At 51.5% G+C, this 55434-nt stretch carries 58 protein-coding genes, 1 tRNA gene, 2 pseudogenes and 1 CRISPR repeat array (2 of these 62 running past the window's edge); of the genes and pseudogenes, 44 read left to right on the top strand and 17 right to left on the bottom strand.

Annotated elements, in window-relative coordinates:
• The 5 genes and pseudogenes from cas3 (ACZ5TN_RS03045) to cas1b form a co-directional block, all read left to right on the top strand.
• Nucleotides 1–425 carry the 3' end of a CRISPR-associated helicase Cas3' gene (gene cas3, locus ACZ5TN_RS03045; RefSeq protein ID WP_464917115.1) on the top strand. The gene continues 2206 nt to the left of window position 1, outside the view, so only the last 425 of its 2631 coding nucleotides appear in the window; the start codon falls outside the window, past its left edge; its stop codon occupies nt 423–425.
• A gap of 62 nt (nt 426–487) precedes the next feature.
• Nucleotides 488–1000: a CRISPR-associated protein Cas4 gene (gene cas4 / locus ACZ5TN_RS03040; protein WP_464917114.1), complete on the top strand. Its 513-nt coding sequence runs from the start codon at nt 488–490 to the stop codon at nt 998–1000.
• A 56-nt stretch (nt 1001–1056) separates the two neighbouring features.
• A complete protein-coding gene (locus tag ACZ5TN_RS03035) occupies nt 1057–1284 on the top strand; it encodes an AbrB/MazE/SpoVT family DNA-binding domain-containing protein (protein ID WP_464917113.1) in 228 nt (75 codons plus the stop codon).
• Nucleotides 1285–1295: 11 nt separating this feature from the next.
• On the top strand, nt 1296–1685 hold the full coding sequence (locus ACZ5TN_RS03030; protein ID WP_232500600.1) for a PIN domain-containing protein: 390 nt from the start codon (nt 1296–1298) through the stop codon (nt 1683–1685).
• A 12-nt stretch (nt 1686–1697) separates the two neighbouring features.
• Nucleotides 1698–2677: pseudogene (gene cas1b, locus ACZ5TN_RS03025) on the top strand (type I-B CRISPR-associated endonuclease Cas1b).
• Here cas1b and ACZ5TN_RS03020 read toward each other — a convergent pair.
• The gene (locus tag ACZ5TN_RS03020) at nt 2674–3336 is read right to left on the bottom strand and encodes a BlaI/MecI/CopY family transcriptional regulator (protein WP_464917112.1); all 663 of its coding nucleotides are present in this window, start codon (nt 3334–3336) and stop codon (nt 2674–2676) included. The pseudogene cas1b and the gene ACZ5TN_RS03020 sit on opposite strands and share 4 nt — an antisense overlap.
• A 133-nt stretch (nt 3337–3469) precedes the next feature.
• Here ACZ5TN_RS03020 and ACZ5TN_RS03015 point away from each other — a divergent pair, with 133 nt between their 5' ends.
• Genes ACZ5TN_RS03015 through ACZ5TN_RS02980 form a run of 8 tightly spaced genes read left to right on the top strand, consistent with a single transcriptional unit; the run spans nt 3470 to nt 10963 of the window.
• Complete coding sequence (locus tag ACZ5TN_RS03015; protein ID WP_054839617.1) at nt 3470–3829, top strand: hypothetical protein; 360 nt, start codon at nt 3470–3472, stop codon at nt 3827–3829.
• Nucleotides 3829–4923, top strand: coding sequence for a type I-A CRISPR-associated protein Cas7/Csa2 (cas7a, locus tag ACZ5TN_RS03010; protein WP_464917111.1), 1095 nt, complete (start codon nt 3829–3831; stop codon nt 4921–4923). Before ACZ5TN_RS03015 ends, cas7a begins: the two co-directional genes overlap by 1 nt.
• On the top strand, nt 4924–5748 hold the full coding sequence (gene cas5a / locus ACZ5TN_RS03005; protein ID WP_464917110.1) for a type I-A CRISPR-associated protein Cas5a: 825 nt from the start codon (nt 4924–4926) through the stop codon (nt 5746–5748). It abuts the gene before it with no gap.
• Nucleotides 5718–7730 (top strand): CRISPR-associated helicase Cas3', encoded by a 2013-nt coding sequence (gene cas3 / locus ACZ5TN_RS03000; protein ID WP_464917109.1) that lies wholly within the window; start codon nt 5718–5720, stop codon nt 7728–7730. The genes cas5a and cas3 (ACZ5TN_RS03000) overlap by 31 nt, the downstream gene beginning before the upstream one ends.
• A complete protein-coding gene (locus tag ACZ5TN_RS02995) occupies nt 7727–8440 on the top strand; it encodes a CRISPR-associated endonuclease Cas3'' (protein WP_464917108.1) in 714 nt (237 codons plus the stop codon). The genes cas3 (ACZ5TN_RS03000) and ACZ5TN_RS02995 overlap by 4 nt, the downstream gene beginning before the upstream one ends.
• A gap of 11 nt (nt 8441–8451) precedes the next feature.
• Complete coding sequence (gene cas8a2 / locus ACZ5TN_RS02990; RefSeq protein ID WP_464917107.1) at nt 8452–9498, top strand: type I-A CRISPR-associated protein Cas8a2/Csa4; 1047 nt, start codon at nt 8452–8454, stop codon at nt 9496–9498.
• Nucleotides 9488–10261, top strand: coding sequence for a CRISPR-associated endoribonuclease Cas6 (cas6, locus tag ACZ5TN_RS02985; RefSeq protein WP_464917106.1), 774 nt, complete (start codon nt 9488–9490; stop codon nt 10259–10261). Before cas8a2 ends, cas6 begins: the two co-directional genes overlap by 11 nt.
• Complete coding sequence (locus tag ACZ5TN_RS02980) at nt 10262–10963, top strand: CRISPR-associated protein Cas4 (RefSeq protein ID WP_464917105.1); 702 nt, start codon at nt 10262–10264, stop codon at nt 10961–10963.
• Here ACZ5TN_RS02980 and cas2 read toward each other — a convergent pair.
• The 3 genes from cas2 to ACZ5TN_RS02965 all read right to left on the bottom strand — a co-directional run bounded on the left by cas2 (nt 10956) and on the right by ACZ5TN_RS02965 (nt 15044).
• Nucleotides 10956–11213, bottom strand: a complete 258-nt coding sequence (gene cas2, locus ACZ5TN_RS02975) for a CRISPR-associated endonuclease Cas2 (RefSeq protein WP_464917104.1) — start codon at nt 11211–11213, stop codon at nt 10956–10958. The two genes, ACZ5TN_RS02980 and cas2, sit on opposite strands and share 8 nt — an antisense overlap.
• 515 nt (nt 11214–11728) lie before the next feature.
• Nucleotides 11729–12432: a CRISPR direct-repeat array (repeat unit 30 nt; unit sequence GTTGCAATAAGACTCTAGGAGAATTGAAAG).
• Nucleotides 12433–12535: 103 nt separating this feature from the next.
• A complete protein-coding gene (gene cysS / locus ACZ5TN_RS02970) occupies nt 12536–13966 on the bottom strand; it encodes a cysteine--tRNA ligase (RefSeq protein ID WP_464917482.1) in 1431 nt (476 codons plus the stop codon).
• Between the two features lie 40 nt (nt 13967–14006).
• Complete coding sequence (locus tag ACZ5TN_RS02965) at nt 14007–15044, bottom strand: hypothetical protein (protein WP_464917103.1); 1038 nt, start codon at nt 15042–15044, stop codon at nt 14007–14009.
• Between the two features lie 199 nt (nt 15045–15243).
• Here ACZ5TN_RS02965 and ACZ5TN_RS02960 point away from each other — a divergent pair, with 199 nt between their 5' ends.
• The 5 genes from ACZ5TN_RS02960 to ACZ5TN_RS02940 all read left to right on the top strand — a co-directional run bounded on the left by ACZ5TN_RS02960 (nt 15244) and on the right by ACZ5TN_RS02940 (nt 21113).
• Entirely contained in the window at nt 15244–16296 is a 1053-nt protein-coding gene (locus ACZ5TN_RS02960) for an FKBP-type peptidyl-prolyl cis-trans isomerase (RefSeq protein ID WP_464917102.1), read from the top strand.
• Nucleotides 16297–16340: 44 nt separating this feature from the next.
• Entirely contained in the window at nt 16341–17243 is a 903-nt protein-coding gene (locus ACZ5TN_RS02955) for a hypothetical protein (RefSeq protein ID WP_464917101.1), read from the top strand.
• Between the two features lie 3 nt (nt 17244–17246).
• A complete protein-coding gene (mrtA, locus tag ACZ5TN_RS02950; protein WP_464917100.1) occupies nt 17247–17834 on the top strand; it encodes a CPBP family archaeomyxosortase MrtA in 588 nt (195 codons plus the stop codon).
• Between the two features lie 76 nt (nt 17835–17910).
• The gene (locus ACZ5TN_RS02945; RefSeq protein WP_464917099.1) at nt 17911–19158 is read left to right on the top strand and encodes a hypothetical protein; all 1248 of its coding nucleotides are present in this window, start codon (nt 17911–17913) and stop codon (nt 19156–19158) included.
• Between the two features lie 8 nt (nt 19159–19166).
• Nucleotides 19167–21113 (top strand): hypothetical protein, encoded by a 1947-nt coding sequence (locus ACZ5TN_RS02940; RefSeq protein WP_464917098.1) that lies wholly within the window; start codon nt 19167–19169, stop codon nt 21111–21113.
• A 12-nt stretch (nt 21114–21125) separates the two neighbouring features.
• Here ACZ5TN_RS02940 and ACZ5TN_RS02935 read toward each other — a convergent pair whose 3' ends face one another.
• From ACZ5TN_RS02935 to ACZ5TN_RS02925, 3 genes are read right to left on the bottom strand one after another with little or no spacing between them, the layout of a single operon-like run.
• Nucleotides 21126–23027, bottom strand: coding sequence for an ATP-binding cassette domain-containing protein (locus tag ACZ5TN_RS02935; RefSeq protein ID WP_464917097.1), 1902 nt, complete (start codon nt 23025–23027; stop codon nt 21126–21128).
• A gap of 39 nt (nt 23028–23066) precedes the next feature.
• Entirely contained in the window at nt 23067–24362 is a 1296-nt protein-coding gene (thiD, locus tag ACZ5TN_RS02930; protein ID WP_011249390.1) for a bifunctional hydroxymethylpyrimidine kinase/phosphomethylpyrimidine kinase, read from the bottom strand.
• On the bottom strand, nt 24362–25117 hold the full coding sequence (locus ACZ5TN_RS02925) for a sulfide-dependent adenosine diphosphate thiazole synthase (protein ID WP_464917481.1): 756 nt from the start codon (nt 25115–25117) through the stop codon (nt 24362–24364). The genes thiD and ACZ5TN_RS02925 overlap by 1 nt, the downstream gene beginning before the upstream one ends.
• Nucleotides 25118–25211: 94 nt before the next feature.
• On the opposite strand from ACZ5TN_RS02925, the gene thiC reads away from it, so the two are divergent.
• From thiC to ACZ5TN_RS02905, 4 genes are read left to right on the top strand one after another with little or no spacing between them, the layout of a single operon-like run.
• The gene (gene thiC / locus ACZ5TN_RS02920; RefSeq protein WP_464917480.1) at nt 25212–26498 is read left to right on the top strand and encodes a phosphomethylpyrimidine synthase ThiC; all 1287 of its coding nucleotides are present in this window, start codon (nt 25212–25214) and stop codon (nt 26496–26498) included.
• A complete protein-coding gene (locus ACZ5TN_RS02915; RefSeq protein ID WP_464917096.1) occupies nt 26495–27154 on the top strand; it encodes a phosphoribosylaminoimidazolesuccinocarboxamide synthase in 660 nt (219 codons plus the stop codon). The genes thiC and ACZ5TN_RS02915 overlap by 4 nt, the downstream gene beginning before the upstream one ends.
• On the top strand, nt 27151–28083 hold the full coding sequence (locus ACZ5TN_RS02910; RefSeq protein ID WP_464917095.1) for a formate--phosphoribosylaminoimidazolecarboxamide ligase: 933 nt from the start codon (nt 27151–27153) through the stop codon (nt 28081–28083). Before ACZ5TN_RS02915 ends, ACZ5TN_RS02910 begins: the two co-directional genes overlap by 4 nt.
• Nucleotides 28080–28676, top strand: coding sequence for an IMP cyclohydrolase (locus ACZ5TN_RS02905; RefSeq protein ID WP_464917094.1), 597 nt, complete (start codon nt 28080–28082; stop codon nt 28674–28676). Before ACZ5TN_RS02910 ends, ACZ5TN_RS02905 begins: the two co-directional genes overlap by 4 nt.
• Here ACZ5TN_RS02905 and ribH read toward each other — a convergent pair.
• The 6 genes from ribH to ribD all read right to left on the bottom strand — a co-directional run bounded on the left by ribH (nt 28660) and on the right by ribD (nt 33995).
• Nucleotides 28660–29130 carry a 6,7-dimethyl-8-ribityllumazine synthase gene (gene ribH, locus ACZ5TN_RS02900; protein ID WP_011249384.1) on the bottom strand — a complete coding sequence of 157 codons (471 nt, stop codon included), beginning with the start codon at nt 29128–29130 and terminating at the stop codon, nt 28660–28662. The two genes, ACZ5TN_RS02905 and ribH, sit on opposite strands and share 17 nt — an antisense overlap.
• Nucleotides 29131–29197: 67 nt before the next feature.
• Nucleotides 29198–30358 carry a bifunctional 3,4-dihydroxy-2-butanone-4-phosphate synthase/GTP cyclohydrolase II gene (locus tag ACZ5TN_RS02895; RefSeq protein WP_464917093.1) on the bottom strand — a complete coding sequence of 387 codons (1161 nt, stop codon included), beginning with the start codon at nt 30356–30358 and terminating at the stop codon, nt 29198–29200.
• 71 nt (nt 30359–30429) lie between these two features.
• Nucleotides 30430–31572 (bottom strand): hypothetical protein, encoded by a 1143-nt coding sequence (locus ACZ5TN_RS02890; RefSeq protein WP_272591607.1) that lies wholly within the window; start codon nt 31570–31572, stop codon nt 30430–30432.
• Complete coding sequence (locus ACZ5TN_RS02885; protein ID WP_011249381.1) at nt 31547–32314, bottom strand: hypothetical protein; 768 nt, start codon at nt 32312–32314, stop codon at nt 31547–31549. The genes ACZ5TN_RS02890 and ACZ5TN_RS02885 overlap by 26 nt, the downstream gene beginning before the upstream one ends.
• A 62-nt stretch (nt 32315–32376) precedes the next feature.
• Entirely contained in the window at nt 32377–32931 is a 555-nt protein-coding gene (locus ACZ5TN_RS02880; protein WP_011249380.1) for a riboflavin synthase, read from the bottom strand.
• A 2-nt stretch (nt 32932–32933) separates the two neighbouring features.
• The gene (ribD, locus tag ACZ5TN_RS02875) at nt 32934–33995 is read right to left on the bottom strand and encodes a bifunctional diaminohydroxyphosphoribosylaminopyrimidine deaminase/5-amino-6-(5-phosphoribosylamino)uracil reductase RibD (protein ID WP_464917092.1); all 1062 of its coding nucleotides are present in this window, start codon (nt 33993–33995) and stop codon (nt 32934–32936) included.
• A gap of 118 nt (nt 33996–34113) precedes the next feature.
• Between ribD and ACZ5TN_RS02870 the strand changes: the two genes are divergently transcribed.
• Nucleotides 34114–35964 carry a prolyl oligopeptidase family serine peptidase gene (locus tag ACZ5TN_RS02870; RefSeq protein WP_464917479.1) on the top strand — a complete coding sequence of 617 codons (1851 nt, stop codon included), beginning with the start codon at nt 34114–34116 and terminating at the stop codon, nt 35962–35964.
• A gap of 103 nt (nt 35965–36067) precedes the next feature.
• Here the strand turns inward: ACZ5TN_RS02870 and trm10 are convergent, their stop codons facing one another.
• Nucleotides 36068–37180: a tRNA (guanine(9)-/adenine(9)-N1)-methyltransferase gene (gene trm10, locus ACZ5TN_RS02865; RefSeq protein WP_464917478.1), complete on the bottom strand. Its 1113-nt coding sequence runs from the start codon at nt 37178–37180 to the stop codon at nt 36068–36070.
• A 137-nt stretch (nt 37181–37317) separates the two neighbouring features.
• Here trm10 and ACZ5TN_RS02860 point away from each other — a divergent pair.
• The 12 genes from ACZ5TN_RS02860 to ACZ5TN_RS02805 all read left to right on the top strand — a co-directional run bounded on the left by ACZ5TN_RS02860 (nt 37318) and on the right by ACZ5TN_RS02805 (nt 42512).
• Nucleotides 37318–37395: transfer RNA gene (locus ACZ5TN_RS02860), tRNA-Glu, on the top strand.
• 177 nt (nt 37396–37572) lie between these two features.
• Nucleotides 37573–37833: a 50S ribosomal protein L37ae gene (locus ACZ5TN_RS02855; protein WP_011249566.1), complete on the top strand. Its 261-nt coding sequence runs from the start codon at nt 37573–37575 to the stop codon at nt 37831–37833.
• Between the two features lie 26 nt (nt 37834–37859).
• Nucleotides 37860–38009 carry a DNA-directed RNA polymerase subunit P gene (locus ACZ5TN_RS02850; RefSeq protein ID WP_011249567.1) on the top strand — a complete coding sequence of 50 codons (150 nt, stop codon included), beginning with the start codon at nt 37860–37862 and terminating at the stop codon, nt 38007–38009.
• 54 nt (nt 38010–38063) lie between these two features.
• A complete protein-coding gene (locus ACZ5TN_RS02845) occupies nt 38064–38690 on the top strand; it encodes a ribosomal biogenesis protein (RefSeq protein ID WP_464917477.1) in 627 nt (208 codons plus the stop codon).
• Nucleotides 38691–38729: 39 nt separating this feature from the next.
• A complete protein-coding gene (locus ACZ5TN_RS02840; RefSeq protein ID WP_464917091.1) occupies nt 38730–39335 on the top strand; it encodes a monovalent cation/H+ antiporter subunit E in 606 nt (201 codons plus the stop codon).
• Nucleotides 39311–39583 carry a monovalent cation/H+ antiporter complex subunit F gene (locus tag ACZ5TN_RS02835; RefSeq protein ID WP_464917090.1) on the top strand — a complete coding sequence of 91 codons (273 nt, stop codon included), beginning with the start codon at nt 39311–39313 and terminating at the stop codon, nt 39581–39583. The genes ACZ5TN_RS02840 and ACZ5TN_RS02835 overlap by 25 nt, the downstream gene beginning before the upstream one ends.
• Entirely contained in the window at nt 39580–39894 is a 315-nt protein-coding gene (gene mnhG, locus ACZ5TN_RS02830) for a monovalent cation/H(+) antiporter subunit G (protein ID WP_011249571.1), read from the top strand. The genes ACZ5TN_RS02835 and mnhG overlap by 4 nt, the downstream gene beginning before the upstream one ends.
• Entirely contained in the window at nt 39875–40105 is a 231-nt protein-coding gene (locus tag ACZ5TN_RS02825) for a hydrogenase subunit MbhD domain-containing protein (protein ID WP_011249572.1), read from the top strand. Before mnhG ends, ACZ5TN_RS02825 begins: the two co-directional genes overlap by 20 nt.
• Nucleotides 40102–40347 (top strand): hypothetical protein, encoded by a 246-nt coding sequence (locus ACZ5TN_RS02820; protein ID WP_011249573.1) that lies wholly within the window; start codon nt 40102–40104, stop codon nt 40345–40347. Before ACZ5TN_RS02825 ends, ACZ5TN_RS02820 begins: the two co-directional genes overlap by 4 nt.
• Complete coding sequence (locus ACZ5TN_RS02815) at nt 40344–40751, top strand: Na(+)/H(+) antiporter subunit B (RefSeq protein ID WP_011249574.1); 408 nt, start codon at nt 40344–40346, stop codon at nt 40749–40751. The genes ACZ5TN_RS02820 and ACZ5TN_RS02815 overlap by 4 nt, the downstream gene beginning before the upstream one ends.
• A complete protein-coding gene (locus tag ACZ5TN_RS02810; RefSeq protein WP_464917089.1) occupies nt 40744–41034 on the top strand; it encodes a cation:proton antiporter subunit C in 291 nt (96 codons plus the stop codon). Before ACZ5TN_RS02815 ends, ACZ5TN_RS02810 begins: the two co-directional genes overlap by 8 nt.
• On the top strand, nt 41025–42512 hold the full coding sequence (locus tag ACZ5TN_RS02805) for a monovalent cation/H+ antiporter subunit D family protein (protein WP_464917088.1): 1488 nt from the start codon (nt 41025–41027) through the stop codon (nt 42510–42512). The genes ACZ5TN_RS02810 and ACZ5TN_RS02805 overlap by 10 nt, the downstream gene beginning before the upstream one ends.
• On the opposite strand, the gene ACZ5TN_RS02800 is transcribed toward ACZ5TN_RS02805, so the two are convergent.
• Nucleotides 42489–42896, bottom strand: a complete 408-nt coding sequence (locus tag ACZ5TN_RS02800; RefSeq protein ID WP_464917087.1) for an ACT domain-containing protein — start codon at nt 42894–42896, stop codon at nt 42489–42491. The two genes, ACZ5TN_RS02805 and ACZ5TN_RS02800, sit on opposite strands and share 24 nt — an antisense overlap.
• An 84-nt stretch (nt 42897–42980) precedes the next feature.
• Here ACZ5TN_RS02800 and ACZ5TN_RS02795 point away from each other — a divergent pair, with 84 nt between their 5' ends.
• On the top strand, nt 42981–44120 hold the full coding sequence (locus ACZ5TN_RS02795; RefSeq protein ID WP_464917086.1) for a cation:proton antiporter: 1140 nt from the start codon (nt 42981–42983) through the stop codon (nt 44118–44120).
• Between the two features lie 64 nt (nt 44121–44184).
• The gene (locus ACZ5TN_RS02790) at nt 44185–45282 is read left to right on the top strand and encodes a hypothetical protein (protein ID WP_464917085.1); all 1098 of its coding nucleotides are present in this window, start codon (nt 44185–44187) and stop codon (nt 45280–45282) included.
• Here ACZ5TN_RS02790 and ACZ5TN_RS02785 read toward each other — a convergent pair whose 3' ends face one another.
• A complete protein-coding gene (locus tag ACZ5TN_RS02785; protein WP_011249580.1) occupies nt 45283–45720 on the bottom strand; it encodes a chemotaxis protein CheW in 438 nt (145 codons plus the stop codon).
• 11 nt (nt 45721–45731) lie between these two features.
• On the bottom strand, nt 45732–47048 hold the full coding sequence (locus ACZ5TN_RS02780) for a methyl-accepting chemotaxis protein (protein ID WP_011249581.1): 1317 nt from the start codon (nt 47046–47048) through the stop codon (nt 45732–45734).
• 315 nt (nt 47049–47363) lie between these two features.
• On the opposite strand from ACZ5TN_RS02780, the pseudogene ACZ5TN_RS02775 reads away from it, so the two are divergent.
• From ACZ5TN_RS02775 to ACZ5TN_RS02745, 7 genes and pseudogenes are all read left to right on the top strand, one after another.
• Nucleotides 47364–48183, top strand: a pseudogene (locus tag ACZ5TN_RS02775) (CheR family methyltransferase).
• Nucleotides 48184–48546, top strand: coding sequence for a response regulator (locus tag ACZ5TN_RS02770; RefSeq protein ID WP_011249583.1), 363 nt, complete (start codon nt 48184–48186; stop codon nt 48544–48546).
• A gap of 20 nt (nt 48547–48566) precedes the next feature.
• The gene (locus tag ACZ5TN_RS02765) at nt 48567–49634 is read left to right on the top strand and encodes a protein-glutamate methylesterase/protein-glutamine glutaminase (protein WP_011249584.1); all 1068 of its coding nucleotides are present in this window, start codon (nt 48567–48569) and stop codon (nt 49632–49634) included.
• A gap of 6 nt (nt 49635–49640) precedes the next feature.
• Nucleotides 49641–52016 carry a chemotaxis protein CheW gene (locus ACZ5TN_RS02760; protein WP_464917084.1) on the top strand — a complete coding sequence of 792 codons (2376 nt, stop codon included), beginning with the start codon at nt 49641–49643 and terminating at the stop codon, nt 52014–52016.
• Nucleotides 52006–52629: a chemotaxis protein CheC gene (locus tag ACZ5TN_RS02755; protein WP_011249587.1), complete on the top strand. Its 624-nt coding sequence runs from the start codon at nt 52006–52008 to the stop codon at nt 52627–52629. Before ACZ5TN_RS02760 ends, ACZ5TN_RS02755 begins: the two co-directional genes overlap by 11 nt.
• Nucleotides 52626–53249: a chemotaxis protein CheC gene (locus ACZ5TN_RS02750; protein ID WP_011249588.1), complete on the top strand. Its 624-nt coding sequence runs from the start codon at nt 52626–52628 to the stop codon at nt 53247–53249. Before ACZ5TN_RS02755 ends, ACZ5TN_RS02750 begins: the two co-directional genes overlap by 4 nt.
• A 1-nt stretch (nt 53250) precedes the next feature.
• Nucleotides 53251–55434, top strand: partial view of a methyl-accepting chemotaxis protein gene (locus ACZ5TN_RS02745; protein WP_011249589.1) — the 5' portion only. The gene runs 60 nt beyond the window's last position; the window shows 2184 of its 2244 coding nt (coding positions 1–2184); its start codon is at nt 53251–53253; its stop codon lies off the right edge, out of view.

Below are 55434 nucleotides of genomic sequence, written 5' to 3'. Positions count from 1 at the left end.
AAAAGAAGACTGAGGCACAGAGGGTTTTCCGCCAGATGGGTGGTATTTACTTTGCAGTTCCACAACTGATGGTGTGGTACGGCAAAAAATACGGCGATGAAACTGCACGGGTTTTTGGTGAGATTCTCCTAGAATCTAGCAACTGGAGCAGAAGCTGGGCAGAGATCCAAGATCTTATTTCAAAAGAGCTGGCTGGTCAAAGACCCAACAAATGGGAACTTAGAAAGCTCCTTCAAGAATTTTCAGTAAGTGTCCCTGTATGGACAGTACTCAAAAGCGCCCGTCTTTTGAATGCTGTTAAGGGCAGAGGCTTCAAAGGATTCCCAGTTCTTAAGGACCTAGAGGAGAAGCAACTCGAAATCCTTTGGGAACAGGGAATAGATGCGGCTTTTGGAGAGGATATGGATGTCGAGGACATTTTGTAAACTTGTTTCTATAATTTTTCCTCCTGAGAGCTTTATATTTCAGCACAGAGGGGAACCAATCCATGCCTTCTGAGTATTCTCTCGACGAGCTCATCATCGGCGGCACCGAGGTCAACTACCTCTTCATCTGTCCGATCAAGCTCTGGTACTTTTCCAGGGGCATCACGATGGAACAGGAAAACGAATGGGTAGACCTCGGTAGGTTTCTCCACGAGAGGAGGTACGGGAGCGAGGAAAAGGAAGTCCAGATCGGGAGCATAAAGATAGACTTCATCAGAAAAAAGAACTACATAGAAGTCCACGAGGTCAAGCTCGGCAAGAGCATGGAGAAGGCCCACGAGATGCAGGCGCTCTACTATCTTTACTACCTCAAGAGACTGGGCATCGAAGCCAAAGCAGTTCTCCACTATCCAAAGCTCAACGAGACGAAGGTGATAACCCTCGACGGCAGGGAGGAAGAAGTGGAGGCAGCAATTCGAGAAGTTCGGCGGATAAAATCACTCCAGGCTCCACCCAAGCCGGTGAAATCAAAGAGGTGCAAAAAGTGCGCCTACTACGAGCTGTGCTGGGTTTGAGTAGTAGAAACTCTAATATAGTAGATACTCCAACTTACTAACAAGGAGGTGATACTATGCCTGTGACAAAGGTAACCCGGAACTATCAGATAACGCTCCCCGCGGAGATCAGAAAAGCCCTCGGAATTAAGGAGGGGGAGCTGCTTGAGGTTGAGCTTGAAGGGGAAAAAATCGTAGTCAAGAGGCTGAAGAGAAGGAGGAAAACCCTCAAACTAGGAGAGAGGCTCACGCCCGAGGAGATTGAGAAGGTCATTGAGGAGGGCATGGAAGAATGCATGCAGTGATAGATACCAACGTGCTCCTGTACGACACATTTGAAGATCTCCCATTTCATCACAAAGCCCGACGGCTTTTGGATTCGCTGGATCGCTGGTACGTACCCCCAATAGTTCTGCAGGAATACGTTTGGTTCTTCAGGAGAAAAAACCTACCCGTGAAGCTTGCAAGGTCCATGCTTAGTGAGTATTTAGATGATCCTCGCTTTAACAGGTTGAACGATAACGGGGAGTCTATAGTCTACGCACTTGAGCTTATAGAAAAGAACTCCTTGTCACTATCTCGTTTTAACGATGCTATAATCCTGTATCACGCTCTCCAAAGGAGCTATCCCCTTGCCACGTTTGACAAAAAATTCAGAAAACTGGCAGTTAAAAATGGCGTGGAGGTTCTCCCAGCGAAAGTATAATTGGTGGTGAGAATGAGAAAGCGCTCTCTCACCCTCTTTTCCGACGGGAACCTCTTCCGGCGGGAGAACACACTCTACTTCGAGAACGCGCAGGGAAGAAAGCCCCTCGCCGTTGAGGGCATCTACGATATCTACGTCTACGGCCACGTCAACATAAGCTCGCAGGCCCTCCATTTTCTGGCCCAGAAGGGAATAGCCGTTCACTTCTTCAACCACTACGGCCACTACGATGGCTCATTTTATCCGCGGGAAAGCCTCCTTTCGGGGGACTTGATAATCAAGCAAGCCAAACACTACCTCGATCAAGAAAAACGCCTCACCCTTGCCAAACTCTTCGTGAGAGGTTCTGCCCTCAACATGGAGAAGAACCTAAAGCGCTGGAAGGTTGCTGATGGGTTTTCAGAACTCCTCGATGAACTCTTCGGGGAGCTTGAGAGTGCGAGGAAGATAACCGAGGTCATGAACGTGGAGGCGAGGATAAGGGGGAATACTACACTCGCTGGGACAACGCCCTGCCCGAAGGCTTTAAGATCGTGAAAAGGACGAGAAGACCACCGGAGAACGAGATGAACGCGCTGATAAGCTTCCTCAATTCTCGCCTTTACGCAACAATCGTGAGCGAGCTCTACAACACCCAACTTGCCCCGACGGTGAGCTACCTCCACGAACCGGGCGAGAGGAGGTTTTCGCTCGCACTCGATTTGAGCGAGATATTCAAGCCGGTAATAGCCGATAGGATAGCGAACAGACTCGTGAAGCAGGGAATCATAAAGAGGGAGCACTTCAGGGGTGAGCTGAACGGCGTCCTGCTTACAAAGGAGGGTATTAAGGTTGTTTTGAAGGCCTACAACGAAGAGCTGGGCAGAAGCGTTAAGCACCCAGGACTTAAGAAGAACGTTACAAAGCAGAGACTTATCCGCCTTGAGGCGTACAAGCTGATTAAGCATCTCGTTGGGGTTAAGGACTACGAGCCTCTGGTGGCGTGGTTTTAGATTAATGCGATAACAAATTTCTTTCTCCCCTTGGATTCCTTTTTCACATAGCCTTTTTTCTCCAGTCTTGAAATGTACTCGCTCACCAGAGGTAATGGGTACACACTACCCCTGCGCTCCGACAAGGTGTCTCTGATTTCTGTTATTGTAATGGGTTTGTCAGATTGCCGTACTATTTCCAGTATCTCCCGCTCCAGTTGAGTGAGTCTAGCCTGGGGATTAATAACCGGGAGCTCTATGGGATGTCCATCTTCAGTGACGTAAAAAACAGCTTCCACAGTCTCAGGGTTCTTATTCGAGACTTCAATCGCGGCGTAAAAAAGTTCATATCCCAAAATCCTTCTTCCACCAGTGAGGTTTATCACTGTCTTTGGCACAATCAGCCTTTCAAATTCTTCAATTCTCTCCTGAAACAGATAGGGATCTTTAACTTCCTTTGTGATCACAGGGATATCAAGGGCAAAAAAAGCTCTTTCTGCTTTTTTGACACAGTCATTGATCTTCTTTATGTCCTCGTCCTTGGCGCTTTTCATGAAAGAGTACAGGATAACTGCGCTGTCAATGATAATATCAGCTTTTTCCAGTCTTTTAGGCAGAATAAGCCGGTCATTTCTAAAGATGTGGTTTATGTGCTCCCCTACCGTAACTATGTATCTCATATTCACCACCCCTTATTTGCATACAACGGCATCATACTTAATAAGTTTAGCCGAATAGTTAACATAATTAAGTTAAGTTCCTGACATGGTAAATCTTAAATACTATGCTGTCTATTCAAGTGTGGTGTTTCCCATGGATGAATGGGTCAAAAATATCGGCAGGTATCTAAGCTACCTCGTGGATGATGAGTTTGAGGAATACGCCTACGACATCGTTGACAGCATAGCAAAAGCCAGAACGCAGGAAGAGCTTCTTGAGAGTGTCTACAAGGCCCTCAGGCTTGCTCCAAAGCTCAAGAAGAAGGCAGATTCTGAAGGCTGCTTCTTCCAAAAGCCTTCTCCCACGGACATCGAGGCCCTCGAAGATAGGGTTGAGGAACTGTCCAACCCTAAGGACCTCAGGAAAGTGGCGGTAAGCTTGGCCCTTTGGGCTTTTGCCTACTGGAACCACTGCCCGAATAAGGAGAACAAAATTGAAGGAGGTGTTGAATGATGTACGTCCGCATAAGCGGTAGGATAAGGCTGAACGCCCACTCCCTCAACGCCCAGGGTGGCGGAGGAACTAACTACATCGAGATAACCAAGACAAAGGTAACTGTAAAGACTGAAAACGGCTGGGCCGTTGTTGAAGTTCCTGCGATAACCGGCAACATGCTGAAGCACTGGCACTTCGTAGGCTTTGTGGACTACTTCAAAACTACCCCATATGGAGTGAACCTTACTGAGAGGGCCCTTAGGTACAATGGCACAAGGTTTGAGCCAATTGAGAAAAAAGCAAAATGGGAGATTCCTAATGCGAGCAATCAGGCTATTGTGTTCGAGAAGAAGGATAATAAATGGTATCTAACATCAGCACCCAACTTTTCAGGGAATCAACAAGAAGCCTCCGAAGCTCACTTTGTGAAGTATTTTGCCGATGCAGACATCCACGGTTTCTTGGCCCCAGCCATGGGTATTCGTAGAGTCTCGCTCGTTAAAGCCTCGTTCATACTCCCAACGGAGGACTTTATCCGTGAAGTGGAGGGCGAGCGCCTTGTAACTGCGATAAAGCACAACAGGGTTGACGTCAACGAGAGCGGTGCCATAAGCAGCGGTAACGACACCGCACAGATGCTGTTCAGCAGGGAGTATGCCACAGGTCTCTACGGCTTCTCCATCGTCCTTGATCTTGGCCTTGTGGGCATTCCCCAGGGATCGCCCGTAAAATTCGAGGGGAACCAGCCAAGGCCCAACATTGTCATCGACCCCAACGAGAGGAAGGCAAGAATCCAAAGCGCCCTCAAGGCTCTTATACCGATGCTCAGTGGTTATCTCGGCGCAAACCTTGCCCGTTCGTTCCCGGTATTCAAGGTCGAGGAGCTCATAGTAATAGCCAGTGAAAAGCCGATTCCAGCCCTCGTTCACGGCTTCTACGATGACTACATAGAGGCTAACAGGGCTATCATAAAGAACGCAAGGGCGCTTGGATTCGACGTTAAGGCTTTCACTTACAAAGTCGACCTTGGGGAAGACCTTGAAGCTACTAAGGTCTCTTCCGTGGAAGAGCTCGTTGCCGAACTGCTCAAAGTTGAAGGGGGTAGAGAGTGAATGGACGTTCTCCTCCTTCGCCTCCGCTTTCCATTTTTCTCGGTGGCGAGGCGCTCCTATCAGGTTAGGACTTCTCTCCTGCTTCCCTCCCCTTCATCCCTAAAAGGAGCACTGGCAAAGGGACTAATCCTGCTGAACCCTGAGAAGTATGCCAGTGATTCACTCGACAAAGCCGCCATCAAAGCGGTAAGGGAAATTGAAAGCAAGCTCGTGAACGTCAAAGCCGTGAGTGTTGCTCCGGTTAGCCCTCTCGTTAAGAACGCCTTCCTACTCAAACGCCTAAGGAACCTGGAGTCAGGCTCCAAGGCCGAAAAAGACGACGCCATGAGGAGGGAGTACACATTCACAAGGGAGCTGCTTGTTGCCTATATTTTCAAAGACCTAACCCATGATGAAAAGGAACGCTACCTGAGGGCGGCGATGCTCATTGACACTATTGGAGACACTGAGAGTCTAGCCACTCCGGTTTGGGCTTCCTTTGTAGAGCCCGAAGAGAAAACAGCCCCCCTAGCCTTCTCGGCCCCTTACTCCGAAATCTCGACCCTACTGTTCCCAACCATGCAGACAAAGGGGAAAATAAAGGTGTACACTGAGAGGGCATGGGTATCGCCAGATTATTCCAGAGCAGTGCATGCTAAGAGGAAAAGGAGCAGAGGGAAGGAAGAACCGGAGGAAGAGACCTTCTACTTACCCGTTGAAGAACGTCGCCACAAAAGAACTGTGTACTACACAAGGACAGTCTATTCTCCCAATGTTGAAAAGGCGCTGACCATTGATGGGGAGGTGCTTGGGATATGGATACCCTGGAACTCTTCCGAGAGCTGACCGGCTTTGAGCCATACGACTACCAGCTCCGTGCATGGGAAAATATCAGGAACGCCATGGAAAGCGGCGGGAAGGTTGTTATCGAAGTCCCTACAGCTGGAGGAAAGACGGAAACCGCTGTAATGCCTTTCCTCTCTGGAGTCTATCACAACAGTTGGCCCGTTACCAGGCTGGTCTATGTCCTGCCAACTAGGTCACTTGTTGAGAAGCAGGCGGAAAGGTTAAGGAAGCTGGTTTCCAAGCTTCTTCAGCTGAAAGGGAAATCTGAGGAAGAGGCCGAAAAGCTCGCCAAGGAGGTTGTTATCGTTGAATACGGTCTTGAGAAAACCCACGCGTTCCTCGGCTGGATGGTTGTGACAACATGGGATGCCTTCCTCTACGGTCTTGCGGCCCACCGGACAGTCGGGAACAGGTTCACATTCCCAGCGGGTGCAATAGCCCAGTCCCTTGTCGTATTTGATGAGGTTCAGATGTACCAGGACGAATCAATGTACATGCCACGCCTTCTTTCACTTGTCATTGGAATTCTTGAAAATGCCAACGTCCCCCTTGTTATAATGAGCGCGACGATTCCCTCAAAGCTCAGGGAGATGATAGCCGGGGACACGGAAGTCATAACGGTTAAGGGGAACGATAAAAACAAGCCCTCGAGGGGAAACGTAAAAGTCAGGGTAGTCGAGGGAGATACTGAAGAGGTCCTCAATGACATTAAAAACGTCTTGGAACGAGGAAAGAAAGTCCTAGTTGTGCGAAACACCGTTGGAAAAGCCGTTGAAACTTACCAGCTCCTGAAGAATGAGCTACATGATATTCTGACTGATCCATCGGACGCGTTACTCATACACAGCAGGTTCACAGTTAGGGACAGAAGGGAGAAAGAGAGCGCTCTTGAGCGGGCAAGGCTAATCGTTGCGACCCAGGTTGTAGAGGCCGGACTCGACATGCCGAACGTGGGATTAGTCGTAACGGATATCGCCCCACTCGACGCTTTAATTCAGCGCATTGGTAGGTGTGCACGACGGCCTGGAGAGGAAGGAGAGGGCATAGTACTCATGCCTATGGAAGACGGAATTGAACCTGGAAAGGTTGTAAGGGGGTTTTCGGAGCTGGAGAAAAAGATAGGCAGGGACAGCATCGTTTTTGCTACCGTTGTGAGCACAAAAGAGTACAGCAACAATGCAGTAAAGGTCGCAGAGGTTCATTACGGGGAGGGAAAGAAAGATTTTGTGCATGTTGGAGATATTGGCCTCGCCAGAAAAATCTTGGAAGGAAAGCAAGGAAGGAGAAACCCAAAATTACCGAGAAACGTTTACATAATCCCCTACTCAACCGCTCCCTACGATCCACTAGTGATGCTCACAACGTATGATGAGCTATCAAACCTCGAGGAGTATTTGGGGAACACAACAAAAGCCAGGGAAGCGCTCGATAGAGTTTACCGCTTCCACTATGAGAACAACATTGTTCCAAAGGAGTTCGCTTCCGCCTACGTCTACTTCAGGGAGCTAAGACTGTTTTCAGCTCCCCCAGAATACGAACTCCGCTCCAGGCCAGAGCTGTACGTGATGCTTTACCCAGCAAGCTCGGAGAAACTGGAAAAGCTTGAGATAGACAGAATCATCAGGATCAGCTACGACAGAAACAAGCTATACAAGTGGAAGAAAGAGGGAATCATCGTTGGGGAGCTCAAAGAAGTATGGGACAAAACCTCCAGAAAAAAGGCGGGCTGGGCGGTTCAGAAAACCTTCACGCCAAGCGCATACAGTATATATGCAATGGATCCCAGGTATTACACCCGGGAGCTCGGCTTTGTAACAGCTTCTCATAACTCCACCAGCGAGAAAGACCAGCCGAAGAAGGAGAGCTCAAAAACAAAGGACATGTCTGAGGATCCTAAGAAGAAAACCGAGGGGGAGATTATCAGCAAAGAGGGGAATAAACTCATACAGGCGAGTCTCGACTACTGGGGGGTGAGAGGGTGAGCTGCGAGGCATTTGGGGGACAAACACTGAGACAGCACGTTGAGGCAATGCTTGCCGCGTGGGAGAGGGTTAAAGACAAATACATACCCTCGATGATCAGAGCGATGAGGGCTGTTGGAATTGAATTCACTGAAGAAGATGCTGACAGGTTCATGAGGACCCTTATAATTCTACATGATGTTGGAAAGTGCAGCGACATATATCAGAAGCATTTGAACAACAATGAACCTCTTAGAGGGTTCAGGCATGAGCTTGTGAGTGCCTACTATGCCCATAAGATTCTGAAAGAGGTGTTCAAAGACGAAAATGTGGCGTTCTTGGGGGCTCTAGTCGTGATGATGCACCACGAGCCGATCCTAATGGGCCAGATACGCTCCCTTGATAGAGATGAACTCTCCCCTGAGGTAGTCCTCGACAAGCTCCACAGCTTTAACGGAGTCGTGGAAGATACAGAGCCGTTCATAAAGGGTATGATGAAGGAGGAGTTCGGCGTAGCTCCAGAGGTTCCATCCCCAACTCGTGAAGACGTTCTCAGAGAAGTTATTAGGCTCAGCGTGCTCGCCAGACACAGACCCGACTCTAGCAGGTTGAGAATGGTGGTCGGAGCACTGCTCATTCCGCTGGTTCTCTGCGACTATAAAGGGGCCGAGAAAAGAGAGGGCGAAGCCCCGAAGTTCGCTGAGGTTCTTGGAGTTGAGATGACACTGTGAGGGGTGAGGGTATGGAGCTCAACGAATTTAGAACACCCCAAATTGACCTCATCTTCGATCTCTACGTCGCCTACGGTTACGTGGAGTCCATGATAAGGGGGGGAGCCAGAGAGCTCATCCTAACACCCAACGGAACATCGTATTTGGTTCAAACAGACGTTTCGGGTGAGGAATTCCGCCATGGGCTAACGGATGCCATAAAGGAAATGCTGGCCCTCCACATAGCACTGGCAAGGCACTCTCCAAGAGAAGGCGGCAAGCTCGTCAGCGACGCGGACTTCAGCGCTGGGGCAAACATCAACAACGTCTATTGGGACAGCGTACCAAGAACTCTTGAAAAGGTAAAGGAGAACCTTGAAAAGAAAAAGAGCGTGAAAGGAACCGCTACCATGCCCATAACTCTCATGCCCTCTGCGGGCAAATACATGCTAAAGCACTTCGGAGCCCAAGGGGGCAACCCGATAAAGGTTGATCTTCTCAATTATGCCCTTGCGTGGGTGGGCTTCCACTATTACACCCCCTATGTAAAGTACACGAAGGGGAACACAACCTGGGTCCACATCTACCAGATAGCACCGGTGGAAGAAGTTGACATGATATCACTGCTTGCCCTCAAAGACATCAAGATGCACCTTCCGCACTACTATGAGAATAGCCTGGACTTCCTCACCAACCGCAGGCTTGCACTTTTGTACCACCTCCTCCACAGTGAGAGCCTTGGGGCGCTGGAACTCTTTACAGAGAAGGAATTCGTGATCCGCTCTTACACCCTCGAAAAGTCCGGAAACAACCAGGCGGTACGCTCTTTCGGGGAGGAGGAAATCGGGAAGCTTATAGACTTTCTATGGAAGCTGAAGAGGAGGGACTTCTTCCACACCTTGAGGTTCATTGAAGGCCTCCTAAAAGGAACCACGGAGGGAGCACTAGCTCTGGTTGACGCTGTGATGAACAAAAGGCCAGAAGGGTTCTATGCGGCTCTCAAGCTTGGCAAGAAAGGAGGGGGGATTCCAAGTCTTGAGATCGTAGCGGCCCTGGAGGAGATCATCTATGAGGATTAAACTGCTCCTCCGCTTCAAGCCTCCCTTTCTTATCCCCTACAACTACCCGCGCTACCTCTACCCCTTCCTCCTCCGTGCCATTGAGCTCGCCGATAAGGAAGTCGCGGGCAGGATTCACAACAACAAGAGAGACATCAAGTTCGTGGCCTCTAAGTTCATGCCTATTGGGAGCACAAAAAGGCTTGAACAGGGCCTTCTTGTCGAGTCAGGAACCGTGGAGCTTTACGTGGGTTCCACCGAGAACATAATCCTTGAATCTCTTGTGAGAGGTCTCGGACAGGGAATAGGGCTGCTCCACGTGAGAGGTCAGAAGCTCATAAACTACGAGGCCGAGCTCGAAGAGATCCCTAAACACCTCTCTGGAAAGCGCTTTAAAACCCTCTCTCCCGTCAGCGTTTACCACAACAATCCTCCAAATGGATTTCGGCAGTGGGATCTTTCTCCCGTTGGTCAGCCAAACAGCCCCTTTGAGAACGAGCCTAAGGTTTGGAAGGAGCTTCTCTTTGAAAACCTTAAGTCAAAGTATATGATGGTTTACGGCGAGCCTTATGAGGGGAGCTTTGACATTAGCGTCATCACAAAGAAGCCGAAGAGCAGCAGGCTTCTGGTCAAGATCGATGAGAGAACAGGAAAGCCAATCTACGCCCGCGTCTGGGAGTTTGGTTTCAAGATGTGGGGCGAGGAAGAGCTCCTTCGGGTTGCGTATGAGCTTGGAATCGGAATGAGGAACCCTCACGGGTTTGGTATGGTTGAGGTGATTTAAATGTCCCTCCCCGCAGAAATAGAGGAGTTCAACGAGGGAATCCGCCGCGCCGTGAGCGGGAGCCCTATAGTGGAGAGGAAGATATGGGTGACCTCGCTGAGCCACTGCCTTAGGAAGACGGCGCTCTCGATATACCTCAACACGTACAATCCCTCCAGAAGCTGGGAGGCTAGGATAGGTACTGCCCTCCACGGCTGGCTCGGGGAAGTCGTTAGGAGCGCGGAGTTCGAGATTCCCGTTGAGCACGACCTCAAAGACGGCTGGAAGCTCGTTGGAAAGGTCGATGCCGTGAAAGGCGATTACCTCCTGGAGTTTAAGTTCAGGGGTTTCGAGAACAACGATTCGAAGAAGAATTCGAAAAAATCAAAGAAAAACATCGACCTGGATCACGCCGAGCCCTCCAAAGAATCGATTGAGCAGATAAACGCATACATGGGCATCCTCGGGAAGGAAAAAGGGTACATCTACATCTTCGACAGGAACGGGCTTGACTTCAGGGTCTTTGAGGTGTCCTTTGACGAGAGACTCTTCAGGAGATTCATCAAGAGGGCGGAGAAAGTTATAGAGGCAGTTGAGGACTTGGAGAGGGGGGAGTTCCCAAAGTGGATATCCACTGTCGGCAACAAGACGTGGGTTTGCAACCACTGTCCATTCAGACCCATATGCGCCGCGATAGATAGGCCATGGGAGAAGTCTAGATAATGTCCTCAATCGGGTTCTTCTCCACTCCCATTACTTCTCTTTTTGGCATCGAGCGAAGTTTGTATATGACAACCGAATCCTCATCCCCGTCTATGAGTTCTTCTATTCCAGCTTTTATGCGCTCGAACTCTGCTAGAGTAACCTCGCCTTCAAAAACGCTGTTCTGGACCCAGTGAAGGTGCTGGCGGAGAAACTTCTTGACTCTGTTCACGCGCTCGACCGAGACGTCGTAGACCACTATGATGTACATGCCACCACCGTACAAACTCCGGTTAGTTCCTTTTATATTTTCGGTCCTATCACGTTTAAATCGTCCAGTTGTCTGAACTGAGGTGTATTAGCCATTGAATTTTCAAAATATTTGCTGATCAGCCTCGGGAAGTCTTTAGTAACGTTTGGTTACTATCAAACGAAAAGTTATATATTCAGCAAAAATCGTGACGAAATTTTTTCGGAATTCTGAATGGGGGCACTTTAGGGCCTTTTTGTGCCCGTTCCTAATTCTGACACGATATTTTTGGCAAAAAGCGTCTGAAAACCACTAAAGTTCTTTTTAAGACTCTAAAGATGCCTGGGAAGTCTTCTGAACGTTGTTGTGCATGCTCTTAACGGAAGGAGGAGAACTTGTTTCTGGCTGAAAAAACTGCTCAAAAGCTTTTTAATTGGGGACCGTTAGGGGCTTTTTAGAGCACCCTTTGCGGAAAAGCTTATAAGATCCGAGCGTTCTTAGTAGTTTGTAGGGAGAAAGGAGGAAAAAACCGCCCTGTTGCAATAAGACTCTAGGAGAATTGAAAGTGCACTTCTGTGAAGTTCTCGCTGGCAACCTGTACCAGAGTTGCAATAAGACTCTAGGAGAATTGAAAGCTCCTTCAGCCATTTCTATGGGGGGCAGGCCCAGCTCGTTGCAATAAGACTCTAGGAGAATTGAAAGCATACTTGAGAAGAGCCACCAAATCAGAGAGGCTCCGTTGCAATAAGACTCTAGGAGAATTGAAAGTTTTATTGTTTCGCGATTCTCGAACTTCGAGCGAATAGGTTGCAATAAGACTCTAGGAGAATTGAAAGCCGGAATAGAAGTCCTCAACCAGCTCAAAGCCAGGAGTTGCAATAAGACTCTAGGAGAATTGAAACATCATCTGTCTCCACAAAAACGACCCACTTAGGAAAGTTGCAATAAGACTCTAGGAGAATTGAAACTAACTTTTTAGTGGGTCTTTTCCCTTCTGGGTTCGCCGTTGCAATAAGACTCTAGGAGAATTGAAACGCGGTTCGGGAGTTTCTAACGGTTGCCCTTGGTTCAGGTTGCAATAAGACTCTAGGAGAATTGAAACTAAGCAGGACATACTAGACGTTTTAGAAGAGTACGGACTAAGTTGCAATAAGATTCTAGGAGAATTGAAACGGATTGACTTCAGACGGAACTTTTTGACATCGCGGAGGTTGCAATAAGACTCTAAGAGAATTGAAACTCGTTCCCATTACCGCTCTTGTCTTTCCAAACCCCATGTTGCAATAAGACTCCAAGAAGGATCCAAAATGAATTCAGAAAGAGAAAGTCCGAGAAAAAGATCCTCAGACCTTGATCCTCTTCCAAACAGTCCCCTGCGGCGTGTCCTCAAGCTGGATTCCAAGGTTTCTCAGCTCGGCCCTTATCTTGTCGGCGAGGTCGAACTTCCTCTCCTTCCTGAGCTGGGCGCGAACATCGATGAGGAGCTTTATCAGGGCCTCTTCTTCGCCAGCCTTCTGCTCCCTGAAGTAGTCCTCGAAGATGCCAAAGACCTCGCTCACCATCTTGAAGAACTCCCGGGCCTTCCTGAGGATGCTCTCCTTTGGCCTCTCGACCTGAGTGAGATAGCGGTTGACGGCGTTGCTGACCTCGAAGACCGCTTTAAGTGCCTCGGCCGTGTTGAAGTCGTCGTCCATTGCATCGTAGAACTTCTTCCTGCCGTCCCTTATGGCCTCGTAGGCCCCAAACTCCTCCTCGCCCCATTTGAAGGATATCTCAGCCCTCTCCATCGCCACGCGGATGTTCTCGAGAGTATTGTAGAGCCTCTCAAGGTTGTTTCTGGCGTGCTCAAGGCCCTCCTCGGTGTAGTCGAGCGGTGACCTGTAGTGTCTCTGCAGGACGAAGAGCCTTATTACCTCAGGGTCGTAGCGCTGGAGCGCTTCCCTGATCGTCACGAAGTTGCCGAGGCTCTTGCTCATCTTCTCACCGTTCACCATCAGGAAGCCCGTGTGCATCCAGTAGCGAACCCACTCGTGGCCGGTGCAGGCTTCCGTCTGGGCTATCTCGTTCTCGTGGTGCGGGAAGATGAGGTCGCTTCCGCCGCCGTGGATGTCGAAGCTCTCGCCGAGGTACTTCGTGCTCATCGTGGAGCACTCAATGTGCCAGCCGGGCCTTCCCTCGCCCCAGGGGCTCTCCCATTTGGGCTCCCCTGGTTTGGCCTTCTTCCAGAGGGCAAAGTCTTCGGGGTTCTTCTTCCCCTCTCCTGGCTCAACGCGCGCGCCCTTGACGAGGTCCTCCAGCTTTATCTTGCTGAGCTTTCCGTAGTCTTTGAACTTCCTGACTTCAAAATAGACGCCATCGCTCCCCTCGTAGGCGTAGCCTTTCTCCTGGAGCTTCCTTATGAAGTCTATGATGTCCTGGATGTGCTCGGTGACGCGCGGGTAGATGTCCGCCGGCTTGACCTTCAAAGCTTTCATGTCCTCAAGGAAGTATTTCAGGAATTTTTCGGCCAGCTCCTTCGGGTCTTCGCCGGTCTCATTGGCCCTCTTGATGATTTTATCGTCTATGTCTGTGAAGTTCATGACCATGAGAACGGTATACCCCTTGTGCTCAAGGTAGCGCCTTATAACGTCGAAGGCGATGTAAGTCCTCGCGTGACCGATGTGTGTGTAATCGTAAACCGTTGGCCCGCAGACGTACATCCTGACCTCGCCTTCTCTCAGGGGCTTGAACTCCTCCTTCTGCCTCGTCAGGGTGTTGTAGATTTTGATCCCCATTCCTACCACCGGGCGCTTTTGGGAGTGGCTTTTTATTAGCTTATCGCCGCAGGTGTCGGTGGAGTGCCATAACCGCCATAATAACTATGAGCGCAACCAGGAAGAGCTCTTTTAAGAGCTCAGTGTTCTCATTGAATTGCGATCCTTTGGAGACCATGGACGATGCCGTCAGTGAGGAATGTGTGCCCTCGGAGACGTTGAACGTCGGGCTCGTTGAGGATGCTTTATCTTTGAGGATGTAGACGTCCGCCAGGTTCTCAAAACCGTACTCTGGAGAAAGCTCGAAGTCTTTTAGCACCATGTCTGGCGTCACTTTCAGAAGGGGTAGCGGAATTATTGATGTCTCATTGAAGTAAAAGACGTAGAGGGGTTTCTCAAACATATCCTTGAGCTTCTCCCAGGGTATCTGGTCATAGTCCATTGAGGTGTTTGCCCATTCGATAATACCTGTAGTGGAGCCATTTAGAAGGAAGGGATACCCCCAGTAGAGCTTATAGGTGAAATTGAGCTCAATCCGAGTCGTCCCTGTTTTCTCCCCTGGAACTGCGTTCAGGGTAAAATTGTTCTCTATCACGTCCATCTCAATGGCTGGAACTATGACGATGTCGTTTCCGCGGGAGAACGCGATCAGGTTGCTTAGCTCCTTCTCATCCCACAGATACGGAGCTATCTCTCTCATTTTTATAGCGTAAGTCCGATTTTTAAATTGGAACACCACACTGTCCCCTTCTACCTTCCCTCGCACTGGGTTGGTCGTCTTCCGTTCTGAGATCGAATTCAGGATTTTGGTGAGGCTCTCGTTTTGGCCTTCGTACTCGTAGTAGCCGCCGATGTAGTGGGCCCCGCTCGAGTTCACGAGGTAGAACCTGTCGTACTGGGTTGTCGGGTCGTACTCAACGGCGCACTGTCCCAATGAGTGGGGTTTTAATCCGTAGTATCCAGTTGATACGTAGATGAAACCTTCACTGGTGGGCATTATGATTATTCTGAAGCCCGAGGAGCAGAACCTGACTGTTAGAGTGGGGTCTGCCTTTGAGAGGGGGAGGAAGGAAGTAAGTAAAGAAACTATCATCAGCATAATGGCTACTTTTGCCAAGGGATATCCATTGCAATGGCGGTTTTTCCGCACTTCTCAACACCCATATTTCCTATTGGCCATTGAACAATAATAACTTTTTTCTTGAGTGGCTAGGGTAGTGATCTCGAGAATATTTGTCTACAAAAGCTTAAAAACCGACCACCCAACTGGGTCTGGAAAAAGAAAGGAGGTCACGAAAATGACCAAGGTTCAGAAGGGTGACGTTATCAGGCTCAAGTACACCGGAAGGATAAAGGAGACCGGTGAGATATTCGACACAACCGAAGAGGAGATCGCAAAGCAGGCTGGAATTTACAAGGAGAACGGCGTTTACGGGCCCGTTCCAATAGCCGTCGGCGCCGGTCACGTGATTCAGGGTCTTGACGAGCAGCTTGAGGGCCTTGAAGTCGGAAAGAAGTACGAGATCGAGGTTCCGCCCGAGAAGGGCTTCGGAAAGCGCGACCCGAAGCTCATCAAGACATTCACCCTCGGCCAGTTCAGGAGGCAGGGGCTCATACCCTTCCCCGGAATGCCTGTCGAGATAGAGACCGAGGGCGGCAGGAAGCTCAGAGGCAGGGTTCTCACCGTTAGCGGAGGCCGCGTCAGGGTTGACTTCAACCACCCCTACGCCGGCAAGCACCTCGTTTACGAGGTCGAGATTGTTGAGAAGATTGACGACCCGATTGAGAAGGTTAAGGCCCTCATCGAGCTCCGCCTGCCCAGGCTTGACGCGAACAAGGTCGTCATAGAGGTCGGCGAGAAGGACGTCGTCGTTGACTTCACCCCTGTTAAGGACGAGGTTGACAAGGGCACCCTCGTTCTCGGCGAGCTCCTCCTCGAGGGCGACCTCAAGTTCCTTGGTTACGAGGAAGTCAAGTTCAGGCCCAGCGTTGACGAGCTTCTCAAGCCGCAGGAAGCCGAGGAGGGCGAGGTCTCTGGGGAAGAGGCCGGTGAGACAACCGAAGCTCCTGAGGAAACTGAAACCGAAAAGGCAGCTGAACAGGAAGCAATCAAGGAGGCCCCTGAGGAAAAGAGCGAGGAGAAAGGGGAGACCGAGGAGAGCGCGGAAGAGTCGGAAGCTGAGGAGGCCTCAGAAAAGGCTGAAGAGACTGAGGAGAAAAAGCCCAAGAAGAGCACCAAGAGCAGGAAGACTAGGAGAACCACAAGGAAGAAGAGCACAACCAAGAAGAAAGCCAAAGCAGCCGAAGAGAATGGCGAAGCCGAGGCTGAAAACGCCGAGGCCTCTGAGTGAGGTTTTTAACCCCCGTTCTTTTTATTATACTGTGGGGAGAGATTATGAAGTCTCGCTTTGACGTTCTCCTTGAAGACCTCGGCGGAAGGTTCACGAAAGATGACGTGCCTAAGATACGCGACGCCGTACTCGCTCTCAGACAAGTGATGGAGCTCCCCGTTTCGTATCTAAATCCCTCGAGCGGCTACCATCCTGTTGTCGTGTTCAAAAAGCGCTTTGGGCGGGTAGTCAAGGAAGTTCCGGTTTCCCTGCTTGAGCTGAAGATCCTCAACCGCTACAACATGCCCGGCTGGAAGAGGGTCGTGGAGTTCTGGCTGGACAACGATATAGCCGTCCACGAAAGCCTTCTCGGGGTTGATGCCGTGCTTATCGGCGACCCGAGAACCCTGAACAGAATGGGGGACGCCCTCAGGAGAATAGCCCAGTACATGAGCGTTAGGCCGAGAAAGCTCGTCCTGTTTTACAGCTCCGTTTATCTGGACTACGGCGGCGGCAGGTATATACTCATAACCCTTAGAGGCAACGACATTGAGCTCAGGCTCATCAGAATGAAGCTCAGCGAGGCTGCTAGCTACCTTGGAAAGGCCGTCGAGTACATGGACTCGGCCTTTGGGAACAAGAACATCGAGTTTTACAAGGTTCTCTTCACGTATGCAACGAGCACGTATGGCTCCTTCGACTGGTTCTTCCACAAATACGTCTATCCCAATCTGAACCCCGAGCAGAGGGAGTTCTTCGAGGAGATGCAGGACTACCGCAATTTCCTCAGGCTTCTCTACTCCCAAGTGAACAGGCTCAACAAGGACAGACTTGGCGATTTTGTCGGCATCAGGGTTGTCAGAAGGGGTAACCCCCACAGGCCGCTTGAGATAGAGATCGCATTTACAAACCGCGGCATTCAGATTGGAAGGTACGTCAGAACGGCGCACATAAGCTTCATGGTGTGAGCCTTGAGGGAAGTTTTGCTTTTCATGCTTTTACTGCCCCTTAGCTTCGCCCCCTGGCTTATTCATACCTCTTTCTGGGACCACGTTGCCATAGTCAGCATCTTTTACCTCCTAATTCCGGCGGTAATCTCAAGACTTATGGGCTTCCAGTGGGGAGAAGTCGGCATAAGCCTACCAAACAGGACTGGTCTAAAGCTCTTTGCCGTTCTCTTTCTGGCTTCAATTCCACTGAGCATCTACGGGAGAAGCATCCCCGAGATGAGGTCTTACTATCCGGTTTTTCCGTATTCAAGCGCCTTTGACTTCGTTCTGGGTGAGCTTGCCATGGGGATTACAATGCTGGCCCACGAGGCTTTTTATCGAGGCTTTCTTCTTTTCCCTCTGGCAAAAAAGAACGAGTGGCTGGCCGTAATCCTTCAGGACATCCCCTATACAATAGTCCACATCGGAAAGCCCGGAATAGAAGTTCCCTACGCTTTCATAGCCGGGATAGTCTTTGCAAAAATGGACTTAAAAGGAGAGAGCTTCGTCCCAAGCTTCCTCCTTCACTGGCTCGGTTCGGCTTTCTTCGACGTGCTCTGCGCGCTCTAAATCCCAACAGAATATAGTTTGACGAGCGACTCTCCACAACAAAGCTTTATAACACTCCTAAGCAAAATTATAAACGGTGAGGATTATGGATTTAACATCGTGGGCTCGTGAAAAAGCACTATGGAACAGAAAGAACTGGGGAGAATACACCAACCAGCTTTCTGAGCTCTATGTGGCTCTTTATCAGTTCGAGAACTTCTGGAAGTGGACGAAAACTGAACTTCATGGAAAAAGAATAGCCTTTCTTGATGATCACCTAAAGAATTCCGCAAGAATGCTTCTAATAGGTGGAGAAGACTCTCCAAATGCCATAGGAAGATTTATGTATTCTTTGTTCGGGGTTCGCGCCCTTGGGGCGAACGACTATGATGATACACTAACCCTCTACAAAAGAAGAGGTGATAGAGTGGCGTTCGTCGTTGGTGATCTAGTACTGGGTACCTCGCATGATAACTTTGAACAAATCCTAAACCAGCTTAAGGATCTTATTCTCAGTCTCGGGGGCCAAGTACCAGAGATTCCCAAGGAAGAGTTTCTCTCATGGGTCTCTCCAGATGAGCCGAAGCTTGTGGAGAAATTCAATCATCTTCTAAGAACCGGATGCGCTCTGCTGCCCATGTTTAACCCATACTCCGCAATTTCGTACTATCTTGACACCGCTCCCTTGTTACACATTGAGGAGATACTCAATGGAGACATCCACAGCCTAAGAGGACTCTCCTCGTTATGGCGCATTGGGTACATTTACAACTCAAAGCTCGAAAAGGTTGATCTTGAGAAGGCCAGTGAAGAAGATGTGGATGATTTCTTCTGGCTAAGTCATTTTAACCCTTCCCCACCGAGCATTCCAGCCTTAATAAACGCTCTCTTTGGGGAGTTTGGAGATGTCTCTGCGATTCTTTCAAGGCTCTCAAGAGATGTAAGGAGCGCCTTTAAAGAGTGGTGGAAGGACAAGTACAACTTTGTAACAAGGACGTATAACTTGGAAGGTTGGGACATATCGGAAGATACCAGGGGGATATTAAGATACATTCAAAATGGTGATGAATACAGTTTAGTCCCCACTTCAGGCACTTCATTTGTACTTGTGGACAATGCTGGTTATAAGACCTATACAGCCACTATTCCTCTCTCAAGGTTCATCGAGGAGATATTCCCCCTCATCTCCGCGGGGTACATCAGGACACCCAATTGGGTGGGCAATGAGTCGGGGACTCCTTTAGAGAAGAGATATCTCAAGATAAAGGTCAACAGAACCGAAAGCAGGTATGGAAAGCAGTTTTATTACGATGTTGGGTCTTGGGTCATCAAAGGGCTTCTTTAGGTGGGAATATGAGGAGAATTCAAAAGAAAAAGCCGCTGATCCAAGAGGCCCCTGAGGAAGATGAAAAACTCAAAGTCAAGAAAATTCCAAGCACTATAAAACAACCAAGCTCTAGTGGGAATGTTCCTCGCTCAATGGATACCCGCAAAACGTCAAAAAATGAGGAACAAATTGCCAGAACACCAATTTCTCCAAAGAGAAAAACTTCTGAGAGAAAGTTTAGCGAGATTAAACTGATCTCTCCTTATTCAGCAATGGAGGGTATTTCACTGGAAAGCGATGTAAATCCTGTAACGGCTCCACACGAGATTTCTCTACTCTTCCAAGAAGAGAACTTTCCACGAGATTTAAGTATAGACATTAGAACATCCGAAACCGGGGAAGAACCTTCTTTTAGGTTTACCCTTTCGCCCCCACAGGAGCTTAGAATCACTGTTCATTCAAAAATTCCCAGCAAACACTCTAATCCACCCCCGTTTGGACGTGGAGTCCCCGCCGATATGGTCTCACATAGTCTTTCCCTGTCCCTCGAATTTACTCAACATCAAGTTAGGACAATTACAGAGATTCCTCTATCCAATACAGAGGTTCCAAAGGAGCTTAAAGTCTCTTTGAGAGTGTCCAAGAGCTCAAATGTTGGTAGAATGGAGTTCCCCTTAAAATCCGAGACTTTTCCAAAAGCTGAATTCAAAGTCTCTTTGCCTTATTATGATCAAAGGTCAATACAGCTCATTGACCTAAAAAGAAACGCTATTGCCCCCTTACAGCTGGATTTGAATTTTGAAATAAATCCCTACTTGGCAGATATCTCCGGATTCGTTGAGTGGGAGGTACGAAAGATGAGCAACGTTTTAGATACCCTGCTTGGAGTGAGGGGAAAATTCCCCCATGGGGCAGACGAAATCACTGACAAACCCGTTTTCATTCTACTCGGTCAAGAACTAGGAGAGTGGCAATGGCCACTCCTGCGCATTCTTTCGGAGATATACCTCGAGTATAAGGGAGAAAGACCTAGACCGACATATAGAACCCTCAAGGAATACATGGACGGTATTGAGAGAGTTGATTCCACTAAGGATGTTTATCTAATGACATCCTTTTCACCCGCATCAAAGATAGAGGTCATTGACTCAAGAGGAGTTTCACTTAATAAGCTTAAGACGTTCATATACAAAGTTGCAGGCAGGCTCCAGACCAGTTATTTAACAGGTCTCGGCTTTTTAGTAACGATAACTGATAGGCCGACTGTAGAGAACTTGGAAGATGTAATGTCCAGCTTTAGAGGGATAATGCATACGATAATCCTTCCAGAAACGGAAAGCTCAGAGATTTTGCCGAGATATAGGGCACTTGTTTATGGGGTAACTGGAATTCGGGACGAAGATTTCCTAAAAGCTGAGGAAAAGATGGACGAGTATTTAATCGAGACCACCAAAGTGTTCTCTCCACTGGTGCCAAAAACTTCCTCGGAGGGAACCCACTATAAGCTGAAGTGTGCAGTTCTCTCTTATATTCTTTCTCAGGAGATCGAAGAGTACGCAGAGTCGGAGATACTAGACAAGGCTATTGAACTTATCTCAAACCAAATTGTCAAGATAGAAGAACCTCTAGAAACAGGCATAATTCCTGATATTCAATGGGCAGACCACTCAGTGATTGAAATCGAGACTCTGATCGGAACAGAGAATCCCTTAAAGAAAATTGACCACACCGTTGAAAAGTACGTAGTCAGTGGAAAGTTGCAACTTCCTGAAAATGAACTCTGGATAGTCCTTAGACCGGTGTCCGCACTCATACACCACCATAAAATCAAATTACGCCAGAAGATATGGCATAAGCTGTTTGGGGAAGTCCCGATAAAGTTCAAAGTTCTCGTGTGGGAAAATGGCTGGAACCTTGTGGATCTTGGTGAATTCGTTGAAGATATAAAAAATATAGCCAAAATTAAGCTTTGAAACACCTTGGAACTAACTCTTTTCTTTACCTTGAACCCTCGCGGTTCCGTAGCCGACGAAGAGCACCCTGTCCGGATCAAGGGCCTTTAGGACCTCCGGCCGGTGGGTTATTATGAGCGCGGTAATCCCTGCCTCGCGGATTATCTCGGCAACCTTTCTGGCGACCCTCATGGCCGTTAGAGTGTCAAGGTGTGCCGCGAACTCGTCTATGAGGAGCAGATTTGGTTTCTCAGCGAGGAGCGAGGCTATCCTGGCCCTCTCCTTCTGACCCGTGCTGAGCTCCGAGTACTTTGCCCTGTAAAGGACTGCGTCACTCAGTCCAGCCCTGTTGAGAACTTCAACTGCCGCGTTAAGGTCGCCTATCTTCCTGTAAACGTGCTCAAGTATGCTCTCAGTCCCAAAGCTCGGCTCGAACTCGCCGGGTATCATAACGGAGACCTTAACGTTCTTGGGAACTTCTATCTCTCCAGTCGTCGGCCTGAAGCGCTCCTCCCACCAGCCGTTGGCCGCCCCCAAAATTAGCCTCAGGAGGGTGGTCTTCCCAGCTCCGCTCGCACCCACGACCGCTATGAGCTCGCCGGGTTTTATCTCGAAGTTGAGGTTCCTAAGGACGGGCCTCTGGATGACGCGGTGCCTGACGCCGAACGCCTCCAGGAGTTCCCTTATCTCATCCGGAAGGCCCTTCACGTCGAGCTCGCTTTCGAAGACCTTGCTGACGTCTTTAAAGGCTATCGGCCCGCTCAGGGGCTCGACCTTTCCGTAGCTCGGACGCCAGAGCCTTCCGCCCTTTGGGGCGTACGGATCCTCCTTAAGGAAGCGCTCTATGTGCTCCTTCGCCTCCTTGGTCAGAGGGTAGAAGAGAACGGGCCTCCCGCTTGCAGTCTCCCAGAGGAACTTGAAGCCAACCTTCTCGAAGAACGGGTTGTAGCGGGCCATCTGGGCTATGGTCTCTACTATGTGCTTTCTCTTCCTCATCTCCGGAATTCTGCGCTCGGCTATCCACTCGAGCGCGGCCTTAACGCTCAGCTGACCGAGGCCGTCGGAGCGGTAGTCGGGGTGAACCACAACCCGGGCTATCCTCGCCCCCGCGGTGTTCGTCTCCTTTAGGGCCTTCCACTTGGCCTCCTCCCAGAGGTACGAGCGGGCAACTCTCTTCCTGTACTTCTTCTTCAGCTCCTCGTAGAGCTCGCGCATTATCTTCTCCGGCCAGAATGCGGGGTGGAACCAGTCCTCTGGGAAGACTTTCTCGCGGATGTTCTTCTCGATTTCTCCGTTCGGCAGTCTGCGGTGCATCAGGGGTATAGGCGGGTCAACGCGGACGTAGCTGAGAATCCTCGGCTCGTATTCCTCTCTCTCAACGAGCTCGAGGATCAGGAAGCGCGAGGCCGGAGTTGAGCCCTTGATTTCGAGTATGTGGACGTCCTCGCTTCCGCAGATGGGACAGGCCCCCTTCGTGTTGGCCTCAAAGATGTGGCCGTTTTCACAGCGCCACAGCGCCACCTTCTCCTTCTGGCTCGCGTAATGGTACTGCTCAAGCTCCGCTATCGCCTCGAAGTCGGACTCGTATTTGGCCTCCCTCGCCTGGATTTTGTATGTGTAGAGGAGCTCACCCGTCAGCGGAGAGTAGCGCTTTGCCTCAAGCTCCTTTTCCCAGAGGGGCCAGACCGGGATCTTTTCACCGTTGTAGAACTTCCACAGGCGGTAGTCATCAAAGTCGAGAACCTTAAAGCCGTTCTTCTCCTTTGGCTTGCTCAGAATCTCAATCTCAACCTCGTCCCCAGTCAGAAACCACTGGGCCGCGTTGCCCGTCATATAGAGCCTGTACTTTTCCCCGGCATCAACCTCAAGAACGCCGAACCACCGGTGCTTGAACCGCGGGATTTCGTTTCCTGTCACTTTTCCCCGCACTATCATGAGAGCCACCAATAAAAATAGGGAGGAGAGGTTATAACGTTAGCTAATGAGGAGCCTCACCCTTTCGACGACTTCTTCTGCATTACTGCCAAACACGAGTATCATCGGTTCCTTTCCCCAGTCTCCGAGGTGGTAAACTATGTCTGGCCTCTCTCCAAGCCTTTTGACTGCGGTCTCAATGCCCCACTCCATCGTGCCCCTCTCGGCCCTCTTGACTTCCTCCGGCTCCTCCCTGCGGTCGTAGAAGGAAACCTTGAGCCCGAGCTTTTTCGCCTTCTCGACGAGTTCTTCTGAATAGCGGAGATTGAGTACTGCTTTGACCTCTGGGTAGAACTCCCTCATCTTCAGGAGGGCCCTTCTCAGATGGTCGCTGGCGTTGAGCTCAACTGGACCTACTGGCTTCACCGTTTTATCGTAGCGGACTATCCGGCCCTTAACTGCAAAGACCTCGTTGAAATCCGTTGCTAGGGCGAAGTTCGTGCCTACTTCAGCCACATGCCGATTCAGAAGCTCGCCCATTTTCACAAGCCTGTTCACTGCATCTCCAAGCTCTTCCTTAGATCTCCATCTCTGAGCATCCCTCTGAAGCTCCCAGATAGGATTGATTGCTTTTCCTTCTCCCCTCGAGAACCTTATCGCCCCCTCGACGAAGCGTTTTGCCTTCTCGACGGCCTCTGGAAGCCTTAGGCCTTTGGCAATGAAAGCGGCAAGGGCCGTCGAGAAGGCACAACCAGTCCCGTGTGTGAAGCCCTCAGCGTGCTCTCCCGGAATCTCGAAGACCTCTCCATTCCAGTAGAGGACGTCGGTAAAGTTCAAGTGCCCGCCCTTGACGACCGCCGCTTCCGCGCTCAGCTCTTCCACGAGAACCCTCGCGGCTTTTCTCATGTCCTCTACCGAGTTTATCTTAATTCCCGTTAGAACCTCTGCCTCAGGGACGTTCGGGGTGACTATCGAGCCCGGAACGAGCCTTTTCTTCAGCCTCCCAACATCTTCCGGGCTTAAAAACTGGAAGCCAGAGGTAGAAGCCATAACCGGATCGAGAATCTTCCTCAGCCCTTTCGTCTCCTCGGCTATGGCCTCTATCGCACCGCCATGGATGAGGCCGATTTTAACGGCCCTGATGTCAAAGGCATCCCTGACGGCCCTTATCTGCTCTCTGATAGTTTCTGGTGGTGCTATAAAGACGCCCCTAACCTCGTTGGGGTTCTGATATGTTATCGCGGAAACTACTGGGAGCGGGTGCTCGTTCAAAGCGGAAACCGTCTCGATGTCCGCCTTCAGCCCCGCTCCACCGCCCGTGTCGAGGCCCGCTATTATAAGCACGGCCATGGGCATCACTTTCCGAGCTTCTGGAGAATCTCAAGTGCCGCCTTCCTCCCGCTCAGGAGCATGCCGCCGAATATCGGACCCATCCTCGGAGCTCCAGCCAGGGCGTTGGCCGCCATTCCAGTTGCGTACAGCCCCGGAAAGACCTCCCTCGTGTGCTCAACGGTAAGCTCCTCACCCTTTTCGGCCCACATCGGCCCTTCTCCGGGGATGGCCTTTATGAGTCCACGCTTTAGGAGGTGCTGGCTGATTTGCGCCCCGTGGCCCGTTGAATCCACCACGAACTTCGCCTCGACCGTGAGCGGATCAACATGAAGGCCGGTCATCATAACTGGAGTCCAGTTTATTACGAGTCCCGAGACCCTGCCGTCCTTAACCACGAGGTCTTCCACTTCCACCATGTTGAATATCTTTGCCCCTGCTTTCACCGCCTTGCTCGCGAGCGTCGAGGCAAGCTCTATCGAGTCGAGAACGTAGAGGCCGTTTCCAACCTGGCTGTAGTCCACCCCAAATTCGTCGAGGATCTCCCTCGCGCTCTCCTGGACGACGACGCGGTTGAATCCCATCGCCCCGCCCCAGATTCCTCCTCCCACGGAGAGCTTCTTCTCAAAGATGGCCACCTTAGCGCCGCCCTTGGCGAGGTAGTAGCCAGCTACCATTCCCGAAGGACCGGCACCGACTATGGCAACATCAAGCTGAAGGTTCTGGAGGAGGTCGTTGAAGTAGGCTTCAACTATCGCCCTGCTTATCTCGATCTCCCTCATGCCCACCACCTAAAACCTTTTAAACCGCGCTCAAAACTAAGTTTTGAAATTTAAAAACTTTGTTATAAACAGGTTTTAAAACTGGGTGATGGACATGACCCAGCTTGAGGAAGCTAGGCGTGGGGTAATTACGGAGGAAATGAAGTTCGTAGCCGAGAGGGAGGGAATAGACGCCGAGAAGCTCAGGAGAAACGTTGCCAAGGGCTACACCGTCATCTTCCGCAACGTTCGCCACGACTGGGTTAAGCCGGTTGCCGTTGGCGCGGGAGTTAGAGTCAAGGTGAACGCTAACATAGGCACCTCAAGGGACATCGTTGATGTCAAAGCCGAGATAGAAAAGGCGAAGGTGGCAGTAAAGTACGGCGCCGACACGATAATGGATCTCTCCACAGGAGGAGACCTCGACGAGATAAGGAAGACCATAATGCACGCCGTGGACGTCCCAGTGGGTACAGTTCCCATCTACCAGGCCGCGGAGGAGATGCTCGCCAAGGGCAAGGCCATCATAGAGATGAGCGAGGATGACATGTGGAGGGCAGTTGAGAAGCACTTCAAGGACGGCGTTGACTACACGACCATCCACGTCGGCGTCACCAAAGAAGTCGTCGAAAAAATGAAGAGAACTAAGAGGGCCGTCGGAATGGTCTCGCGCGGTGGGACTTTTTTGGCAGCTTGGATACTCCACTGGGGCGAGGAGAACCCATTCTACAAGGATTACGACTACCTCCTTGAACTGGCTAGGGAGTACGACGTTGTCCTGAGCCTCGGCGACGGACTTAGGCCCGGCGGCCTTCCTGACGCTGGGGACGAACTCCAGATAGCTGAACTTTACACGCTCGGAAGGCTCGTGAGGAGAGCTAGAGAGGCTGGAGTTCAAACCATGGTTGAGGGGCCTGGCCACGTCCCCATAGACCAGATAGCGGCCCAGGTGAAGCTCGCTAAGGTCGCCACCGACAACGCACCCTTCTACGTGCTCGGCCCGATAGTTACGGACATCTTCCCGGGCTACGACCACATAACGGCCGCGATAGGCGGTGCCATAGCGGCCCTCAATGGAGCTGACTTTCTCTGCTACGTGACCCCCGCTGAGCACCTCGGCCTTCCAGACGTGGAGCACGTTAGGCTGGGGGTAATAGCGGCGAAGATTGCAGCCCACGCGGTCAACCTGACCCGCTTCGAGGCCGACTTCAAGAAGGACTACCTCATGGCGCTGGCGAGGGGGAAGCTCAACTGGGCCAGGCAGTTCGAGCTTTCGATGGACAAGGAACGCTTTGTTGAGATAAGGAAGGAGAGGCCGACGAAGACCGAGGCCTGCTCGATGTGCGGTGACCTCTGCGCGATAAAGCTCATCAACGACATGCTCGCGGGTGAGCGGAAGTGAGGCCCATCTACCGCGGAAAGACCAAAGATGTGTACGAGGATGGCTCTTACCTTGTCTTCTACTTCAAGGACTCTATACTCGGTGAGGACGGAAGGGAGGACACCGGCGGCAACGAGGTTGTGGGCGAGCGGAAGGGCAAGGGGAGCGCCGTTTTAGATGAGGCGGAGTTCTTCTTTCGCCTCCTCGAAGAGAACGGAATAAGGACGCACTTCGTCGAGCGGATTGACGAGAGGAGGGCGCGCTTCCTGAAGGCGGAAAAAATACCGCTTGAGGTCATCTACCGCGAGCTTGCCTACGGGAGCTTTCTGAGACGCTATCGCGGCTGGGTGAAGGAGCTGAAGCCGCTCGGGATAGTTGAGTTCACCCTTAAGGACGACTCCTTAAAGGACCCGCTGATAACGGAAGAAGCCGTAGTAAAACTCGGGATAGCAAGCGAAGGGGAAGTTAGGGAGATGAAGGAGAAAACCAGGAAGGTCGCCGAGATTTTAAGGGAGTTCTTCTCCTCGAAGGGCCTTCAGCTCGTTGATTTCAAGCTGGAGTTCGGCCGGAGAAACGGCGAGCTCATCGTCATAGACGAGCTGAGCGGCGACACGATGCGCGTTATGAAGGACGGGAAGCTCTTGAGCCAGGAGGAGCTTAAGGAGGTGATAAAATGATCGTTTCAACCATAGCGTCCCACTCCTCGCTTCAGATACTCCTCGGGGCGAAGAAGGAGGGCCTTGGGACGAGGCTCTACGTTTCGCCTAAGAGAAGGCCCTTCTACTCTTCACTTCCGATTGTTGATGATCTCGTAGTTGCAGAGGAGATGACCTCCATCCTGAACGATGACGGAATAGTTGTTCCTCATGGCTCCTTCGTCGCCTACCTCGGACTTGAGGCGATAGAGAAAGCCAAAGCGAGGTTCTTCGGCAACAGGCGCTTCCTCAAGTGGGAGACGACCTTTGAGCTCCAGGATAAGGCCCTTGAGGGGGCTGGAATTCCGAGGGTTGAGGTTGTCGAGCCCGAGGATGCCAAGCCGGACGAGCTATACTTCGTCAGGATTGAAGGGCCTAGGGGAGGGAGCGGCCACTTCATTGTAAAGGGCAGTGAGCTCGAGGAGAGGCTTTCAACGCTTGAAGAACATTACAGAGTTGAGCGCTTCATCCCTGGGGTTTATCTCTACGTGCACTTCTTCTACTCGCCCATCCTGGAGAGGCTTGAGCTCCTCGGCGTTGACGAGAGGGTTCTAATAGCCGACGGCAACGCCCGCTGGCCAGTGAAGCCTCTCCCGTACACAATAGTTGGCAACAGGGCGATTGCCCTTAGAGAATCGCTCCTCCCGCAGCTCTACGACTACGGGCTGGCTTTCGTCAGGGCCATGAGGGAGCTTGAGCCGCCGGGGGTTATCGGGCCGTTCGCCCTCCACTTCGCCTACGACGGTTCTTTCAAAGCTATCGGCATAGCTTCGCGCATAGACGGGGGAAGTAACGCCGATCACTGGTACTCGGAGCTCTACTGGGGCGAGAGACTCAGCATGGGGAGGAGAATAGCGAGGGAGCTCAGGCTTGCCGGGGAGGAAGAAAGGCTTGAGGAGGTGGTAACGTGAGGTACGTGGGGAGAACGCTCGGAATCGGGCTGAACAGCGGAAGACCATTCGCCTTTTACCTCCTCTGCTCCAGATCCTTCCCAAACAGGAGGGCAGTGGTGAAGGGAAACGGGGTCTACATCCTCAATCAGACGGAGACGGAGAACCCCTACGTGAGCTATCCCGTCGTGAGGCTGATGGAAGACTACGCGGTCGTCACCAACGGCCTCCACACGGACTTCATAGCCCAGGCCCTTGAGTGGGAGAGGCCAAGGAAGGCCCTCGTTCATGTCCTGGATGCCCTCGATTACGAAAGGGACGATTACAGCACTCCGAGGATAGCGGGGATAATCCAGCACGGGGGAAGGAGGGGCTGGCTCGGCTTTGTGGGAAGAGATATGCTCTGGATGAGGGAACTTGAGCTTGAGGAGGGCAAAGCCTTCCTGACGGCGACGTACAACATGGAGGGCTTTGAGAGCATTGAGCTGGCCTTCTCTACTCCAGAAGAGCTCGCTGAAAAAGTTATGGAACTTCCCTTCGAGCACAAGGTGCTCGCGATTGGGATAGTGGAAAATGAGAAAGGGTGGGAGCTTTCTTTCACTCCTTCTCTCTGAGTTTTTTCATCAGATTCGCCATCTCCAGCGCGGCCATCGCGTACTCAAAGCCCTTGTTGCTCTTAACCCCTGCCCTGTTGAAGCCCTGGAGCTCGTCCTCGACTGTTATCACGCCGAAGATAACCGGAACGCCGCTGTCGAGGGAGACCTTTGCGACACCCTTTGCGACCTCGTTGGCAACCAGGTCAAAGTGCTTTGTCTCACCCCTGACGACTGCTCCGAGGGCAAGAACCGCGTCGTACTTCCCGCTCTCGGCGAGCTTTTTGGCGACCAGAGGTATCTCAAAGCTTCCGGGCACCTTTACGACGTCAACCTCCTCAACGCTGTGCCTCTCGAAGCAGTCGAGGGCACCGCTGAGGAGCTCGTTGGTTAAGAGGTCGTTGAACCTGGCGACGACGACGCCAATCTTTACACCTTCTCCCTTAAATTCGCCCTCAATCACGCGAACCTCCATACCATTCACCCCGTTTTCTGTAATTATTTAATTGTGTAATTCATCAATAGAACAATTAAACAATTCCCTAAACTTTAAAGGGGAGCTTGTGACCGAGCTTCTCGGCTTTGACCTTCAGGTAGGGCTTGTTGTGTTCAGTAACCTCCCCCGGAGCCGGAACCGTCTCAACGACCTCTATCCCGAACTCCTCAAGGGCCTTTGCCTTCCTCGGGTTGTTGGTTATCAGCCTGATCTTTGAAACTCCCAGAGCACGAAGCATCTGGAAGGCGGCCTCGTAAGTCCTCTCGTCCTCACCGCGGCCGAGGGCTTTGTTGGCCTCAACGGTGTCAAAGCCTTTGTCCTGGAGCTCGTAGGCCTTTATCTTCTCCTTCAGGCCGATTCCCCTGCCTTCCTGGTCCATGTAGAGGAGTATCCCGCCCTCCTGGGCTATCATCCTGAGGGCGTTGGCGAGCTGGCTCCCGCAGTCGCACTTGAGTGAAGCGAGTGTGTCTCCTGTGAGGCACTTTGAGTGAACCCTGACAAGTGGGACCTCACCATAGGGCTCCTTGACTATTGCCACATGCTCCTTAAAGTCCAGCTCGTTGTCGAAGGCTATTATTCTAAAGTCGCCGTACCTCGTCGGGAGCCTCGCGCTGGCGTAGATTCTCATCAGCTGTTTTCTCCTCACGAATTCCTTCCAAACATCGTCCGTGGTGAGGACTGGAAGGCCGTGCTCCTCCGCGAGCTTCAAGGCGTACTCCCTGTTGTGAGAGTCGCCCTTTTCGTCGAGTATCTCAACCATCAGGGCGTACCTCTTGAAGCCGAGTATCTCCATCAGCTCAAGAGAGCTCTCCGTGTGCCCCCTCCTCCTGTTGAGGCCGATGCCGCCAAGGAGGTGGAGATGTCCAGGATAGCGGAAGGCCCCCACACCAAGCCCTTCAGCAATCTTCCGGGCCGTTAAGGCCCTCTCTTCAGCGGTTATTCCCGTGAAAGTTTCTTTGTAATCAACGGGAACCAAGAAGTTCGTCTCTCCTTCCTTGCTGGGAAGCGGGAAGAAGCCCCTCTTCAACGCCTCGTCCATGTCCATCGTGAGGCAGAGGAGGCCTTTCATGGAGAGCATGAAGTTGACGATCTCGGGAGAAGCTATCTCGGCTGGATAAATTAGATCAGCCTCGAACTCCCTTCGATTGTCTATGAGAACAACTGGCTTTCCTTCAAGGACTAGACCCCTAACTCTGTCCCAGTTCATTTATCCTCCCCACCAAAGAAATGTTCTAAATTTTTAAAAAATTTGTTCCAAAAATGGAATCAAAGAAACGCCTAAGGCTCGGTTGTTATGTCGAGGGTAATATACCCGGCTGAATCAACGGCCAGCGGCCCCTCACCTTCCCCATTGTAAACGGACATGTTCCCGAAGACACCAAACACGGCCCTTGAATGATCATTAACCTCAACGCGGTCGCTCGATCCCTCTAGAAGTCCGTTAAAAACAACCCACACAGCCGGCTTGCAGCCGGTTGAGTTAAAGTTGGTCTCTATAGTTCTTGATGTGCCTCCCTGGTAATCCCTGATGTAGTAGTTCCCATTTCCATATAGGCATGAACCGCCCAGAAGTCTCGTTGAGGATATCCTCTCTCCATTTGCTTTCAGTTCGGAACAGTATTTCTCTGGGGGGATGGGTTCCGCAGGAATCTTGAGTCCAGAGAGTTCTTCGAGTGTCAGCACTCTTTTCTTCACGAAGGAAAAGAGACTCTCTCTGTATTCTTGGCACGCCTTGAGAAATTCGTTGTCTCTTCCCAGCTTTTCTGGTACTAGAACGGAGGCGTTCCAGGCTCTAAAGCCTTCGGGAACCTTAAGGGTGAAGACCCACTGTTCATCGGAAATTTTTGTCATTTTAGACTCGAACTCCATGGGGGTTCCGTTACGTAGATAAATAACTCTTGGAGATCTTTTGAAGACCCCTTTAACAGACAGACCTGTACATTGGCCTGCCGCAAGTTCTGGTTCGTACGTGAACTTCCTGCTGGAGCTGTGAACCGCCTTTGGGTTGGGTGCAACCAACTTTAGATCTTGAACGTTGTAGAGTCCCTCCGTGGAGTTGAGGATGTTTTCCTTTATCCCCCTCCACTGCAGGTTGAAGTAGTCCAGCTCAGGATAGATTATGTAGAAGGAGACGTTTGAGTCAATCCAGTCTGGAACCTCTAGCTCAATGTGCAACCTCTGCTCTGCTAAGGAGCAGACTAGGAACTCCGCTGAATACCCAGTGTTATCAAGCCGTTCAACAGAGAAGACCCTCATGTTGCCGTTGAACGTTGCGAACCTGGCTGTGTCAGGGGGTGTTTGGTTCCTGTGGGGGTTATGGGAAAGAATGAGCACTCCAAGAACTAAAAAAAGTAGAAACGCGGAAATAAAACCGGCCCGATTACCGTCGGGCATGTCAGAGCCTCCAGTTCTTGTCCCCATCGATTTGGAGGTTGGCCCAATATCTATGGGTTAGCTTTTCCCAGAAGCTTGGTTGGATGCTCTCCATGGCCTGATAAGCGGTTTTGCCCTCATCAAGCTTCTTCCAGAAAGTTGTTCCTTTGTCTTTTATCAGTCTAACGTCTATCGGCCTGTCTGTTCCTATGTAGGTCCTGTATGTTGCTCCCACCCTGAGTCTGAACGAATCACATCCCAGTACAAATATTAGCGCGTCGTGCATGTCTGCATCTCCCGTTATCCTGCCCCAGAACACCTTGGCCGTATCCCCAAAGTTGGGGTTCTGGAGTATCATAAAACCGTTCACCTCAGTGGACGGCAGGATTTTAGCTGTATGGCCGTAGTAGTAGAACACCTTAATCTTCTTTCCGCGGAACAGGTTGTAATAGCTCTGAATCGGATCCCCGTGCGATCCATGGTAATAGGCGTCCCAGTAATACACTGAATACCCATGTTTGGCCAGGATGCCCATTACTAAGTCAGAATGATAATAATTCTCGTCTGAGTCCCTGACATAGTGTATCACCGCGGAGTCGGAGCCACCACCATACCCTGGCCAAACCGCTGTTGGATGAATCATTTTGCTGTGGTAGGGAAATCCATGGGGAGCGGTCCACGAGGGTAGTGCAACATCTTCGGCAATTTTTTCAGGGGAACCGAGGGCGTACTGGCTGCTGAAAAGCAAAATAAGAAACAGGCCAAACAAGGCGTATCCAGTCTTGGCCATTCAATCACCGCTAATATAGTACACAGTTATTTTAAAAACTTTTTGGATTTTATAACCAATTACTATGATTTATCTAGAATCATCTTCATGTACCTCGCTAGGACGTCTATCTCGTAGTTGACTTTTTCCCCAGGCCGAAGGAGACCCAGGTTCGTCTTTTCAAGGGTATAGGGGATAACCTGAATCCAGAAGCGGGTTGCCTCGACCTTAGCGACGGTAAGGGAGACACCGTTGAGGGCTATTGAACCCTTCTCCGCAATTCCCCATTTCTCCCTCGGCATCTCAAAGGCCATCCAGGTCGTGTTTCCACTCTTTCTCTTCGCTATGAACCTTATCGTCCCGTCAACGTGGCCGGTAACTATGTGCCCGTCGAAGCGGCCGTTGGCGGGTAGGGCTCTCTCCAGGTTGACAACCTTCGCCTCCCTCAGGTTTGTCCTCGCGAGAGTCTCCTCACCAACGTCGAAGACTGCCGTCTTCCCGTCGAAGGAGACGACGGTAAGGCAGGCCCCGTTTACTGCCACGCTGTCCCCTTCCTTCACTTCGAAGGGAAGCTCCACGTAGAGCTTTCCAGCTGAATAGCGGGCCTTCCCGGTTCCCTCAACTATCCCCGTGAACATACTCACCACCCTGGGTAAGCGGTAACGAGGAAGCTCTCGCCGAGCCTCTCGATCGACTCAATTCTCAGCAGGGGAGCCTCCTTGGTGTTCTCGACCTTGAGGCACTCGAAGGGCTTTATCCCTCTCCCGAAGAGCTTTGGCCCGTAGAATAGGTATAACTTGTCGGCCAGGGACAGGAACTGGCAGGCTATTCTGCCGCCCTCGACCAGGACACTGTCTATCCCCAGCTCGCCGAGCTTCTTCAGGATCTTGGCTGGCTCGGTTATCGGGTATGCCTCTGCTATTCCCTTGAACTTCTCCGGCTTTTCCGTGAAGAAGATAACCCTTCCGTCCTCGAAGAGGCGGAACTTCCGTCCCTTTCTCATCTCATCTGCCACCCTGCCGGAGCGGTCGAGGATAACCTTAACCTTCTCGGGACAGTTCTCAAGCCTGCAGTTGAGCCTCGGGTTGTCAGCTAAAACCGTCCCAGAACCGACCATTATCGCCATATGCTTTCTTCTGAGCTCCTGAACCCTCTGGCGGGCTTTTTCACCAGTTATCCACTTTGAGGAACCAGTTTCAGTGGCTATGAAGCCGTCGAGCGTGAGGGCGAGTTTTATCGAGACGAAGGGGAGTTTAGTTGTGATGTATTTGAGGAAGATTTCATTGAGCTTCCTCGCTTCCTCCTCCAGAAGACCAACTTCTACTTCTATTCCAGCCTTTCTCATCTTCTCTATTCCTTGGCCAGCAACAAGCGGGTTTGGGTCCTCCATGGCCACGACAACCCTTTTAAAGCCCTCTTGGATTATTCTATCCGCGCAGGGCGGCTGCTTCCCCCAGTGGGAGCAGGGTTCGAGCGTTACGTACATCGTGGCCCCTCTAACGTCGTAACCCTTTGCCTTTGCATCCTCTATGGCGTTTATCTCGGCGTGCTTCTCGCCGAACTTCCTGTGCCAGCCCACGCCTATTATCTTCCCATCCTTGACTATAACCGCCCCTACCATCGGGTTCGGGTTTGTCCAACCTTCTCCGCGCTTCGCCAGCTCGAGGGCGAGCCTCATGAACTTCTCGTCTTCTTCCTTCATGTTCGCAGATTTATACCGAATTTTATAAGAATTTGTTCCAAGATTGGAACAACGGGCATTTGCCGACTTTGGATAACCTTTTTATTGCTGGAAACTCAACGTTAAAATGGTGATTCTTATGGAAGATCCCTACATCTGGATGGAGAACCTTCAGGATGAGCGCGTTCTGAAGCTCGTCGAGGAAGAAAACAGGCGTTTTAGGGAATTCATCGGGAAGCTGAGCGACGAGCTGTTCCCGGAGGTATGGGAGCTGTATTCGCTTCCAACTCTCCACAGTGCCAGACTCACGGAGAAAGGCGTCATTGCGATGTTCAAGGAGAAGGATAGGCAGGTAATAAGGTGGCTTAATGGCGATGTCATAGTTGACTCGAAGGCCCTTGAGGCTGAAATCGGCGATGAAGTTCTTCTTCAGGGATTTACTGCCGACGGGAAGGGCAAAAGGCTCGCATACAGCTTCTCAATCGGCGGGGCGGACGAGGGCGTCACGAGGATAATTGACCTTGAGAGCGGCGAGCTCATAGATGAACTCAGGCCCTCTGTGTGGAACGTAACCTTCCTAGAGAACGGCTACTACTTCTCGCGCTTTTACAGGAACGGGGAGACTCCAGACGGAGTCAAAGCTCCAGCTGTAAGGCTTTTCTGGAAGGACGAATCAGGAGAGAGAATGGTTTTTGGCCAGGGTCTCGGTTCGGGCTACTTCATGGGGCTCAGAAAGAGCACCGACGGGAAGTGGGCGATGCTAACAGTGACCTTTGGCTGGAACAGGGCCGATATCTACATAGGGCCAATTGAAGCCCCAGACCGCTGGGAGACGGTTTACTCCGCGGACGTTCCGGCGGAGCCCATTGACGTCGTAAACGGCAGACTCTACATCCTAACGAGGGAAGGGAAAGGTTTAGGCAAGGTTATTGCGATAGAGGGCGAGAAAACCATCGAAGTCGTTCCAGAGGGCGAGTTCCCGCTCGAGTGGGCCGTGATTGTTGGTGACAGAATCCTCGCGGGTAGGCTCGTCCACGCGAGCCACAGGCTCGAAGTCTATTCGCTCAACGGTGAGAAGCTCGATGAGATTGCCTTCGACCTTCCCGGAAGTGTCTACCCCCTTGATTCTGATGGCAAAAAAGCCCTCCTCCGCTACGAGAGCTTTACGGTTCCCTACAGGCTCTACCAGTTTGACGGCGAGCTGAAGCTCATTGGGAAGCAAGAGGTCGAAGGGAAGTTCACGGTTGAAGAGGACTTTGCAACCTCAAAGGATGGGACGAAGATTCACTACTTCCACGTCAAGGGTGAGAAGGACGATAAAAAGGTCTGGGTCTTCGGATACGGCGGATTCAACATCTCGCTCACCCCGAGGTTTTTCCCGCAGGCGATTCCTTTCATAAGGCGCGGTGGAACCTTTGCAATGGCCAACCTGCGTGGGGGTAGTGAATACGGCGAGGAGTGGCACAGGGCGGGAATGAGGGAGAACAAGCAGAACGTCTTCGATGATTTTATAGCAGTCCTTGAGAAGCTCAAGAAAGAGGGCTACCGTATCGCCGCATGGGGTAGGAGCAACGGCGGTCTGCTCGTCTCAGCTACTCTCACTCAGAGGCCAGACGTAATGGACGCGGCCCTGATTGGGTATCCCGTCATTGACATGCTCCGTTTCCACAAGCTCTACATCGGCAGCGTTTGGATCCCAGAATACGGAAACCCAGACGACCCGAAGGACAGGGAGTTCCTGCTGAAGTACTCTCCCTACCACAACGTTGACCCGAACAAGCGCTACCCGCCAACGCTCATCTACACAGGTTTACACGACGATAGGGTCCATCCTGCTCACGCCCTCAAGTTCTTCATGAAGCTGAGGGAAGTTGGAGCACCGGTCTATCTCAGAGTTGAGACGAAGAGCGGGCACATGGGCGCATCGCCGGAGACGAGGGCGAGGGAGCTTACTGATTTGCTGGCCTTTGTCGTTAAGACGTTCGGATGAACTGCGGTGCGAACTTAATTTACCTGATCTTTGTTTTTCTTTTCCACTTCTAAAGTGCTGTAAAACATTGGAAAAACTGGCAAAAACTATCCTAATGCAACGTTCAGCAGTTGTAGCAGAGCATTGCCGCCCTCTTCAGCAGTATGACACGGTGGAGCTTGCCGTTGATTATTCTGGCATTGGATATTTTATTCAGGTGATGAATCCGCTTCCTCTCAAGCGCCACCAGATTGAGCTCGCGGAGAACCTTAACGAAGTCCTCCCAGCGGATTTTCAGCCACTTGGAGTACTCGTCGAAAAGCTCCTTCTCGACTACCCTGTAAACTTTCCCGTCCACCATGTAGCGGGTGGCCCTCTTCGGCAGTTCCTTCCTCAGGCGCCAGCGGGCGTGGAGGGGCTCCTGCATCTCATAGACGGCCTCGTCCATGGACTTGCCCTCTACCATCATCTTGAGGATTATTCCGAGGATTCTGTTTATCCTGTCTGGGACACCAACGACGTCTCCCCTCAGGACTATTTTCCTTCTCCTAACCTTAATGCCAGTACTCTCCAGCTCTTCGCCGATTTTTGGGGTTGTCTTTTTCTTGTTCCCGCCGGTATCGACGATGCCTCCGATTATGAACGCCTTAACGTCAAAGTCCTTCTCGCTCAGGACTTCTTCCGCCCAGGGATCGAGCAGGACAACTTCATTGATACCCTTCTCCTTGAGAAACTCCGAAGTAGGGCCCCCATGGGTCGTTATCCTGTCCAGCGGGCCGTGGAACATCTCCCTGAACTCTTCGTTCGCCCAGGTGACGGCCAGTTCACTTCCCGTGAAGTAGTCCCTCAAAAGGCCGTAGCTCTGGTTCACCTGGAGGCAGATTTTGCCCTTTTCCTTTTGGGTGTGCTTGTCCCAGTGGTAGAGGTCGATTATGAAGTACGGCCAGTCCGGGAGCTTTTCCCTCAGCTCCTCGGGTGTGAGAACGGGTTCAAACTTCTCCCTCATGCAGAGGGGGGCGTAGGCGTAGTAAGAGCCATCAACCCTGTTTCCGTTTAAATCCCATGCAACGGCTGTTTTCTCCGGAACCCTGAAGACGGCACCCTTCCCGTGGACTATCTCAATCGCTATGTCCTGGAGCTTGTTTTTTGATTTCCTGAAGCGCTTTGACAGCGTTCCTATGCTGGATATGCCTTTTTCCTTAAGCGCCTCTCTGAAAACATCTGCGAGGGTCTTCATGGGCATCGCTTTCGGCTTATGAGAACGGTTAAAAAGATTTCCGTCCAGCTTGGGATTACTGCCTCTAATGCAGTGGTGCTCAATCAGTGGTACCAGACCCGAAAGATTTTTAAACGGTCTTCCTTCCCTAATATCGAGCCCCGGTGGTGTAGCCCGGTCAAACATGCGGGCCTTTCGAGCCCGCGCCCCGGGTTCAAATCCCGGCCGGGGCACCAGAATTCTTCTAATTGGTACAAACTCATGACTGAAAAGTTAACCTTCAGAACTTTTCTCCAAGGTGCAGTTACCAGCTTCCCGGGTGTTTTTTTCAGTTATGGCCATGCAAAGATTTATAAAACGTCTCCAGGAAAACACTCCAGTCCGCGAATAGCGATAATCCTGAGGTGATGCTCATGGGAAGGACTACTAAGGTCGGATCCGCTGGAAGGTTTGGCCCCAGGTACGGTCTCAAGATAAGGAGAAGGGTTGCGGCCGTTGAGGCCAGAATGAAGCAGAAGCACGTCTGCCCGGTCTGCGGAAGGAAGGCAGTCAGGAGGATAAGCACTGGAATCTGGCAGTGCCAGAAGTGCGGTGCCACCTTCGCCGGCGGCGCCTACCTGCCGACCACCCCGGCGGGGAAGGTCGCCAAGCGCGTTACGGCCTCCAAGGCCTGATCCCTTTTTCATCTTGAGGTGATACTATGGCGACCGCCGTTTATCGCTGTGCAAAATGCGGTAAGGAAGTCGAGCTTGACCTCGCGACCGCGAGGGAAGTCCGCTGCCCGTACTGCGGCAGCAAGATACTGTACAAGCCCAGGCCCCGTGTTGCCCGCAGGGTCAAGGCCATCTGAACTATTTTTCCCTGCGAAAGACTTTTATCAAACATTCAAAAACAAGTGATTGCCATGATGCTGATAACGACGTCCCACCGGCCGACCAGGAGGACGAGGAGCTTCGGCCACGATCTTGAGAAAGTCTTCCCGAACTCACTTTACCTGACTAGGGGTAAGAAGACCATCCAGGATCTTCTCATGGAGGCCTACGATAGGGGCTACGAGAGACTCCTAATAATCAACGTCTGGAAGGGCAACCCGCTCAAGATGACCTTCATCAAAGTTGATCCAGAGGACTGGGGATACCTCGGCTACCTCTACCTCCACGGGATAAAGCTCCAGCGTGAGATTGGCTTCAGGAACATACCCCCAATAAGGGAGGAGATGCCCTTTGTGGTGACGACGGCCAAGAGGGTCGGGATAGATCATACGGCCTTCGCCCAGGTCTTCGCAGAACTAACCGGTGGAAAGTTCGTCCCGAGGGGCAACAAGAGCCTCCAGACGATAGCTGACAAGAACAACACAGACGTTATCGGCGTCATAGAGAACTACCCGCGCGGAATGGCTGTGAACTTCTACCGCTTTGACATAACCAGGGAGCGCCCCGTCGGCCCGCTAATCCTCGTCAAAATCTGGATAATGGAAGACGGTCGGAGATGGGACTACAAGGAAGCCCTCGGCATCAAGCCGAAGGAGTAGCCCGAAACCGTTTTTAACATTGAGAACCTAAACAATCCTATGAGCCGCATGCATTTCTATCTCCGACAGCGTCTTGAAGAAGTCCGAAAGAGGGTTCTCTACGAGAGCTATGAGGCCCAAAAGCTCCCGGCGTGGGAACGGGCCGGAATCACGTGGCTGGCCCTCTTTGCATTCTGGATCATTATAAGCGGGAAGTTCTCGCCATCGCACGTAATTACCGGGGCACTCGTGACGCTTCTGATAGCGATTATAACGAGGGACTTTCTCACCGACGATATAAGGCGGACGGGACACCTCCTCTCGAAGGCAGCCTACATATTCCTATTCCTTGTCCCGCAGTACCTCTTCATCATGGCCTTTCGACTGCTTGAGAGCAACCTGAGGGTCGTCAAGAACGTCATCCTCATGGACATAAACCCCGGGATAGTGAAGGTTAAGTCCGATCTCCACTCCAACACCGGCCTAACTGTCTTAGCTAACTCTATAACGCTCACACCCGGCACCCTAACGCTCGACGTCAGCAAAAAACTCGGTGAGGCCTACCTCTACGTCCACTGGATTGATGTTGAGACGCTCGACGGGGAGAAGGCCGGAATGAAGATAAAGGGGGAGCTTGAGGAATGGCTCAAGAAAATCTTCTGGTGATCCTGCCCTACGCGGTGGCTTTCCTCGTCTTTACCGCGACCCTGGTCAGTTACAGAGTTATCTTCGGCCCGACGCTCGCTGATAGGGCGGTTGCCCTGAACACTGCGACCACAAAGGCGGTGGTGATAATAGCGATGCTCTCGATCCTCTACGATGCCCCCTACCTGCTCGACGTGAGCATAGTGCTCCTCATGGTGAACGCCGTAGGAGGACTTATCATAGCGAAGTACCTGGAGGTGAGGGCGTGATAGAGCTCCTATTCCTCCTCTTCGGACTGTTCATAATGTTCTTCGGGGCCCTCGGTTTGCTCCGCTTTCCCGATGTTTACACGAGGCTACACGCGACTGCGAAGTGCGATACGGGAGGGGCGATAAACATACTTCTGGCCCTGGCCCTCGCATCGGACTTTCCCCTCACGGGAAAGCTGAAGTTTCTGGTGATAGCGTTCACGATAGCCATGATAAACCCGATGGTCAGCCACGCGATAGCGAGGGCCGCTTACAAGAGCGGAATAAAGCCGAAAGCGGTGGTGGACATGTATGCTTGGGACAATCCATGAAGTTCTCCTTGCGGCGATAATACTCCTCTCTGTCTCGGTGGTCGAAGCCGAGAAACTTTCAGCCGCGGTGCTACGCTACGGCCTCCTCAGCCTGGCCTTTGTAATAGTTTTAATCCAGCTCAAGGCCCCCGATGTTGCCCTCTCTGCCGTCGTGGTTGGGGCGATAGTCACGGGGCTCTTCCTCTACACGATAAAGGAGGTGGGGGAGTGAAGCGCCTCGTCGGAGCCCTCCTCGGTTCAGCCCTCCTGCTGGAGCTCCTCAGGCTTGACTATACCAAAGTCCCCTGGGGGAGCTACGCTTACTACTTAGCTAACTGGCGCGAGGTGGGAATACCAAACCTCGTGACGGCTATCCTCGCTGACTGGAGGGGCTATGACAGCCTGGGTGAGGCGACGCTCCTGTTTGCGGCAACCACCGGCTTCTACCTGCTCCTTGGGGGGAAGCGGAAGTGAAGATGAGCCTCGTTGTGAGGACGACTACAAAGCTCGTTGCCCCGTTCCTGGTTACCTATGGGGCCTACCTCACCATCTACGGCTACGAGAGTCCCGGAGGAGGCTTCCAGGCGGGGGTTATATTTGCCGTGAGCGTTATCCTGCTCATGACCGCCTACGGCTACAGGAGGACGAGAAAGCACTTCCCCCTCAGGACTGTCCAGCTTGTGGAGTCTTCAGCGGCCCTCTTTATAGTGGGGACAGCAATAGCCGGCCTTGCCTTTGGAGCCTTCTTCTTTAACTTCCTCCGGCCCTACATCCCGGGAGGCACCGTAATGACCTTCAACATAGGCGTGGCCCTCAAGGTGGGGACTTCCTTCGTCCTCGTATTCTACATCCTGTCGAGGTGGGTTGACCGTGATTAACACCGAGACAGCTGGAGTAATCGTGATGCTCATCGGCCTCTACGGCCTGATATCGAAGGATAACCCGATAAAGCAGGTGCTCTCAATCAACGTGATCTCCCTTGGCCTGGTACTTTTCTTCATAGGCGCTGGCTACGTTGAGGGTGGGGACTTTCCGATAATGCCGTCTAACTCGGTTGATCCGCTTCCTGCCACGCTGATGCTAACGACGCTCGTAGTTGACGTTGCCATAACCGCGCTGGCCCTGGCGATGATACTGCGCATAGGGAGGGAGTGGACTTGATAGCGGTTCTGGTAGCCCTTCCGCTCCTCTTCGCGTTCATCACTGCGCTCACAATACCCTTAAGAACGGAGAAGTACGCGAGGTACTTTTTCCTGGCAGGTGCACTGTTTCCATGGTTGGTCTACCTTCTCGTAGGGGAAAGAAGCGAGGTTGTGGGTGGCTGGCCGAGGATGGGTGGAATAGAGGTCGCGCTCGATACCTACAACTCCCTGTTAGTACTGGGTGAGTTAATCCTCTTCTCAGCCGTTGCCCTGTACTCCATCGACTACTTCAAAAAAGACGTGAAGCCCCTTGTACTGCTCCTCCTAGTTCACGCCGGCCTCCTCGGAGCTTTCATAAGCAGGGATCTCTTCAACTTCTACATTTTCATGGAAATAGCATCGGTCTCAGCTTTTGCCCTGGTGGGCTTCTCTGGAAGAAAAGACGCACTCAAGGCGGCTTACAAGTACCTCATGCTCTCCCTCCTTGCCTCATACTTCTTCGTGTTCTCCATAGGGATTATCTACCTCAAAACGGGCTACCTGAATCTTGAACTGATTTCCCAGTCTCCTCTCTCCCCCGAAGTGGAGGCTGCCGTCGCAGTTGCGTTCACTTCGCTCCTCCTCAAGGCCGGAATCTTCCCGCTCCACCTCTGGCTCCCCGATGCCCATGCCAACGCTCCCTCTCCAGTTTCAGCGCTCCTATCGGGGGCGGTTGTCAAGGCCCCTGCTTACGGCATGGTGCTCCTCTCGCTTCACTTTCCGTTTAGCGGGGTTCTCAGGACGGTTCTACTCGGCACGGCTTTCGCCTCCATGCTCTTTGGAGTGGTCTTAGCCATCATGCAAAAGGACATCAAGAGGCTCCTCGCTTACCATACCGTCAGCCAGATGGGCTACGTCCTTCTCGGGATAGCCACGCTTAACCCATTAGGCGCTGTCTATTACGCCTTCGCCCACATGCTCTTCAAGGGTGGCCTCTTCCTCTCCGCCGGGGCCATGGTGGACAAAGCCGGAACGAGGGAGCTTGATAAGCTTTCCTACAGGGGCGACCCCCTCCTGATGACCTCAGTCCTTATGCTCAGCCTTGCGATAGGCGGAATATGGCCCTTTGTCGGCTCTCCGGCGAAGGCTGCCCTTCTTAAGGGACTGCCCTATGGCAGGGAACTGTTTTACGCAGCTGGTCTGGGAACTCTAACATCGTTCACAAAGCTCAATTACTACCTGATGAAGGGGAAGGGAGGACAGCACGGCTTTACAGTGCTTCCGTCGTTTATGATGGCGCTCACCGCATTCTTCGCAGGTATTTCACTCGGAGGCTCCCCAAAGGCAATGGATGCCTATCTGCTCCTGGGAGGGGTGGCGCTCTTCATGTTGCTCAAAAAGAGCGGCCTGCTTGGAGTAAAGCTCCCAAGGACGGAGATAACGCCGAAAGAGATAAACGTTGGCGCCGTCATTTTCGCCATCTTCCTTCTCCTGTTACTCCACCTCTCTCAGGGTTAGCTCCTTGACTTCCTTCAGACCCATGAGGGCCTTTTTAAGCTCTTCAAGAGAGATTCTGCTCCCGCTGACGTCCACTATCGCGACTATCGCCGCGAGGCCCAGCTCGGACAGCTCCTCGCTCTCGTTGAAGAGGATGTTTATCCCGTGCTTTCCAAAGAGCCCGCTGATCTTGGCCAGAACTCCGGGCCTGTCCTCCACTACAAGCTCGACCTCAACGAGCTTCTTTCCCGGAAGGGCTATCCTCTCAAGATGGGCCTCCTTAAGGTCAGTGTCAATCTCAACAAGGAAGTATGCTCCCCTAACGAGTCCGAGTTCATAGGCAAGCTCAAGGGGAATCTCAATTTTTCCATCTTCCTTGACTTTTACAAGCTCGTAGTGCCTCATATTTGTCCCTCACTTTGTCTCCTAAAAAAGTTTGGCATCTCAAAATATTTAAAGGGAGGAAGCTAAAGCTTTGGGGGATGCGTCTTGGCATTCGACGTCATAGGCTACGTCTTCATAATAATCGCAGTTGCAAGGATTTTCGCCGAGGTCTTTGAGAGAATAGGCTATCCCGGCTTTCTCGGCGAGATTACGGCGGGTTTGATGCTCGGTGTCTTCCTCCATGATCTTCCCAGAGAAGACCTCACCCTAATGGCCGAGTTCGGCGTGTTCTTTCTCATGATGTACGCTGGGCTGGAGCTGACTCCTGAAGAAGTCCGCATCGGCGGGAAGAAAAGCCTCCCCATCTATGTGATCACGCTCGTCGTCATGTTCTTTCTCACCCTACCATTCACGGGTTACAGGATAGGAACGGACAACTTTATCGTAGCGTCTATTCTAGCCGTCGCTTCGGCGCCAATAGTCATACGCCTTACTAGGTTCTTCGGCCAGGAGTTCCTCCACATAGCCCTCTCCTACGCAGTTATAAGCGAGGTGGGTACCCTTGTAATCCTCTACATCCTCATAAACTTCGAGCTCCACCACCTCAGCTACTTTGAGCTCTTCCTTGAACTGCTTAAGGATGCGGTCTTCCTGACGGTTGTTCTCGGCCTGAACTACGTGATCGGGATAAAACAGAGGCTCAGAATAATCCGGGCCCTCCGGAGGCTCCAGAGCGACGAGGCCGTTTTTGGCATGGTGATGATTTTGGCAACTTCCCTGGCCCTGATCAGCGAGGAGCTCGGGCTACACTTCAGCATAGGAGCCTTTCTGGTTGGACTCATGCTCCACAGCGACCTTCTTGGCACCAAGCAGTATGAGAGAGTGCACACAATAATATCGGGCGTGACCTACGGCATCTTTGCCCCCATATTCTTCGCATGGAGGGGAATAAACTTCGAGACCGAGTTTTCGCTTGAGGTTGTGTACTTCTTCCTAGTGATCTACCTCGTGAGGATACTCCTCACAACCGTCTTGGTCTGGGAGAAGGACTTAAAGGTTTCCCTGACGAGGGCTGCGGGCATTTCTAGCTTCGGCGTCCTCGGCCTGCTCGTTGGTGAGGTTGGCTATTCCTACGGCGTGCTTAGTGAGCACATGTATGCTCTGGCCTCGCTCGCCAGCGTTTTGGGCATATTCGTGTCCGCGAGCATCGGCCTCATACTTTCCAAGCTCTCTTCGAGTGAGTAGGCGGAGATTCGAGCAACACTTAAATAGTTTGTTAGTGTACTTATTTCGCCGGGGGCGCGCTAAAATGGACTACACTAGCATCATAGCCGCTGGAATCGCAATTGGTGCATCGGCCTTTGCAGTTTACTATTCCCACGATACAAGTGAAAAGGTCAAGAACAGGCTCTTCGAACTTAAAAAGGAAGCAGACTCTCTCGGCGAGAATTTTGAGTCCCTTAAAAAGCAGTTACTTGAGAAAATAAACGAACTTGAGAGAAAATCAACGACCCCGCAGGCCCCTCCTGAAGTTGATTACGATAGGATATCCCGCCTCTCGGAGCGTGTATCAAAGCTGGAGTCCCTCTTTAAGGAGAAGCTCAAAAGTCTGGAAAAGACCAACGTCCAGCTTGAATACGAGTTGGGTTCCCTCAAGAAGCGGCTGGATGAAGTTGAGAGGGAAGTTAGTGAAGTTTCAGAATCTTTCCTGAGTTCAAGGGAGGAGATTAAGGAGGAGCTCAAGAGGGAGCTTTTAGCCGAGGTTGAGGAGGAGATCGAGCGGCTTGAAGAGCTGATAGAACGGAGAAAGGAGGAGGAAGTTGAGGAGTTCCTGGACATGCTGAAAACAGCAGTCACGATGAACCCCGAGAAGATAAGCGCGGGCCTCCTTGAGGCAAAGAGGGCGCTTCTCTCACTGCGAGACATAGCCAAGGTCTACGTTCTGACCGGAAAGGGCAGAGACGAGTTTCTGGCCCTCAAGGAGAACCTGCTTGGCCTCCTCAAAAACCTGCGCAAGCTGGTTATAGTTTCGGTCCCTGATGAGAACATTTACTCCAAGTTCAGGGACATCATAATTGAAGTAAAGCGCCTAGACCTTCCCATGAAGGATGAGAAAAGTGGTAAAGAGCTGAATCCCGAGAGGAGCTTCATAGAGATCCACAAGCTTGTTTATGCGCTAGCGGGCGGAATAGACGAGATAGCCAGCATGATAAACGAGCCCGTCCCAGTAACTCCAGTTGAGAAGGAATTCTATGAGAAGCTCCGCTATCAGTTCGAAGAGTTGAGAAAGCTCGAAAAGCAGGTCGAAATGCTCATGGCAAGACTGGGGGAAAAACTTCCAGAGGCATCAGCAGAAAAAGACGAGAGAAGGGAAATAGAGGATCTCCTGAGAGACTTGGGTGTGTGATCACCATTCCTCCCCGAGGAGCTTGTCCAGGTCAACCATTATCAGCAATCTTTCGCCGTTGTTTATCTTCGCTATGCCCTTTATGAACCGGGTGTCCATTCTCGATGCGAGAGTCTTTGGCGTCGGCTCGATCTGATCCTCCGTGAGCGTGACAACGTCCGAAACTGCATCCACGATTATGCCTACTATTTCTCCCTTGACCTCTGCTATGATGATCTTCTTGTTGCTTAGATCTTCATCGTCGTAGTAGCCTAGCTTCTTCTTGAGGTTCACGACCGTGGTTATCTGGCCGCGGAGGTTGATAACACCCTCGACGTAGTCGGGAGCGTTGGGGACTCTTGTTATGGGCATCATTTCCTTTATTTCCCGAACCTTGGATATCTCGAGGCAGAATTCCTCGTTCCCGACCCTGAAGGCAACGACCTGGATCTCGGACATTTCAATCACCTTTACACCTTAATATTGGACAGCGTGCCTATAAGGTTACCTATTTTTGAGATGAGGCTTCCGAGACCGCTCTTTAGGGATCTGACATTGTCCATCACTGTACTTAATTCCTCCACGACTCTCTGGGACTGCTCAACAACCTCAGAGTTCTGGGCGGATATATAATCGACTGTGCTGACGAGGCCCTGTACTGAGCTGGCCTGCTGATCGATTCCGTTGGATATCTCGTTCATCATCGATGCTATCTCGTTAGCCCTCCTCGCTATGTCGTCGAAGGCAGCGATTAACTCCTGTATCGATTCGGCAACTTCCTGGGTTGCTTCGGTATTCTCGTGTATCGAGTTCACGACCTTGCCAACGCTTTCCTGCATCTCCTTGATCAGGTCTCCTATCTGTTTGGCCGAGTTCCTTGACTGCTCGGCCAGCTCACGGACGCTGTCTGCAACGACCGCGAATCCCCTTCCCTGCTCCCCTGCTCTGGCAGCTTCAATCGCAGCGTTAAGGGCCAGCAGATTTGTCTGCTCTGCTATGTCCGTTATGACGTCGACTATCTGGCCTATCTTCTCCGAGTAGTCAGACAGTATGGCAACGGCCTTCTCCATTTCCTTACTGACGTTGTTTATCTTCTCAACTTTGAGGGCTGCCTCGTCTGATATCTCCTTGCCTTTCTCAGCCGCGTTAGCAGACTCAACGGTGAACTCGGCAACCTGCTGACTCTGCGTGCTTATCTCTTCTATTGCCGCGGAGAGAGCCTGTATGTGGTCGTTGAGTTCGGCCATTTTGACACTCTGATCTTCGAGGCGGTTTATAAGGTCCGTTAGCGTTTCGTATATGTTCTCTAGTTCCTCTAGTGAATATGTGCCATCCTGTATCTCTTTCATTGCGTCTTGGAGCTCATGAAGGGTTTTCTGTATTTCGCTCATAAGTTCCTTCCATTTCGTCTTAACGTCCGAGTACACCTTTAGGAGGCCGGAAGTCGATGGAACTGGAGCACTTAGATCGCCCTGAAGGACTCTGTTTAGATCCTGTATTAGAATCGTCGTGTCTTCCCCAGCCCGGGGCTTAAGCTTGAGGAGATAATCCCTAACGTCGGCCAGTTCTGGAGGTATGCGGACGTCTTCTCCCCTGCTCATTCTCCTGAGAATCTCTTTCAGCCGCATATACTTGCCAGAAGCGCTGGCTCTTGAATCAACGTACCATGCTACCAATGCTCCTGCCCCGATTCCCCCAATGAGACCCAGTGCCGTTTGGCCTGAGTATGCGAGCGCCCCCGTAAGTATTGGCGGAATAGTGATGAGACCCAACGTTGTGGCTTTCATCCCCACCACCATTTTTGGATGTTATCCAATCAGTGTTCTTTCCCGTACATGCCCAACTAACAGCACTGATCAGCCCGAAGTGCTACTAACTTATTCAACTTTACGATATAAAAGGTTTTCGACCTTTATTTCGTACTAATTGTTTGAAATTTTTCCCAGTATCCTCTTGGTAAGAGCATGCATATGCACCTACATAAACACATACACATAATAATTTTTTAATGGAAGTGCCATAAACTATGAATAGGATTCAACGCGAAATACATTTGTTTTAAATTGGGGCCCACCTAGAGCAAAATCAGAACTGCAAAAGCGGTGGTTTGCGTGAACGAAATTAAAGATCGGGGATATCAGCTAATAAAGCAGGAACTGTTTCGGTATCTGAATGCCGACAGTAACGCCTACAAGGACTCATACCTACTTCGGAGAATACGCGCCAGAATGAGGAAGCTCGGCATAACGGATTTCATGGAGTACTACAGGATAATAAAGAAAAACAAGCAGGAGCTTGACGACCTCCTTCTAACCGTTGCAATAAACGTTACCGAGTTCTTCAGAGATCCAGTAGTCTGGAAGACCCTTGAAAGGAAGGTTCTCCCAGAATTAATTGAATACAAGCGCAAGCACTACGATACCACGATAAGAATATGGAGTGCGGCATGCTCAACCGGCCAGGAACCATACTCAATAGCCATGCTCTTCAGCGAATTCCTGGGGGATGATCTCAAAAGATACAGGCTCAAAATACTTGCCACCGACATTGACAGGGAAGCATTAAACACCGCCATCAGGGGTGCTTATCCTAAAGCTGATAAAGAAATACTTCCTCCCTATGGGAGATCACTACCGCATTTCTCCTCAGATACGGAGATACGTTGAGTTCAGACATTTCAACCTCCTCTCAGACAGATACCCTACGGGCTTTGACATGATATTCATTAGAAACGTTCTCATATACATGACCAAGGAGGCCCAAGAGGAAGTCTTCAAAAAGCTGTACAATTCGCTTGAGGACCACGGTTATCTCGTACTCGGTAAAACCGAAACGATTCTGGGCAGTGCCGCCCGGCTGTTTAAACTCTATGACCTGGTCGCTCGTATCTATGTGAAAAGGAAAAACGTGGAGGTGAAGTGAATGGCACGCGTGCTTGTTGTTGACGATGCCGCGTTTATGCGGATGCTGGTTAAGAAGATACTGACTCAGGCCGGCCACCAGGTGGTTGGGGAGGCAAGCAACGGAAAGGAGGCGGTTGAGAAATACAAACAGCTGAAGCCTGATCTGGTGACTATGGACATAGTCATGCCCGAAATGGACGGGATTACCGCGGTCAAAGAGATCATGAAGATAGATCCAAACGCCAAGATCATCATGATCACCGCCGTCGGTCAGGAGGCAAAGGTCATGGAAGCCCTCAAGAGTGGAGCCAAGGGCTACATCGTTAAACCGTTCCAGGCTCCAAAGGTGATAGAGGAAGTGAACAGGGTTCTCTCCTCTTAACTTTCATTTAGGGTGGTACTATGCCGCTCAGCAAAAAGATACGGGTGATGGTGGTAGATGATTCGGCGTTTATGAGGCGGATACTTAGGGATATCTTGGAATCTGATCCCGACATCGAGGTCTGCTGTGAGGCTCGTGATGGAATCGAGGCCATTGAGAAGGTCAAAACCGAGAAACCGGATGTGATAACCCTCGATATCGAAATGCCTAGGATGAACGGTCTCGATGCTCTCAAGTTCATAATGAGCAAGTATCCCACACCGGTAATCATGGTGAGCGCCCTCACGCAGGAGGGTGCCGAGGCAACGATAAAGGCGCTCGAATATGGTGCCATAGACTTCATTCCCAAGCCGTCATCATCGATCTCGATAAACATGCGTGAACTTAGGGACGAGATTATCGCCAAAGTGAAAGAAGCGGCAAAAGTGCCCAGAAGGTTTCTCCAGCTCCGGCGCAGGAGAGTATTGTCGGAGCAGCTGAAAAAGGCAAAGAAGGTTGGAGAACCCGCCAGAAGGGCGGTTGCGATAGCGGCTTCCACAGGTGGCCCCCAGTCCCTTCTTAAGGTGTTTGAAAAGCTTCCCGGCGAGCTCGACGCCGCGATACTTCTCGTTCAGCACATGCCCCCAGGTTTTACCAGATCCTTCGCTGCTAGGCTCGACAGAATTTCAAAACTGAACGTCAAGGAGGCCGAAGATGGTGAGGTGGTGAACAAGGACTGGGCCTACGTTGCTCCTGGTGATTATCACATGGAGGTAACCCTGAGGAACGGAAAGCCCACGATAAAGCTCTACAAGGGCCCAAAAATTCACGGCGTAAGACCAGCAGCCGATCCGATGATGAAGAGCGTTGCGGAGGTCTTTGGGCGAAGAACAGTCGGCGTCGTTATGACTGGAATGGGAAGGGACGGTGCGGAGGGAATAGTTGCAATCAAGAGGAAAGGCGGCATCACGATAGCCCAGGACAAGGAGACGTCGATAATCTACGGAATGCCCAAGGCCGCGGCTGAGACCGGCATGGTGGACTACATTGTGCCGCTTGATAAAATCGCCGACACCATAGTGATGGCCCTCAGGAAGATACCGAGGTGAGGATTTATGGAAGACATGTCCCAATACCTTGAGGAATTCCTTTCAGATGCCCGGGATAGGATCGACAGCATCAGCAACGCAGTCCTCCGGCTTGAAGAGGCTGTAAAAAACGGAGACGAGGAGGCAAAACGAGCTAGCATAGACCAGATATTCAGAGACGCCCACACCCTCAAGGGAACGGCCGCCACAATGGGGTTCATGAAGCTCAGCGAGGCCGCCCACAAAATGGAGAACCTCTTCGACGCCATAAGGAACGGCCTTGTTGAGGCGACGCCGGATGTCGTTGACCTCGTCCTTGAGTTCATCGAGGCAATCGAAGAAATGATAAACAACATTGAAGAGACGGGAAAAGAGGGAGACGTTGATGTTGATGAGCTCTTTGAAAAGGCCAACGCCCTGCTGAAGGGGTACACCAGGGAGAAAGGGGCAAAGAAGGCCGAGGAAGAAAAACCAAAGGTGCCTTCTACTGAAGAGGGTCCCCCTCAGAGCCAGGAAGCGACTCCAACGGAAGTTTCTGGAAACGTTTACCACGTAAAAGCTATCTTCTATCCAGATGCACAGCTGAGAGGTGTCAGGGCTTTTCTGATCCTCCGCGATCTGGAGGAGATAGGTGAAGTTCTCGAGACAAAGCCAGAGAGATCGATCATAGAGGACGGCTCCGCCGACGTTGATGAACTGGAGTTTAAGGTTGCCACAAAGGCTTCTCCTGAGGAGATAAAGAAGCTCGTGGGCAGACATCCCGAGATAAAGGACGTTATAGTGACGCTCCTAGAGGAGGGAACACCAAAGCCCGTCAAGACTGAAGAAGGGACTGAGACAGCCGAGGAGCAGCCTTCCGAGGGTGGAGGCATAACTTTGAGGATACTCCTAGAGAAGGACGCTCCTCTGAAAGGAATTAGGAGCTTTTTAGTTCTCCAGGAGATAGAGAAGAGGGCTAAAGTCCTCTCAACCCATCCATCTAGGCTTGACATACAGAACGGGGACCTTATAGACGGCCACTACTTTGAGGTAACGCTCGCTCCCGATGCTAACTTGGACGAGATAAAAGAAGCCGTTCTAAAGCATCCAGATGTGGCGGGTGTTGAAGTCGTTGAACCCGGTTCGAAACCACCGGAGAAACCCTCTGAGGCTCAGGGAACACAGGCAGAAGCCAAAAAACCCGAGGTGCAGCCAAAACCAGAAGTTAAAAAGCAGCCTCCTGCCCCCAGGGAAAAGATCAAGATGTCGAAGCTGATCAAAGTAGACGTTTCTCACCTAGACAAGCTGATGAACCTCGTTGGTGAGCTGGTCATCAACAAGGGAAGACTTGAGCAGATAGCCGAGCGCCTGGGCGACAGGGAGCTCATCGAGACCCTCTCAACGACTTCAAGATTAATGGCGGAGCTCCAGGACGAGATAATGCAGATGCGCCTAACTCCTGTTGCGGAGGTTTTCAACAAGTTCCCGCGCATGGTCAGGAGTTTGGCCAGAAAGGAGGGCAAGGAAGTCGAGTTCATCATGGAGGGTACCGAGATAGAGGTTGACAGAACTATCCTGGACAAGCTCGGCGACGTTCTTGTGCACCTCTTAAGAAACGCCATAGACCATGGAATAGAGCCGCCAGAGGAGAGAGAGAAGCTTGGAAAACCGCGCAAGGGCAGACTTGAGCTGATAGCAAGGCGTGAGAGGAGCCATGTTGTAATCATAGTGAGGGACGACGGCAGGGGCATTGACCCAGAGAAGGTAAAGAGAAAGGCCATTGAGAAGGGGTTAATCTCACCTGAGCAGGCGGCGGAGCTCAGCGACGAGGAGGCAATAAACCTGATCTTCCTGCCAGGGTTCAGCACGGCTGAGAAAGTTACGGACGTCTCTGGAAGGGGCGTTGGTATGGACGTCGTTCAGGACGTCATAAAGGCCCTTAACGGCAGTATAAGCGTCAAGACCGAAGTCGGCAAGGGGACGACCTTCATACTCAAGCTCCCGATAAGCATGGCCATCATACAGGCCCTCCTCATCAAGGTCATGGACGAAATCTATGCCGTGCCGATAAACAACATCCTCGAGACTATAGAGGTCAAGAGGAGTGACCTGAAGTCCATAGGTGGCAGGGAGGTCATAGTCCTGAGGGGGGAGATAATCCCAATAGTCTCGCTCCACGAGCTCTTCGGTCTTCCCGATTCGGAGTCCGAGGAGTTCCCGGCCATTATAGTTGACCTCGGCGCCCAGAAGCTTGCCATAAAGGTGGACGAGCTCCTCCACAAGAAGGACATAGTCATCAAGTCCCTCGGGAAGGCATTATCTAGTGTTAAGGGATTTGCTGGAGCTACCATACTTGGTGATGGTAGCGTGATTCTGATTATTGACATAAACAGCCTGCTGGGAGGTATCGGCGGTGGACTATGAAGAGTACATAAAGAATATGGACGAATTCACCAAGAGCGCTCTCCTTGAGACGTTCAACATAGGAGCATCCAGGGCAGCGGACGCTTTGAGCGAGATGCTGGGGCATCCAGTCACGATCGAAGTGCCCCAGCTTGAGATAACGTCACTGAAGAACCTTCCAGAGAAGGTTGGAGAAGACGTTAAGGTCGCTGTTTACGTCGGACTCGGAAACGAGTTCAGCGGGCACGCGTTCTTCATAATGGACTTCGACGACGCCACAAGGCTCTTCGACCTCATGATGATGCAGGAGCCCGGAACTACTACCGAGATAGACGAGATGGTCCAGTCCGCGATAATGGAGATGGGCAACATCCTGATCTCGGCCTATGCAAATGCCCTCAGCGAGTTCCTTGGCCTCACGATAGAACAGACTCCCCCAGAGATCGCCATTGACTTCCTCCCCGCGATACTCGACTTCGCCCTGGCCGACATAGGACAGTACTGCGACTACACGATGCTCCTTGGAACGGTGATAAAGGTTGAAGGTATTGAGTTTAACGAGCACTTCTTCATTCTTCCGAAGCCCGAAGACATGGTTAAGGTCCTTGAAAAGCTCACGGGGGGAATGTTATGAAGATTAGCGAGTGGTACAAGGACATATTCCGAGAGGCCTCTAACATCGCGATGTCCCACGCCCTAACATCGCTCTCCGAGATGGTTGGCGGACCAATAGAGATGGAGCCTCCTGAGGTTGAGGTGCTCTCCAGGGTGGAGTTCCTGAAGAGACTCACCCAGAACGGCATCTCAAACAGCTTCGTGGTGGCGTTTGATATAACCGAGGGACTTGGCGGTCTAACGGTTCTCCAGTTCCCGACGAAGAGTGCAATAAACCTTTCCGCGGCCCTGATGGGAATGGATCCGTCCGGAATGAAAGAACTGGACGAGATGGGCAAGTCAGCCATAACCGAGGTGGGCAACATTCTGATATCAGTCTACACCGATATTCTCGCTAAGCTGGTTGGGGAACCAGTATCGCTGAGTCCACCAAAGCCGATAAATTCCCTCTACGACATCGAGAAAGAACTTAACAGACCGGATTTAAGGAACGTCGACAAGATCATGCTCTTCAAAACGCGCTTTTACGAGGAGAACATCGGATTTGAGAGCTTTTTCTATTTGGTGCCTGACGAGGAGTCCTTTGAAAAGCTCGTGAAGAGGCTGGAGGCCCAGGTGAAGGAGGAAGGTGGTGAGTGATATGGAGTTCAAGAAGAAGATCATATCCATCGTTGTTTTGGGTTTTGTTATCGTGGCAGTGCTGACGAGCGGGATGTTGCTCTATAGCGAAAATAACATGGCAAACGAGATCGAGACCCAGCTAACGCCCCTGATGCAGCAGTGGGCAGAACAGACCGTAAGCGCCAAGTCGGAGGCCTTAGCAAAGGAGTTCCAGGCCTTCTTTGATGAGGTTGAGGCCCTCGGAACCACTACCGAAAAGTTAGCGGTAATCGGAATCCAGGAACTTGAGAGTGAGGGCTACAAGTTTGGCGAAGGGGACTATGTAGAGCCCCTCAACGAGATTCTCATGGAGCACTTCGAGACGGTGGCGGCCGCCGACAGCAGGATAAGCTCCGTGTACTTCGGTGACAAATACGGCAACATGTTCATCTACCCAGAGCAGGAGCTTCCCGAAGGATACGACCCGCGTGTGAGGCCCTGGTACCAGGAGGCAGTTAAAGCAGGCAAAGGAGTGTGGAGCGACCCCTACCAGGACGCTTCAAGTGGTAAATGGGTGGTAACCTACGCAGTGCCCATCTACCGCAACGGCGAGCTGATAGGCGTCATAGGCCTCGACGTGTTCATAGACACTCTCGTTAACGAGATAAAGAGCGTTAAGGTGGGAGAAACCGGCTACGCCTACGTCGTCAACGAGGATGGCCTCATAATAGCTCACCCAAACGAGCAGTACGTCATGAAGCTCAACGTCTTTGAGCAGGAGAGTCTCAAGCCAATAGCAGACATAGTCAGGAGCGGAAAGGACAGTGGGGTTGTGACGTACGAGTGGCAGGGGGTTAAGGCCACCGCTGCCGGTTACAAGATACCCAGTACGGGCTGGTACGTCTTCACTAAGGTCCCAACCGCAGAAGTTACTGAGGGTGTCATGGCCGTCATCAGAACTGTGCAGGACAATACTCAGAAAACAACGTACATGATGATAGTCCTTCTCCTCGCGATATCAACGGTGATAGTTCTGGCTGCCTACAGACTTATCAGCACCTCTCTCATGCCGCTCGTCGCGCTCGGTGCCGCGGCCCAGGCTCTCGCTGAAGGTAAGCTCAGCGAGGTCAAGGAGAAGCTCAGGGGAATACAGTATCTTGAGGAAGATGAGATTGGAATGCTCATCAAAGCGTTCGAGTCCGTATCCAAGGACATGGTTGGAACACTGCAGGGAATAGCGGAGAAGCTTGAGCGTCTTGCCGAAGGTGATCTGAGCAACGGCCTCAGCGTCGAGGCAAAAGGTGAGCTGAGGGAGATCATAGAGGACGTAAAGGACATGAGCACCAAGATGAGGGAGCTTCTCGGCAACATCGTCGGCCTCACCGAGAAGCTTGAGAAGCACGCAAACATGCTTGCCCAGGTTGCGAATGATGTTACTGAGGCGATTAATCAGGTGAATGAGGCGGTACAACAGGTTAGTATTGAGGCGCAGAGGCAGCAGGAGAACATTAACGAGATTACTGAGGGCATGCGGCTTGTTGCTGATATGAGTGAGGAGAGCGTTAGGGCCATGGAGGAGTTCGAGGGTGCTGTCAACGAGGTTGTTCACATTGCTGACGAAGGCAGGCAGAAGGGTGAAGTCTCGGCACAGCAGATTCAGAGCATTCAGGAGATGATGGGTAACATAGAGGCCGCAGTCAACAGGGTTAATGAGATGAGCAGGAGTATTGAGGAGATTACGAATGTTATTACTGGTATCGCCGAGCAGACTAATCTCTTAGCCTTGAACGCGGCTATTGAAGCAGCAAGAGCGGGAGAGGCTGGTAGGGGCTTTGCAGTTGTCGCGCAAGAGATCAGGAATTTGGCCGAGGAGAGCAAGAAGGCTGCGGATAATATTAAGGAGATTATTGGCAGGATGACTGATGAGATCAAAGATGCTGTTAACGCCACGCAGAGGGGTGTGAGTGTTGTTAGTGAGTCGTCGGAGACTCTTAGAGAAACCACGGAGTACTTGACGAACATTGCCGAGTTGATTAGTGATACTGGTGCTAGGTTGGGTCACGTGAAGGAGCAGATTCTTAGGACGCAGGAAGAGGTTGATAAGGCTCTGAAAGCCTTGGAGAATCTCGCTGCCTCTGCTGAGGAGACAACTGCTTCAGCTGAGGAAGTCAGCTCCGCCGTCGAAGAACAGACGGCAGCCATTGAGGAGCTTAAGAGGGCAGCC

This window comes from Thermococcus sp. JCM 11816 (assembly GCF_055396515.1).
The sequence above is the reverse complement of the archived record's forward strand: the minus strand, read 5'-3'. Positions and strand labels throughout refer to the sequence as shown.

Bases quoted from the DNA above. Each gene is read 5' to 3' on its own strand.
- cas4 (WP_464917114.1), top strand. From the start codon at position 488: ATGCCTTCTGAGTATTCTCTCGACGAGCTCATCATCGGCGGCACCGAG.
- ACZ5TN_RS03035 (WP_464917113.1), top strand. From the start codon at position 1,057: ATGCCTGTGACAAAGGTAACCCGGAACTATCAGATAACGCTCCCCGCG.
- ACZ5TN_RS03020 (WP_464917112.1), bottom strand. From the start codon at position 3,336: ATGAGATACATAGTTACGGTAGGGGAGCACATAAACCACATCTTTAGA.
- ACZ5TN_RS03015 (WP_054839617.1), top strand. From the start codon at position 3,470: ATGGATGAATGGGTCAAAAATATCGGCAGGTATCTAAGCTACCTCGTG.
- cas7a (WP_464917111.1), top strand. From the start codon at position 3,829: ATGTACGTCCGCATAAGCGGTAGGATAAGGCTGAACGCCCACTCCCTC.
- cas5a (WP_464917110.1), top strand. From the start codon at position 4,924: ATGGACGTTCTCCTCCTTCGCCTCCGCTTTCCATTTTTCTCGGTGGCG.
- cas3 (WP_464917109.1), top strand. From the start codon at position 5,718: ATGGATACCCTGGAACTCTTCCGAGAGCTGACCGGCTTTGAGCCATAC.
- cas8a2 (WP_464917107.1), top strand. From the start codon at position 8,452: ATGGAGCTCAACGAATTTAGAACACCCCAAATTGACCTCATCTTCGAT.
- cas6 (WP_464917106.1), top strand. From the start codon at position 9,488: ATGAGGATTAAACTGCTCCTCCGCTTCAAGCCTCCCTTTCTTATCCCC.
- ACZ5TN_RS02980 (WP_464917105.1), top strand. From the start codon at position 10,262: ATGTCCCTCCCCGCAGAAATAGAGGAGTTCAACGAGGGAATCCGCCGC.
- cas2 (WP_464917104.1), bottom strand. From the start codon at position 11,213: ATGTACATCATAGTGGTCTACGACGTCTCGGTCGAGCGCGTGAACAGA.
- cysS (WP_464917482.1), bottom strand. From the start codon at position 13,966: ATGGGGATCAAAATCTACAACACCCTGACGAGGCAGAAGGAGGAGTTC.
- ACZ5TN_RS02965 (WP_464917103.1), bottom strand. From the start codon at position 15,044: ATGCTGATGATAGTTTCTTTACTTACTTCCTTCCTCCCCCTCTCAAAG.
- ACZ5TN_RS02960 (WP_464917102.1), top strand. From the start codon at position 15,244: ATGACCAAGGTTCAGAAGGGTGACGTTATCAGGCTCAAGTACACCGGA.
- ACZ5TN_RS02955 (WP_464917101.1), top strand. From the start codon at position 16,341: ATGAAGTCTCGCTTTGACGTTCTCCTTGAAGACCTCGGCGGAAGGTTC.
- ACZ5TN_RS02940 (WP_464917098.1), top strand. From the start codon at position 19,167: ATGAGGAGAATTCAAAAGAAAAAGCCGCTGATCCAAGAGGCCCCTGAG.
- ACZ5TN_RS02935 (WP_464917097.1), bottom strand. From the start codon at position 23,027: ATGATAGTGCGGGGAAAAGTGACAGGAAACGAAATCCCGCGGTTCAAG.
- thiD (WP_011249390.1), bottom strand. From the start codon at position 24,362: ATGCCCATGGCCGTGCTTATAATAGCGGGCCTCGACACGGGCGGTGGA.
- ACZ5TN_RS02925 (WP_464917481.1), bottom strand. From the start codon at position 25,117: ATGAGGGAGATCGAGATAAGCAGGGCGATAGTTGAAGCCTACTTCAAC.
- thiC (WP_464917480.1), top strand. From the start codon at position 25,212: ATGACCCAGCTTGAGGAAGCTAGGCGTGGGGTAATTACGGAGGAAATG.
- ACZ5TN_RS02910 (WP_464917095.1), top strand. From the start codon at position 27,151: ATGATCGTTTCAACCATAGCGTCCCACTCCTCGCTTCAGATACTCCTC.
- ribH (WP_011249384.1), bottom strand. From the start codon at position 29,130: ATGGAGGTTCGCGTGATTGAGGGCGAATTTAAGGGAGAAGGTGTAAAG.
- ACZ5TN_RS02895 (WP_464917093.1), bottom strand. From the start codon at position 30,358: ATGAACTGGGACAGAGTTAGGGGTCTAGTCCTTGAAGGAAAGCCAGTT.
- ACZ5TN_RS02890 (WP_272591607.1), bottom strand. From the start codon at position 31,572: ATGGGGACAAGAACTGGAGGCTCTGACATGCCCGACGGTAATCGGGCC.
- ACZ5TN_RS02885 (WP_011249381.1), bottom strand. From the start codon at position 32,314: ATGGCCAAGACTGGATACGCCTTGTTTGGCCTGTTTCTTATTTTGCTT.
- ACZ5TN_RS02880 (WP_011249380.1), bottom strand. From the start codon at position 32,931: ATGTTCACGGGGATAGTTGAGGGAACCGGGAAGGCCCGCTATTCAGCT.
- ribD (WP_464917092.1), bottom strand. From the start codon at position 33,995: ATGAAGGAAGAAGACGAGAAGTTCATGAGGCTCGCCCTCGAGCTGGCG.
- ACZ5TN_RS02870 (WP_464917479.1), top strand. From the start codon at position 34,114: ATGGAAGATCCCTACATCTGGATGGAGAACCTTCAGGATGAGCGCGTT.
- trm10 (WP_464917478.1), bottom strand. From the start codon at position 37,180: ATGAAGACCCTCGCAGATGTTTTCAGAGAGGCGCTTAAGGAAAAAGGC.
- ACZ5TN_RS02855 (WP_011249566.1), top strand. From the start codon at position 37,573: ATGGGAAGGACTACTAAGGTCGGATCCGCTGGAAGGTTTGGCCCCAGG.
- ACZ5TN_RS02850 (WP_011249567.1), top strand. From the start codon at position 37,860: ATGGCGACCGCCGTTTATCGCTGTGCAAAATGCGGTAAGGAAGTCGAG.
- ACZ5TN_RS02845 (WP_464917477.1), top strand. From the start codon at position 38,064: ATGATGCTGATAACGACGTCCCACCGGCCGACCAGGAGGACGAGGAGC.
- ACZ5TN_RS02840 (WP_464917091.1), top strand. From the start codon at position 38,730: ATGAGCCGCATGCATTTCTATCTCCGACAGCGTCTTGAAGAAGTCCGA.
- ACZ5TN_RS02835 (WP_464917090.1), top strand. From the start codon at position 39,311: ATGGCTCAAGAAAATCTTCTGGTGATCCTGCCCTACGCGGTGGCTTTC.
- ACZ5TN_RS02825 (WP_011249572.1), top strand. From the start codon at position 39,875: ATGCTTGGGACAATCCATGAAGTTCTCCTTGCGGCGATAATACTCCTC.
- ACZ5TN_RS02800 (WP_464917087.1), bottom strand. From the start codon at position 42,896: ATGAGGCACTACGAGCTTGTAAAAGTCAAGGAAGATGGAAAAATTGAG.
- ACZ5TN_RS02790 (WP_464917085.1), top strand. From the start codon at position 44,185: ATGGACTACACTAGCATCATAGCCGCTGGAATCGCAATTGGTGCATCG.
- ACZ5TN_RS02785 (WP_011249580.1), bottom strand. From the start codon at position 45,720: ATGTCCGAGATCCAGGTCGTTGCCTTCAGGGTCGGGAACGAGGAATTC.
- ACZ5TN_RS02780 (WP_011249581.1), bottom strand. From the start codon at position 47,048: ATGAAAGCCACAACGTTGGGTCTCATCACTATTCCGCCAATACTTACG.
- ACZ5TN_RS02770 (WP_011249583.1), top strand. From the start codon at position 48,184: ATGGCACGCGTGCTTGTTGTTGACGATGCCGCGTTTATGCGGATGCTG.
- ACZ5TN_RS02765 (WP_011249584.1), top strand. From the start codon at position 48,567: ATGCCGCTCAGCAAAAAGATACGGGTGATGGTGGTAGATGATTCGGCG.
- ACZ5TN_RS02760 (WP_464917084.1), top strand. From the start codon at position 49,641: ATGGAAGACATGTCCCAATACCTTGAGGAATTCCTTTCAGATGCCCGG.
- ACZ5TN_RS02750 (WP_011249588.1), top strand. From the start codon at position 52,626: ATGAAGATTAGCGAGTGGTACAAGGACATATTCCGAGAGGCCTCTAAC.